The sequence below is a fragment of the Streptomyces sp. x-19 genome, from assembly GCF_046549115.1.
GTDB lineage: Bacteria > Actinomycetota > Actinomycetes > Streptomycetales > Streptomycetaceae > Streptomyces > Streptomyces albulus_C.
On the sequence record NZ_JAJPWK010000032.1, the window covers coordinates 1 to 57,671 of the forward strand.

At 71.0% G+C, this 57,671-nt stretch carries 48 protein-coding genes, 1 pseudogene and 1 riboswitch (1 of these 50 running past the window's edge); of the genes and pseudogenes, 37 read left to right on the top strand and 12 right to left on the bottom strand.

The window, feature by feature from the left end:
• Positions 1-230 precede the first annotated feature (230 nt).
• Entirely contained in the window at positions 231-620 is a 390-nt protein-coding gene (locus ACLJT4_RS37755) for a transposase (protein ID WP_411129608.1), read from the top strand.
• On the opposite strand, the pseudogene ACLJT4_RS37760 reads toward ACLJT4_RS37755, so the two are convergent.
• Positions 529-921, bottom strand: a pseudogene (locus tag ACLJT4_RS37760) (DEAD/DEAH box helicase); the annotation flags it as partial. The gene ACLJT4_RS37755 and the pseudogene ACLJT4_RS37760 overlap by 92 nt on opposite strands.
• A 125-nt stretch (positions 922-1,046) precedes the next feature.
• Between ACLJT4_RS37760 and ACLJT4_RS37765 the strand changes: the two are divergent.
• The 6 genes from ACLJT4_RS37765 to ACLJT4_RS37790 all read left to right on the top strand — a co-directional run bounded on the left by ACLJT4_RS37765 (position 1,047) and on the right by ACLJT4_RS37790 (position 10,296).
• Positions 1,047-2,678 (top strand): DUF4192 family protein, encoded by a 1,632-nt coding sequence (locus ACLJT4_RS37765; RefSeq protein ID WP_411129542.1) that lies wholly within the window; start codon positions 1,047-1,049, stop codon positions 2,676-2,678.
• A gap of 214 nt (positions 2,679-2,892) precedes the next feature.
• Positions 2,893-4,878 carry a glycogen debranching N-terminal domain-containing protein gene (locus tag ACLJT4_RS37770; RefSeq protein ID WP_411129610.1) on the top strand — a complete coding sequence of 662 codons (1,986 nt, stop codon included), beginning with the start codon at positions 2,893-2,895 and terminating at the stop codon, positions 4,876-4,878.
• Between the two features lie 47 nt (positions 4,879-4,925).
• Positions 4,926-5,696 (top strand): NUDIX hydrolase, encoded by a 771-nt coding sequence (locus ACLJT4_RS37775; RefSeq protein WP_411129543.1) that lies wholly within the window; start codon positions 4,926-4,928, stop codon positions 5,694-5,696.
• 717 nt (positions 5,697-6,413) lie between these two features.
• Entirely contained in the window at positions 6,414-7,406 is a 993-nt protein-coding gene (locus ACLJT4_RS37780; protein WP_411129544.1) for a FadR/GntR family transcriptional regulator, read from the top strand.
• 395 nt (positions 7,407-7,801) lie between these two features.
• Positions 7,802-9,352 (top strand): RNA polymerase sigma factor, encoded by a 1,551-nt coding sequence (locus tag ACLJT4_RS37785; protein WP_411129546.1) that lies wholly within the window; start codon positions 7,802-7,804, stop codon positions 9,350-9,352.
• A 134-nt stretch (positions 9,353-9,486) separates the two neighbouring features.
• Positions 9,487-10,296 carry a S1 family serine peptidase gene (locus tag ACLJT4_RS37790; protein ID WP_411129548.1) on the top strand — a complete coding sequence of 270 codons (810 nt, stop codon included), beginning with the start codon at positions 9,487-9,489 and terminating at the stop codon, positions 10,294-10,296.
• 124 nt (positions 10,297-10,420) lie between these two features.
• Here ACLJT4_RS37790 and ACLJT4_RS37795 read toward each other — a convergent pair whose 3' ends face one another.
• Positions 10,421-10,651, bottom strand: coding sequence for a hypothetical protein (locus ACLJT4_RS37795; protein WP_016572951.1), 231 nt, complete (start codon positions 10,649-10,651; stop codon positions 10,421-10,423).
• Positions 10,652-11,096: 445 nt separating this feature from the next.
• Between ACLJT4_RS37795 and ACLJT4_RS37800 the strand changes: the two genes are divergently transcribed.
• The 4 genes from ACLJT4_RS37800 (at position 11,097) to ACLJT4_RS37815 (ending at position 15,745) form a co-directional block, all read left to right on the top strand.
• Complete coding sequence (locus tag ACLJT4_RS37800; RefSeq protein ID WP_016572950.1) at positions 11,097-13,217, top strand: type IIA DNA topoisomerase subunit B; 2,121 nt, start codon at positions 11,097-11,099, stop codon at positions 13,215-13,217.
• 158 nt (positions 13,218-13,375) lie between these two features.
• On the top strand, positions 13,376-13,864 hold the full coding sequence (locus ACLJT4_RS37805; protein ID WP_411129550.1) for a DUF1453 domain-containing protein: 489 nt from the start codon (positions 13,376-13,378) through the stop codon (positions 13,862-13,864).
• 31 nt (positions 13,865-13,895) lie between these two features.
• Positions 13,896-15,062, top strand: coding sequence for a sensor histidine kinase (locus tag ACLJT4_RS37810; protein ID WP_411129552.1), 1,167 nt, complete (start codon positions 13,896-13,898; stop codon positions 15,060-15,062).
• A complete protein-coding gene (locus tag ACLJT4_RS37815) occupies positions 15,059-15,745 on the top strand; it encodes a response regulator transcription factor (protein WP_411129554.1) in 687 nt (228 codons plus the stop codon). Before ACLJT4_RS37810 ends, ACLJT4_RS37815 begins: the two co-directional genes overlap by 4 nt.
• A 598-nt stretch (positions 15,746-16,343) precedes the next feature.
• Here the strand turns inward: ACLJT4_RS37815 and ACLJT4_RS37820 are convergent.
• The gene (locus ACLJT4_RS37820; RefSeq protein WP_411129556.1) at positions 16,344-17,354 is read right to left on the bottom strand and encodes a sucrase ferredoxin; all 1,011 of its coding nucleotides are present in this window, start codon (positions 17,352-17,354) and stop codon (positions 16,344-16,346) included.
• Between the two features lie 470 nt (positions 17,355-17,824).
• Between ACLJT4_RS37820 and ACLJT4_RS37825 the strand changes: the two genes are divergently transcribed.
• On the top strand, positions 17,825-18,943 hold the full coding sequence (locus tag ACLJT4_RS37825; RefSeq protein WP_411129558.1) for a CobW family GTP-binding protein: 1,119 nt from the start codon (positions 17,825-17,827) through the stop codon (positions 18,941-18,943).
• 198 nt (positions 18,944-19,141) lie between these two features.
• Here the strand turns inward: ACLJT4_RS37825 and ACLJT4_RS37830 are convergent, their stop codons facing one another.
• Positions 19,142-21,586 carry a DNA topoisomerase (ATP-hydrolyzing) subunit A gene (locus tag ACLJT4_RS37830; RefSeq protein ID WP_411129560.1) on the bottom strand — a complete coding sequence of 815 codons (2,445 nt, stop codon included), beginning with the start codon at positions 21,584-21,586 and terminating at the stop codon, positions 19,142-19,144.
• A 326-nt stretch (positions 21,587-21,912) separates the two neighbouring features.
• On the opposite strand from ACLJT4_RS37830, the gene ACLJT4_RS37835 reads away from it, so the two are divergent.
• The 4 genes from ACLJT4_RS37835 (at position 21,913) to ACLJT4_RS37850 (ending at position 26,900) form a co-directional block, all read left to right on the top strand.
• On the top strand, positions 21,913-23,253 hold the full coding sequence (locus ACLJT4_RS37835) for a M16 family metallopeptidase (RefSeq protein WP_016572943.1): 1,341 nt from the start codon (positions 21,913-21,915) through the stop codon (positions 23,251-23,253).
• Positions 23,254-23,279: 26 nt separating this feature from the next.
• Positions 23,280-24,662 carry a M16 family metallopeptidase gene (locus tag ACLJT4_RS37840; protein WP_411129612.1) on the top strand — a complete coding sequence of 461 codons (1,383 nt, stop codon included), beginning with the start codon at positions 23,280-23,282 and terminating at the stop codon, positions 24,660-24,662.
• Between the two features lie 297 nt (positions 24,663-24,959).
• Positions 24,960-25,116, top strand: a riboswitch (cyclic di-AMP (ydaO/yuaA leader).
• A gap of 12 nt (positions 25,117-25,128) precedes the next feature.
• Positions 25,129-25,929, top strand: coding sequence for a M23 family metallopeptidase (locus ACLJT4_RS37845; RefSeq protein ID WP_411129562.1), 801 nt, complete (start codon positions 25,129-25,131; stop codon positions 25,927-25,929).
• Positions 25,930-26,213: 284 nt separating this feature from the next.
• Positions 26,214-26,900: a GntR family transcriptional regulator gene (locus ACLJT4_RS37850; RefSeq protein WP_411129564.1), complete on the top strand. Its 687-nt coding sequence runs from the start codon at positions 26,214-26,216 to the stop codon at positions 26,898-26,900.
• A 377-nt stretch (positions 26,901-27,277) separates the two neighbouring features.
• Here the strand turns inward: ACLJT4_RS37850 and ACLJT4_RS37855 are convergent, their stop codons facing one another.
• Positions 27,278-27,559, bottom strand: a complete 282-nt coding sequence (locus tag ACLJT4_RS37855; RefSeq protein WP_016578898.1) for an HPr family phosphocarrier protein — start codon at positions 27,557-27,559, stop codon at positions 27,278-27,280.
• Between the two features lie 197 nt (positions 27,560-27,756).
• Here ACLJT4_RS37855 and ACLJT4_RS37860 point away from each other — a divergent pair, with 197 nt between their 5' ends.
• From ACLJT4_RS37860 to ACLJT4_RS37875, 4 genes are all read left to right on the top strand, one after another.
• A complete protein-coding gene (locus tag ACLJT4_RS37860; RefSeq protein WP_411129567.1) occupies positions 27,757-30,642 on the top strand; it encodes a GNAT family N-acetyltransferase in 2,886 nt (961 codons plus the stop codon).
• A 38-nt stretch (positions 30,643-30,680) separates the two neighbouring features.
• Positions 30,681-31,274 (top strand): DUF5998 family protein, encoded by a 594-nt coding sequence (locus ACLJT4_RS37865; RefSeq protein ID WP_016571516.1) that lies wholly within the window; start codon positions 30,681-30,683, stop codon positions 31,272-31,274.
• On the top strand, positions 31,274-32,464 hold the full coding sequence (locus ACLJT4_RS37870; RefSeq protein WP_411129569.1) for an alkaline phosphatase family protein: 1,191 nt from the start codon (positions 31,274-31,276) through the stop codon (positions 32,462-32,464). The genes ACLJT4_RS37865 and ACLJT4_RS37870 overlap by 1 nt, the downstream gene beginning before the upstream one ends.
• Positions 32,465-32,550: 86 nt before the next feature.
• Positions 32,551-33,222 (top strand): thymidine kinase, encoded by a 672-nt coding sequence (locus ACLJT4_RS37875; protein WP_411129572.1) that lies wholly within the window; start codon positions 32,551-32,553, stop codon positions 33,220-33,222.
• A 61-nt stretch (positions 33,223-33,283) separates the two neighbouring features.
• Here ACLJT4_RS37875 and ACLJT4_RS37880 read toward each other — a convergent pair whose 3' ends face one another.
• Positions 33,284-34,057: a VOC family protein gene (locus ACLJT4_RS37880; RefSeq protein ID WP_044379893.1), complete on the bottom strand. Its 774-nt coding sequence runs from the start codon at positions 34,055-34,057 to the stop codon at positions 33,284-33,286.
• A 250-nt stretch (positions 34,058-34,307) separates the two neighbouring features.
• On the opposite strand from ACLJT4_RS37880, the gene ACLJT4_RS37885 reads away from it, so the two are divergent.
• Positions 34,308-35,147: a sulfurtransferase gene (locus ACLJT4_RS37885; protein ID WP_411129574.1), complete on the top strand. Its 840-nt coding sequence runs from the start codon at positions 34,308-34,310 to the stop codon at positions 35,145-35,147.
• A gap of 110 nt (positions 35,148-35,257) precedes the next feature.
• Here the strand turns inward: ACLJT4_RS37885 and sepH are convergent, their stop codons facing one another.
• Positions 35,258-36,310, bottom strand: a complete 1,053-nt coding sequence (gene sepH / locus ACLJT4_RS37890; protein ID WP_411129576.1) for a septation protein SepH — start codon at positions 36,308-36,310, stop codon at positions 35,258-35,260.
• Between the two features lie 496 nt (positions 36,311-36,806).
• On the opposite strand from sepH, the gene ACLJT4_RS37895 reads away from it, so the two are divergent.
• Positions 36,807-37,943, top strand: coding sequence for a hypothetical protein (locus ACLJT4_RS37895; protein WP_411129578.1), 1,137 nt, complete (start codon positions 36,807-36,809; stop codon positions 37,941-37,943).
• A gap of 121 nt (positions 37,944-38,064) precedes the next feature.
• Here ACLJT4_RS37895 and ACLJT4_RS37900 read toward each other — a convergent pair whose 3' ends face one another.
• The gene (locus tag ACLJT4_RS37900) at positions 38,065-39,405 is read right to left on the bottom strand and encodes a D-arabinono-1,4-lactone oxidase (protein ID WP_411129580.1); all 1,341 of its coding nucleotides are present in this window, start codon (positions 39,403-39,405) and stop codon (positions 38,065-38,067) included.
• A gap of 489 nt (positions 39,406-39,894) precedes the next feature.
• On the bottom strand, positions 39,895-41,178 hold the full coding sequence (locus tag ACLJT4_RS37905; protein WP_411129582.1) for an MFS transporter: 1,284 nt from the start codon (positions 41,176-41,178) through the stop codon (positions 39,895-39,897).
• Between the two features lie 163 nt (positions 41,179-41,341).
• Between ACLJT4_RS37905 and ACLJT4_RS37910 the strand changes: the two genes are divergently transcribed.
• Both ACLJT4_RS37910 and ACLJT4_RS37915 read left to right on the top strand, forming a co-directional pair.
• Complete coding sequence (locus tag ACLJT4_RS37910; protein ID WP_411129584.1) at positions 41,342-42,496, top strand: ferrochelatase; 1,155 nt, start codon at positions 41,342-41,344, stop codon at positions 42,494-42,496.
• Positions 42,497-42,531: 35 nt separating this feature from the next.
• Positions 42,532-43,347 (top strand): inositol monophosphatase family protein, encoded by an 816-nt coding sequence (locus ACLJT4_RS37915; protein ID WP_411129586.1) that lies wholly within the window; start codon positions 42,532-42,534, stop codon positions 43,345-43,347.
• Between the two features lie 85 nt (positions 43,348-43,432).
• Here the strand turns inward: ACLJT4_RS37915 and ACLJT4_RS37920 are convergent, their stop codons facing one another.
• Entirely contained in the window at positions 43,433-43,603 is a 171-nt protein-coding gene (locus ACLJT4_RS37920) for a hypothetical protein (protein ID WP_016576170.1), read from the bottom strand.
• 311 nt (positions 43,604-43,914) lie between these two features.
• Here ACLJT4_RS37920 and ACLJT4_RS37925 point away from each other — a divergent pair, with 311 nt between their 5' ends.
• From ACLJT4_RS37925 to ACLJT4_RS37940, 4 genes are all read left to right on the top strand, one after another.
• The gene (locus tag ACLJT4_RS37925) at positions 43,915-44,568 is read left to right on the top strand and encodes a response regulator transcription factor (RefSeq protein ID WP_016576171.1); all 654 of its coding nucleotides are present in this window, start codon (positions 43,915-43,917) and stop codon (positions 44,566-44,568) included.
• Between the two features lie 6 nt (positions 44,569-44,574).
• Positions 44,575-45,840, top strand: a complete 1,266-nt coding sequence (locus tag ACLJT4_RS37930) for a sensor histidine kinase (protein WP_411129589.1) — start codon at positions 44,575-44,577, stop codon at positions 45,838-45,840.
• A gap of 545 nt (positions 45,841-46,385) precedes the next feature.
• On the top strand, positions 46,386-46,688 hold the full coding sequence (locus tag ACLJT4_RS37935) for a DUF4193 domain-containing protein (protein WP_016575747.1): 303 nt from the start codon (positions 46,386-46,388) through the stop codon (positions 46,686-46,688).
• 11 nt (positions 46,689-46,699) lie between these two features.
• Complete coding sequence (locus ACLJT4_RS37940) at positions 46,700-47,596, top strand: hypothetical protein (protein WP_411129592.1); 897 nt, start codon at positions 46,700-46,702, stop codon at positions 47,594-47,596.
• Here the strand turns inward: ACLJT4_RS37940 and ACLJT4_RS37945 are convergent.
• The gene (locus tag ACLJT4_RS37945) at positions 47,509-47,979 is read right to left on the bottom strand and encodes a DUF3093 domain-containing protein (protein ID WP_411129594.1); all 471 of its coding nucleotides are present in this window, start codon (positions 47,977-47,979) and stop codon (positions 47,509-47,511) included. The two genes, ACLJT4_RS37940 and ACLJT4_RS37945, sit on opposite strands and share 88 nt — an antisense overlap.
• Positions 47,980-48,037: 58 nt before the next feature.
• Between ACLJT4_RS37945 and ACLJT4_RS37950 the strand changes: the two genes are divergently transcribed.
• From ACLJT4_RS37950 to ACLJT4_RS37985, 8 genes are all read left to right on the top strand, one after another.
• A complete protein-coding gene (locus tag ACLJT4_RS37950) occupies positions 48,038-48,631 on the top strand; it encodes a PaaI family thioesterase (protein WP_411129596.1) in 594 nt (197 codons plus the stop codon).
• 5 nt (positions 48,632-48,636) lie between these two features.
• Positions 48,637-49,149: a dUTP diphosphatase gene (gene dut / locus ACLJT4_RS37955; protein ID WP_174505053.1), complete on the top strand. Its 513-nt coding sequence runs from the start codon at positions 48,637-48,639 to the stop codon at positions 49,147-49,149.
• A 1-nt stretch (position 49,150) separates the two neighbouring features.
• The gene (locus ACLJT4_RS37960) at positions 49,151-49,909 is read left to right on the top strand and encodes a DUF3710 domain-containing protein (RefSeq protein WP_016575742.1); all 759 of its coding nucleotides are present in this window, start codon (positions 49,151-49,153) and stop codon (positions 49,907-49,909) included.
• Positions 49,910-50,236: 327 nt separating this feature from the next.
• On the top strand, positions 50,237-50,326 hold the full coding sequence (gene kdpF / locus ACLJT4_RS37965) for a K(+)-transporting ATPase subunit F (RefSeq protein ID WP_016575741.1): 90 nt from the start codon (positions 50,237-50,239) through the stop codon (positions 50,324-50,326).
• Between the two features lie 31 nt (positions 50,327-50,357).
• The gene (gene kdpA / locus ACLJT4_RS37970; protein WP_016575740.1) at positions 50,358-52,034 is read left to right on the top strand and encodes a potassium-transporting ATPase subunit KdpA; all 1,677 of its coding nucleotides are present in this window, start codon (positions 50,358-50,360) and stop codon (positions 52,032-52,034) included.
• Positions 52,035-52,066: 32 nt separating this feature from the next.
• Positions 52,067-54,172 (top strand): potassium-transporting ATPase subunit KdpB, encoded by a 2,106-nt coding sequence (gene kdpB / locus ACLJT4_RS37975; RefSeq protein WP_016575739.1) that lies wholly within the window; start codon positions 52,067-52,069, stop codon positions 54,170-54,172.
• A 5-nt stretch (positions 54,173-54,177) separates the two neighbouring features.
• Positions 54,178-54,840, top strand: coding sequence for a potassium-transporting ATPase subunit KdpC (kdpC, locus tag ACLJT4_RS37980; RefSeq protein ID WP_411129599.1), 663 nt, complete (start codon positions 54,178-54,180; stop codon positions 54,838-54,840).
• A 383-nt stretch (positions 54,841-55,223) separates the two neighbouring features.
• The gene (locus tag ACLJT4_RS37985; protein WP_411129615.1) at positions 55,224-55,913 is read left to right on the top strand and encodes an ABC transporter ATP-binding protein; all 690 of its coding nucleotides are present in this window, start codon (positions 55,224-55,226) and stop codon (positions 55,911-55,913) included.
• 110 nt (positions 55,914-56,023) lie between these two features.
• Here ACLJT4_RS37985 and ACLJT4_RS37990 read toward each other — a convergent pair whose 3' ends face one another.
• Positions 56,024-56,599, bottom strand: a complete 576-nt coding sequence (locus ACLJT4_RS37990) for a GNAT family N-acetyltransferase (protein WP_411129601.1) — start codon at positions 56,597-56,599, stop codon at positions 56,024-56,026.
• A 369-nt stretch (positions 56,600-56,968) separates the two neighbouring features.
• Between ACLJT4_RS37990 and ACLJT4_RS37995 the strand changes: the two genes are divergently transcribed.
• Positions 56,969-57,671, top strand: partial view of a sensor histidine kinase gene (locus ACLJT4_RS37995; RefSeq protein ID WP_016570935.1) — the start only. The gene runs 1,853 nt beyond the window's last position; the window shows 703 of its 2,556 coding nt (coding positions 1-703); the start codon lies at positions 56,969-56,971; its stop codon lies beyond the right edge, outside the window.

Consider the following 57,671-nt stretch of genomic DNA (forward strand, 5'->3'; position numbering starts at 1 on the left):
GGCGCAAACACCTCCCCGGCAAACTCCTCCAACCGGCCCCGACACACAGCAAGTTCCCCAGCCCTCATACAACCAGCGAACTACCACACACCCACCGTGACAAGACCACGTAACAAAGCACTACTAGGCGGCGGCGCAATGGGCAGCCCTGCGCGGTAGCAGCGTGGTTCACCGAGAGGCAACTACCAGTCCCGCTGCTAACCGACGAAGGGTGGATGAAGATCGCGCCAATGACCACCCACAAGCCCCGAGGGATCAGCCCTCGACTGGTGATGACCGGAATCCTCTACAAGGTCCGCACGGGTGTCTCTTGGAGCGATTTCCCCGCGCTGTTCGGCCAAGCTGCAACCCTCCAGACCTATTCGGGCCGCTGGCGCGCGTCCGAATTCTGGGAGGCCGCAATGCAGGCTTTGGCAACTGCCAAGAGCACGCGGCTCCCGACGCCGTATCAGCTGAAAACACGCGCCGAGTGCTCCATCGGGCCCGAGAACCTGCTGAACAGTAGCTGGAGTTCAAAGTGTGGAAAACTAGAGCGTCGGGGCTCACCAGCAGGACGTCCACCTCACCGGCCGCCACCTCGGCCTGCACGGTGTCCCACTCCTCGGTGTTGGCGGAGTTGATGGTGCGCGCCCGGATACCGGCGCGGGCCGCCGCGTCGACCTGGTTGCGCATCAGCGCGAGCAGCGGCGAGACGATCACCGTCGGCCCGCTGCCGCGCGCCCGCAGCAGCGCCGTCGCGACGAAGTAGACCGCGGACTTGCCCCAGCCGGTGCGCTGCACGACCAGGGCACGGCGGTGGTCGGCCACCAGCGCCTCGATCGCCCGCCACTGGTCCTCGCGCAGCCGGGCCGTCCCGCCGGGATCCCCGACGAGTCGACTGAGGACGGCATCGGCCGCGGCACGCAGGTCTTCGTTGCTCATGCCCCCATGCAACCCGATGTCACTGACAACGCGCGAACCCCCACCTCGAACTGTGGAAAACCGCGCCGGTCGAGAGTTATCCACAGGGGTCGCGGAACCCCGCACGACCGCGGGATCTTCGAGCCATGAATCCGCACAGCGAACCGCACGAGCCGCACTCCGACGACCCCCGCGCCCACGGCGCCCCCTCGCCCGACGACAACGGCGCCCCCGACCGCGGGGGCCGAGTGCCCGGCCCCCGCGGTCGGGGCAGCACCCGGCCCGGCACCGGAGGCGATCCCGCACCGCCGACCACCACGCCCGGCCCGGACCCGTCCCGCCCGCCGACCCCCGACCGCACCCCCGGCACCCCCTACGACCCGCCGACCCCCACCCTCTCCTGCAGCGCCTACGGACCGCCCACCACCGACCCCGCCGCCCCCCACACTCCGGCCGGCCCCACCGACGGATCCGGATCCCCCGACGCGGCCGCGAGCCCGCCCACCGCACCACAGGTCGTCCTGCGCGGCCCCGCCGAGCTCGCCGACGCACTGCCGTACCTGCTCGGCTTCCATCCGGACGACAGCATCGTGATGGTCGCCCTGCACGGCGAGCGCACCCGCTTCGGCGGCCGGCTGCGCCTCGGCATCCCCACCGACCCGTCCCACTGGCCCGACGTCAGCGACCAACTCGCCGACTCCCTGATCTCCGGCGCCCGCAAGCGCACCGACCGCCTCGTCGGCATTCTCGTCTTCCTCTGCAGGGAACCGGCGCCGGGCGAGAGCGGCCGGGACGTCAAGGAGCGCCTCCGCCCCCTGGCCCAGCGACTGCGCACCGCCTGCGGCGCCCTGGACGTGCCCGTCCTGGAAGCCCTGTGCCTCTCCAACGGCCGCTACTGGTCCTACTGTTGCCCCGACTACCGCTGCTGCCCCGCCGACGGCACCGCCCTGTGCCTGCCCGGTACGTCCGTGATGGCCGCGGCCGCCGCCTACGCCGGCATGCAGGTGCGCGGCTCGCTCAAGGAGATGGAGTCCCGGCTCGCGCCCCGCACCGGCCGGCGCGGCACCGACCAGGAGGAGGCGCTCGACACCGCCGCCTCCGAACTCCTGCCGCAGATGCTCCGACCGGACGGCGCCACCACCGTCCACCACGCCACCCTCCAACTGGCCACCGCCATGATCCACCGGTTCCGCCAGGACACCCCCGCCGGCAGCAACCGCGCCCGCGACGCCTGCGACGACGCACTGATCACCGACGCCGAGGCCGCCACCCTCATCCTCGGCCTCCAGGACCGCGCCACCCGCGACCGGGCCGCGGAATGGATGGACGGCCCCGACGCCGCCGCGGCGCTCCGGCTGTGGCGCGCCCTCGCCCGCCGCTGCACCGGCGGCTACGTCGAACACGCGGCGGCGCCCCTGACCCTCGCCGGCTGGGTGTGCTGGTCCACGGCGGACGGCCCCTCCGCCCGCGTCGCGCTCAGCCGAGCCCTGGCCGCCGACCCCGACTGCCTCTTCGCCCAACTGCTGCACCGCGCCATCAACGAGGGCCTGGACCCCGAGCCGCTCCGCCGCTGCCTGCGCCAACAGCGCGACGAGACCGAGGCCGCCGCGGGCGGCGGCACCGCCACGCCGGGCCGACGACGATCCACCAAGCGGCCGGCACCCTCGCGCCCGGCGAACACCACCCGCTCCCGCGGGCCACGCGGCGGCACCGGCCCCCGTCCCCGCACGACCGACACCCGCCGGACGGGAAAGGACGGTGACCGAAGCCGACAGTGACCGCACCGGGCCGGGCACGGCCGGCGTGACCTGGGCGCCGGCCGCACCGTTCACCTGAGTGGCGTAGGCCGTATTGGAGCCCCGACCTCACCAGGGAGCGCAGAGCGTGCCAGGGATCGTCCCCCTCACCCAGGCCCACCGAACCACCACGGAACGGCACACCCCACCGACCCGACCGCCCCAACCCCAAGCGGTCCATGCGGTGCTCGTCTGCATGGCCCTGCCGTCGCTCGCCGTGTCGTCCCCCACGGGCCAGCTGACCGGCCAGGGACTGGACGGCTGCTACCGCGACGGCCGGCGGATCCTCGCCCGCTGCGAAGTACGCGTCGCGGGCGAGGAACCCCTCGTCGTCCAGGGGCGGTTGGTCGGCGCGGACCGTGCCCACTTCACCGGCGTGATCCGCAGATCGGGCGAGCGCGGGCCGGACCCGGAGATCCGCATGGAGCGCCTGCGGTCCGCCGACGGCACCGAGCGGATCACCTTCCACAGCAGCGCCACCCGCCCCGTCCGGCTGCCCGTCGAAATCCACCTGGGCACCGACCTGGCCGACCTCGGAGCGGCGGCCGTCGGCCTCCCGGGCGCGGAACTCCGCGCCGCCGTCCACGGATCCGGCCTCCGCTGGTCCGGACGCGGCGCCCACGCCGTGGTGACCGCGACCCCCACGCCCCAGGACGTCCTCGCCGCTGCGGGCCTACTCCGCTGGGAACTTGACCTGCCGCCCGGCGGCCGACGCGCCATCGAACTCCACCCCCGCCTGGAGAGCGGCCCGCCCAGCCAGGTCAGACGGAACGGCGGCACCCTGGTCCCCGGCCCCCGCACCGGCCACACCGGCCCCCGCATCCGACACGATCGGCCCCCGCGGTCCTGGTCCGCAGGCCGCCTCGAATGCGACGACCCCCGGGCCGACGCCCTCATGGCGGGCAGCCTCGACGACCTGCACGGGCTGCTCATGCGCGACCCGGCTCTACCCACCGACGTCTTCGTCGCCGGCGGCTTCCCCTGGCGCTGCGGCCTCGCACCCGCCGAGGCCCTCTGGACCGCCCGGATGCTTCTCCCACTCGGCACGCGGCTCGTCGCCAGCACCCTGCGCACCCTCGCCCGCACCCAACAGGCCACCCCAGGAGCGGATTTCGGCCGAATTCCCGGCCCGCTCCGGGACGCCGGACCACACGCACCGGCCGGGTGCACCGGCATCGAGGCCACGCTCCTCTTCCCGGCCGTCCTGGCGGAGGCCCGCCGCTGGGGCCTGCCCGACGAGGAGACCGAGCGACTGCTACCCGCCGCCGCACGCTGCCTCCAATGGCTGCGCACCGCCACCGACCCACGCGGCGCGGACCGCGGCGGCTACCTCCCCGACCCCGCACCCGACGGCCCCTACCGCTGCGAAACCCAGGCCCACGCCCACCGTGCCGCCGTCCTCGGCGCCGACCTCCTGGACGCCTGCGGATCCCCCGGCGCCCCCGAGCTCCGCGACTGGGCGGCGGAACTGCGCGCCCGCTTCCGCACCGACTTCTGGGTGGACGACCGCGGAGGCGGCCACCCCGCCGCCCTGCTCACCGGCGACGGCCGCCCCGTCCCGCACCTCGGGGCCACAGCGGCCCACCTCCTCGACACCGGCCTGTTGGGCGGCGGCGCCTTCGCCCCCGGCCTGCTGGACGCACCCCAGACCGATCAACTGTCCCGACTGCTCCGCGGCCCCGCCCTGGACTCCGGCTGGGGCCTGCGCGGACTCGGCGCGAAGGAGAAGGGCTACAACCCCTTCGGCCACCGCAGCGGAGCGGTCCGTGTCCACGAAACCGCCGTCGCCGCCATCGGCCTGGCCGCCGCCGGCCACGAAGCCGCCGCCGGAGCCCTGGCCAAGGGACTCCTCGACGCCGCCGAGCACTTCGGCTACCGCCTGCCGGAGATGTTCGCGGGGGAGCAGCGCACGGCCGGCAGCGTCCCCGTGCCGCACCCGGCGGCCTGCCGCCCCGCAGCCCTCGCGGCGGCCGGCGCGGTGCAGATACTCATCGCCCTCGCCGGACTGCGCCCCGACGTGCCGGCCGGCACGGTCGCGGTCCGCCCGCTCGGCAACGCCCCGCTCGGGGCGGTGCAACTGACCGGACTGACCATCGCCGAGTACCCCTTCGCCGTGCGGATCAGCCGCCTCGGGATGGGCATGGTCGAGGAAGCCGCGGACGGTCTACAACTGAGGGCCTGACGCCCGCATGACCTGTTTATCGTCAGGCGGACGACTATGATCACGACATGCCTCCCTACGACCCGTCGGCCTTCCCGCCCTTCGCTGTCACCGTCGACCTGGTCGTGCTCACCGTGCGCCGCCACGCCCTGTGCGCGCTGGCGGTACGCCGCGGTGAGCCGCCGTTCCAGGGTCGCTGGGCCCTGCCCGGCGGGTTCGTCCGGGCCGACGAGGACCTGGCGGAGGCGGCCGCGCGGGAGCTCGTCGAGGAGACCGGCCTGCACGCCTACCCGCCCGAGGGCAGCCCGCCGCCCGTGTACGGGGCGCACCTCGAACAGCTCGCCACCTACGGCGATCCGAAGCGCGACCCCCGCATGCGCGTGGTCAGCGTCGCGCACCTGGTCCTCGCCCCCGACCTGCCCGCACCCCGGGCCGGCGGGGACGCCCACAGCGCCCGCTGGGCCCCCGTCGAAACGCTCCTGGACCAGGAGAACAACGCCCACGCCCGCGAAGGCGACCTGGCCGCCCCGCTCGCCTTCGACCACGCCCGCATCCTCACCGACGGGGTGGAACGCGCTCGATCGAAGATCGAATACTCCTCGCTCGCGACGGCCTTCTGCCCGCAGGAGTTCACCGTCGGCGAGCTGCGCCGCGTCTACGAAGCGGTCTGGGGCGTCGCCCTCGACCCGCGCAACTTCCACCGCAAGGTGACCGGCACCCCCGGCTTCCTGGTCCCCACCGGCGGCACCACCACCCGCCAGGGCGGCCGCCCGGCCCAGCTCTTCCGCGCCGGCGGCGCAACCCTGCTCAACCCACCGATGCTGCGCCCGGAGGTCTGACCCACCCCGCGCCCCGCACGGACCGGTGCCGCTTCACGGCAGCCGAGCCCTCCCGCCACCACCGGACCGCGTTGCTGGCTTGCGCCCTCGGACGGCGGCCCGCCACCAACCTCCGCTGCGCGCCACCTGCCGGTTCCCGGGCTCCGATGCTCCCCACCGTCAACGAGCCGCCACCGAACCCACCGTCCTCGGTGACCTCGGCACCCCAGCGGCACGGCGGCCACCACAAGCCCACCCCCACCGTGATGCCGGAACCCGGCGACCCCGCGACGGTGAATCCCCAGGCGACTTCACCGACACCGCCACATTTCCGCCCCACGGTCATCACCCGGCCCGCCAGGCAGCACTCGGCAACTCCCCGTCCACCCGTCCCAACTGACCGCCGGACACGACGGCGCACCACGACAACGACGGCTCGCGCCACGGCGCCCTTCCCACGTCCGCCCGCTGCGCACCACCTGACGTCCGGAAGTGATCGACGCACGCCGTTCGCGCCGTCATCCGAAGCCCCAACCAGCCCCGGCCATAAGGCGGTTGCTGCCCTGGCTCTGGTCTGCGCTTATGTGTTCACCGTGCTAACGGGATGGCGGCCCTGCGTGACCAAAACGCCCGCTTTCGGGCCCCGTTGTTGCGCCCGCTGCCCACAACTCGCCCCCGAAAGCGCATTTCTTTCCGATAAAGCGTCAATTGCGAGATAACGGGCGATCACCCTTTCGTGTGCTTTTCACCAAAGACCTCAAGGCCGTTCAGCGTGCCGCCGACAAAAGATGCGTGAGTACCCTTGCGCACACCATGATGACCGCGGCTCGCCCTGGCGACACCGGCCTCGCAGGCCCCGGCGAGCTTGACCGCTATCCCTACGCCAACGCTGCCAACGCCGCGAACGCGACCGGCCAGGAGCGCTCGGAGCGCGTCTCCCCGGTCTGGGACGGCCACGAGACAGACATCGGCCGGGTCGGCCGACGCGCGGCGGGCAGTCGCGGTCGCGGCCTGCACGGCCAACTCGTCCAGCAGCTCGGCCAGATGATCGTCTCCGGTGATCTCGGCGCCGACCGTCCGCTCGTCCCCGAGGAGATCGGCCAGCGCTTCGAGGTCTCCCGCACCGTCGTCCGCGAATCACTGCGCGTCCTCGAGGCCAAGGGCCTGGTGAGCGCACGCCCGAACGTCGGCACCCGCGTGCGTCCGGTCAGCGACTGGAACCTCCTCGACCCCGACATCATCGAGTGGCGCGCCTACGGGCCGCAGCGCGACGACCAGCGTCGCGAGCTGTGCGAGCTGCGCTGGACGATCGAACCGCTCGCCGCCCGCCTCGCCGCCGGTCACGCCCGGGAGGACATCCAGCAGCGGCTCGCCGACATGGTCGAGATCATGGGCCACTCCGCGGCCCAGGGGGACACCATGACGTTCGCCCGCGCGGACGCCGAGTTCCACACCCTGCTCCTCCAGCTCGCCGGCAACCGCATGCTCGAGCATCTCGCGGGCATCGTCACCTCCGCCCTGCACGTCTCCGGCGGAGCCAGCGGTGGCTGCGAGCGGCCGGTCGAGACGTCCGTGGGTCAGCACATGCGGGTCGTCGACGCCATCGGTTCCGGCGACGCCACCGCCGCCGAGTCCGCGATGCGCCAGCTCCTCGCCTCCCACGGGGAGAACGGCGGCCAGGGTGCCGGCACCCCCGCGGACCACGTCGTCCCCGCCCCGCGCGAGCACTGAAGGCGCGTACCCGACCACGTGCGGACCGTAAGCACCGCGCGCGCTCGTGCTCCGTATGCCGCTGTCGAGGGCGCGCCGTACGTACCGAAGGAGCGCAAGATCGCCGGATCCGGGACCTCTACCGGATCCGGCGGAAGGATTTGAGAGGATTGCATGGCATATGGCGGGGAAGGGGTCGTTATGGGGTGTGACTCGGGCCACGCAGATTGGGCGTAACGCTCTCGGGGGGAGCGCGATGACGTAAGAGGTGATAGCCGAGGAGGGAATACGAGCGGCGTTCGTGACGCTGTTCAACTCCCCGGTTGCCCCTGCGCCGTCGGTCCATCCCCACCGGCGGTCGTCGGCTCCGATCCACAGTGGACGGGGTCGGAAGCCGTTTCCATCGTTCCGAGAGGTTGTTCGTGTCGGCCAGCACATCCCGTACGCTCCCGCCGGAGATCGCCGAGTCCGAGTCTGTGATGGCGCTCATCGAGCGGGGAAAGGCAGATGGGCAGATCGCCGGCGATGACGTGCGTCGGGCCTTCGAGGCTGACCAGATTCCGCCAACCCAGTGGAAGAACGTTCTGCGCAGCCTCAACCAAATCCTCGACGAGGAGGGTGTGACGCTGATGGTCAGTGCCGCAGAGGCGCCCAAGCGCACCCGCAAGAGCGTCGCAGCGAAGAGTCCGGCGAAGCGCACCGCCACCAAGACCGTCGCGGCCAAGACCGCCACGGTGAAGAAGACCACCACCGCCGCGACCGCCGCCCCCATGGCGGACCCGGCCGCCGGTGAGTCCGAGCCCGCCAAGAAGGCCGCGGCGAAGAAGACGACTGCCAAGAAGGCGGTCGCGAAGAAGACCACGGCCAAGAAGGCTACGGCCAAGAAGACGTCGTCCAAGAAGGACGTCGACGACCTGCTCGAGGACGAGCTCACCGAGGAGACCCCGGCTCCCGGCAAGGGCGAGCCCGCCGAGGCCGAGACCGCCGAGAACGCCGGCTTCGTGCTGTCGGACGAGGACGAGGACGACGCCCCCGCCCAGCAGGTCGCCGCGGCCGGCGCCACCGCCGACCCGGTCAAGGACTACCTGAAGCAGATCGGCAAGGTCCCGCTCCTTAATGCCGAGCAGGAGGTCGAGCTCGCCAAGCGCATCGAGGCCGGCCTGTTCGCCGAGGACAAGCTCGCCAACAGCGACAAGCTCGCGCCGAAGCTCAAGCGCGAACTGGAGATCATCGCCGAGGACGGCCGCCGGGCGAAGAACCACCTGCTGGAGGCCAACCTCCGTCTGGTCGTCTCCCTGGCCAAGCGGTACACCGGTCGCGGCATGCTGTTCCTGGACCTGATCCAGGAGGGCAACCTCGGTCTCATCCGTGCGGTCGAGAAGTTCGACTACACCAAGGGCTACAAGTTCTCGACCTACGCGACGTGGTGGATCCGCCAGGCCATCACCCGCGCCATGGCCGACCAGGCCCGGACCATCCGCATCCCGGTCCACATGGTCGAGGTCATCAACAAGCTGGCCCGTGTCCAGCGCCAGATGCTCCAGGACCTGGGCCGCGAGCCCACCCCGGAGGAGCTGGCCAAGGAACTCGACATGACCCCCGAGAAGGTCATCGAGGTCCAGAAGTACGGCCGCGAGCCGATCTCCCTGCACACCCCGCTGGGCGAGGACGGCGACAGCGAGTTCGGTGACCTCATCGAGGACTCCGAGGCCGTCGTCCCGGCCGACGCGGTCAGCTTCACGCTCCTGCAGGAGCAGCTGCACTCGGTGCTGGACACCCTCTCCGAGCGCGAGGCCGGCGTGGTGTCCATGCGCTTCGGCCTCACGGACGGCCAGCCGAAGACGCTCGACGAGATCGGCAAGGTCTACGGCGTCACCCGTGAGCGGATCCGCCAGATCGAGTCCAAGACCATGTCGAAGCTGCGCCACCCGTCGCGCTCCCAGGTGCTGCGGGACTACCTCGACTAGCCGTAACGGCCCACCGCGCTGCGAGCCCGGCCCTCCACTCTGTGGGAGGCCGGGCTCGCGGCCGTCCGGGTGCGGGGCGCGCCCGTTTGGGTCACTCTGGGTGGGTGACCGCTGTCCCAGAGTCAGGAGTCCGTATGCGCCCGACCATACGCGCCGCCCTCGGGGCCCTTGCGCTGATCCTCGCTGTGCCGGCCTCGGCGGCCGCGGACGAGTCGGTGGTCGGGGGGAAGCCCGTTCGCCCCTCGCAGAGCCCTTGGGCGGTCGCCCTGGCTTCCCACCAGCGGTTCGGAGAGCAGCGCTCCGGTCAGTTCTGCGGCGGTGTCCTGGTCGGGCACGCCACGGTGGTCACGGCCGCGCACTGCCTGGGGCGGGAAGTACTGGGACTGCCGTGGCAAGAGGTAAAGGACCTGCGCGTCGTCGTCGGGCGCAACAACCTCACCGCCAAGGAGGGGCAGGAGGTCAAGGTCGCCAAGGTGTGGATCCATCCGCACTACAACACCTGGACCAACGAGGACGACATGGCGGTCATAACCCTCCAGGAGCGCGTCCCGAATCAGCCGATCCGGATAGCCCCCCCGAACGACGGCGTCTACGAGGCGGGCAACACCGCCACCGTCTACGGGTGGGGCGACATGACAGGGGACGGCAGCTACGCGTCCCGGCTGCGGTCGGCGAGGGTGAACGTCCTGCGTGACACGGTGTGTGCGCGGGCTTACCCGGGCAGTGCGGACGGGACGTACAACGCGGCCTCCATGCTCTGCGCGGGAGAGCCGAAGGGCGGGCGGGACGCCTGCCAGGGGGACAGCGGGGGCCCGCTGGTGGTGCGGGGGCAATTGGTGGGGCTGGTGTCGTGGGGGACCGGCTGCGGGCGTGTGGGCAGCCCGGGGGTGTACACGCGGGCTTCCGCGCTCCTCCCGGCGGTTTTGACGCACGGCGCTGGCTGAACGGCTCACGGAAGCCGTAGGCGCTGCAAAAGGGCACGAGTACGGGCGGCCTCCCCGGTGGTGCCGGAAAGACCGCCCGCCGCACGGCACTGGGCCGCTACTCGCTCGTCGTGGATGCGAAGTGTCAGCGTTCCTCTTCGGAAGCAGACTGCGGAGTGGTGGTGAGCCGCTCCGTCTCGTCCTGTATTTCCGCGGCGATCTTCTTGAGTTCTGGCTCGAACTTGCGGCCGTGGTGGGCGCAGAAGAGCAGTTCTCCGCCGGACATCAGGACGACGCGCAGGTATGCCTGGGCGCCGCAGCGGTCGCATCGGTCAGCGGCCGTCAGCGGGCTCGCGGGTGTCAGAACAGTAGTCACGTCGCCTCTTCTCTAGCTCGACGAGCTGTCGTACCAGGGTCAACATCCAACCAGGCCGAAAACGTTCCCGCTCGTGCCTTTTCCCCGAAAAATTTCTTTCGAGGGAGCCGGGTGCTGCCGGGTGGCGGCGAATGAGCCGTATTGCGTGGTGGTCTGATTCACGTTGGTTGCTGAAGTCTGTCCCCCCGGCTGGCTTGCCGGTTGTTGATGAGGACGTGCCCGGAGCCTAAATGGTTCATGCCTCGAAGGGAACGTGATGTGCACGTCACTCGGACGTCACCCCATCGAGCGATCGAACGTACGAGCGAAATTCTACTACCATGGTCACGCTCACGGGTGGCGTCACATCGGCTCTACTAGGCCTCGGTACCCTCTCACCGGCGACACCGCCACAACCGAGTCCGCGGAATGCGGACTGCCAGAAATTCAGCGAGGAGCGAACCGCGTGACCGCCGAGATGTCCGTGCCGTCCACCGCAGTGCTGACCGGGGCAGACCGGGACGGTTCCAACTACACCGCGCGGCACCTGCTCGTCCTTGAGGGTCTGGAAGCCGTCCGGAAGCGTCCCGGCATGTACATCGGCTCGACGGACAGTCGCGGACTGATGCACTGCCTGTGGGAGATCATCGACAATTCCGTCGACGAGGCGCTCGGCGGCTACTGCGACCACATCGAGGTGATCCTCCACGGCGACGGGTCCGTGGAGGTCCAGGACAACGGCCGCGGCATCCCCGTCGACGTCGAACCCAAGACCGGGCTCAGCGGCGTCGAGGTCGTGATGACCAAACTGCACGCCGGCGGAAAGTTCGGTGGTGGCTCGTACGCCGCCTCCGGCGGTCTGCACGGCGTCGGTGCCTCCGTCGTCAACGCGCTCTCCGCGCGGCTGGACGTCGAGGTCGACCGCAACAGCAAGACGCACTCGATCAGCTTCCGCCGCGGCGTCCCCGGCGCCTTCGCCAAGGCCGGCCCGGACGCCCCCTTCGAGCCGGCAAACGGGCTCCACAAGGGCAAGCGCATCACCAAGACGAAGACCGGCACCCGCGTCCGCTACTGGGCGGACCGGCAGATCTTCCTCAAGGACGCCAAGCTCTCCCTGGAGACGCTGCACGCCCGCGCCCGCCAAACCGCATTCCTGGTGCCGGGCCTGACCCTCGTGGTCCGGGACGAGCGCGGCATCGACGGCGCGGGGAAGACGGAAGAGACGTTCCGCTACGACGGCGGCATCAGCGAGTTCTGCGAGTACCTCGCGCAGGACAAGGCCGTCTGCGACGTCCTTCGGCTCACCGGTCAGGGCACCTTCAAGGAGACCGTGCCGGTCCTGGACGAGCGCGGCCACATGACGCCCACCGAAGTCACTCGGGAACTGGGCGTCGACATCGCCCTCCGTTGGGGCACCGGTTACGACTCGACGCTCAAGTCGTTCGTCAACATCATCGCCACCCCCAAGGGCGGCACCCACGTCGCCGGCTTCGAGCGGTCCGTGACCAAGACGGTCAACGAGGTGCTGCGATCCAGCAAGCTGCTGCGCGTGGCCGAGGACGACGTCGTCAAGGACGACGCCATGGAGGGCCTCACCGCCGTCGTGACGGTGCGGCTCGCTGAGCCCCAGTTCGAGGGCCAGACCAAGGAGGTGCTGGGCACTTCCGCCGCGTCCCGGATCGTCGCCCAGGTGGTCGGCAAGGAACTCAAGGCGTTCCTGACCTCCACCAAGCGGGACGCCAAGCAGCAGGCGCGTTCCGTCCTGGACAAGGTCGTCGCCGCGGCCCGTACGCGCATCGCCGCACGCCAGCACAAGGAGGCCCAGCGTCGGAAGACGGCGCTGGAGTCCTCGTCGCTGCCGGCCAAGCTGGCCGACTGCCGCAGTGACGACGTCGACCGCAGCGAACTGTTCATCGTCGAGGGGGACTCGGCACTCGGCACCGCCAAGCTGGCCCGGAATTCTGAGTTCCAGGCGCTGCTGCCGATCCGCGGCAAGATCCTCAACGTCCAGAAGTCGTCGGTTTCGGACATGCTGAAGAACGCCGAATGCGGCGCCATCATTCAGGTCATAGGGGCTGGATCCGGCCGTACCTTCGACATCGACGCCGCCCGCTACGGGAAGGTCATCTTCCTCGCCGACGCCGACGTCGACGGCGCCCACATCCGCTGTCTGCTGCTGACGCTGTTCCAGCGCTACATGCGGCCGATGGTCGAGCAGGGCCGGGTCTTCTCCGCCGTCCCGCCGCTGCACCGAGTCGAGTTGATCAACCCCAAAAAGGGCCAGGAGAAGTACATCTACACGTACTCGGACAACGAGCTGCGACAGACCATCCTGGAGCTCCAGCGCAAGAACGTCCGCTACAAGGACAGCGTGCAGCGCTACAAGGGTCTCGGTGAGATGGACGCCGACCAGCTCGCCGAAACGACCATGGATCCGCGCCACCGCACGCTGCGTCGCATCAACATCAGCGATCTCGAAGCCGCGGAGAAGGCGTTCGACCTCCTGATGGGCAACGAAGTCGCCCCGCGCAAGGAGTTCATCACCAACTCCGCCGCGACTCTGGACCTTTCGCGCATCGACACCTGAGCCGGCACCCGCGCGGCACGGGCGTCTCTCCACCCGCGGGTGGAGAGACGCCCGTCGGCATTTCCACCCCCGCCCCACCCTGGCGCCGATCCAGGAGGCCGGGGCCTCTCCGTAGCGTCGGGAACGTCGAAAATTCCCGTTCCACGGAGGCTCAGGCCATGAGCGGCTTGCTCAACATCGCTGTGCTCATCGCAGTTGTCGCGATCGTCTTCGCCCGGCAGTTCACGGCGCAGCGCATCACGTCCGAAGGCCGGAAATGGTGGCTCATGCCGGTCATTCTGATCTTCATGGCACTGCGGCAGCCCGGTCTCGTGGACCCGTCGCACCGCGCCACCTCCGTGGTGCTGCTGATCGTGACCCTCCTGATCGGCCTGGCCAGTGGTGCGGCATGGGCGTGGACGACGCGCATCTGGACGGACGAGAACGGTGCGGTCTGGACCAAGGGAACCTGGGCGGCGGCAGGAGTGTGGCTGAGCGGCATGGCCCTGCGCCTGGGGCTCATGGGCATAGCGGCTGCCTTCGGCGTTCACCAGAGCAGCCAGACGACGCTGCTGTCCGTAGCTGCGATGCTGCTCACCCGTGCCGGCGTGACTGCGTGGCGGGCCCAGGGAGCGCAGCAGACGTACCGTGTCCCTGTTGCGGGCTGAGCCCCTGCGCCCCGCACTGAAAGGACCCGACGTGCCGCCGAACGCCTGGACGAGATGGCCGCTGCGGGAGTCACTCACCCATGAGGGCCTGAGTGAGACTCGTCTGTGGATCGGCCGCGGCATCCGCGTCCTGGCGATCGCCGGCATGCTTTGGGCCACCTTCGGGAGGGGCACCTTCGACGGCTGGGGGCTGGCTGCGGCAGGAGCCGCATTGGGCATCGCCGTGGTGGCGTTCCGGGGCTTCTTCCGCATGACGTTGCAGCGGCGGCTCTGGCCCTCCATCGGATTGTTCGTCGTTCTGGAGGCCGCGGCTTTCGGCTTCTTCCTGGTCGGCGCCCGTCTGCCGGCGATCGTGCTGTGGTGCGCCTGCGCCCTGACGGCGATGGAACGACTGCCCCTCAGGGCCGCGGTGCTGTGCTCTGCCGTCGCACTCGGTGCGTTCGCCGCGGTGAACAACGACAACTGGCTGACCACTACGGCGACTGCCGTGGGCCTAGCCCTGGCCGGCTATGTCGTCCGCCTCGATGCCGAGGCGCGGGGGAACGCTCAGAGGCTGTTGACTCAGGAGCGTGCGGCCCGTAAAGCCGAGGCCGAATCGGCAGCGCTCGCCGAACGGGGCCGGATCGCACGCGAGATCCACGACATCCTCGCGCACAGCCTCAGCGCCCAGTTGGTGCACCTGGAGGCGGCCCGGCAGTTGATCCAGCGCAGCGCCGACCTGGAGGTAGACCGTGATCAGCTCCTGGAGCGGGTGGTGGCCTGCCGTGGAATGGCGCGAGAAGGGCTTGACGGCACGCGTGAGGCCCTTTCTGCACTGCGTGGAGAGATGTCCCCGGTCGAGGACTTCCTGCGCCGTCTGGCGGCCGCTGAAGGCGCGCAGCTGGACGTCGTCGGCGAGCAGCGCGCACTGACCGCGGAGGCGGGGCTCACGGTGCGACGGGTCGCGCAGGAGGCGCTGACGAACGTGCGCAAGCACGCACCGGGTGCCCAGGTCCGGGTGCGGTTGGAGTACGCCGACGACAACGTGGGACTGGTGGTGCGTGACTGGGGCGGTCGAGGCAAACCGGGGGAGCTCGGGCAGAGCGGTTCCGGGTACGGTCTCCGCGGGATGCGGGAGCGGGCCGAACTCCTCGGCGGAACTCTGGAGTCCGGCCCTGATGAGGAGGGTTTTGTGGTGCGGTTGTGGGTGCCGGCATGACGGCACGTACTACGGCGCGCGTGGTCGTGGCCGATGACCAGACGGTGGTCCGCGAAGGCATCGTGATGCTGCTGGGACTGCTGCCGGGCATTGAGGTTGTCGGTTCGGCCGCCGATGGTGACGAGGCCGTCCGCATGGTCGCTGAACTTGGCCCCGATGTTGTCCTCATGGACTTGCGGATGCCGCGCTGTGACGGTGTTGAAGCCACCCGCCGCATCCGCACGGATCACCCGGGAACCCAGGTCGTCGTGCTCACCACGTATGCCGACGACGACTCGCTCTTCCCTGCCTTGCAGGCCGGCGCTCGCGGATACCTCACCAAGGACGCGGACGGGGACGAGATCGTCCGCGCCATCGACGACGTGCTCTCGGGCGAGGCCGGGTTGTCCCCGAAGATCCAGCGCCGCCTGCTGGAACGCATCGCCGAACCTGCCCCGAGCCGCCCCTCACCACCCGACGAGCCCCCGGACGGGCTCACGGCTAGGGAGGTCGACGTCCTACGTCTCGTTGCGGGAGGGCAGACCAATCCCGAAATCGCCCGGACGTTGCATGTCTCCACAGCGACCGTGAAGACCCACATCAACAACCTCTTCGCCAAGGCCGGACTGCGCGATCGGGCGCAGGCGATTCACTATGCCTATCGGCACGGCCTTGCCGATCCTCCAGGTACGTCCGCGCCGTGACCGGTTGGGGTGACTCCTCTTCGCTGCAGGACGAGCCGGCGCGGTTGGTGGCGGCGGTTCGGCGGTTCTGATCTGAGTTTTACGCCGGAGGCAGTCTGCAGAGACGGACGCAGGGCGGCGTCCACTTCGTCGGGCCTCGGCCAGGGCTCTTCGAAGCATGGTCAAGCCGGTGCCAGGAGCGGAGTTGGGGTTATCCACAGCCTCTGCGGTGGCGAGTTGGGTGTGCGTAATCTCGCGAGGTCATGTGCGAGAGCCAGTGGGTGTCTCGTGCCCGTTCGTCACGCCGCGGATCACCGTGCGTGGACGCGTGACGGAACCAGCTGAGTGCGCGCGATGGCCGCGTACGGAGGGGAGCGCAGGCATGTGTGCTGTGGTGGGTCGTGCAGGGGCGGCCGGAACGGTGGTGCGAGGCACCGGGTATCGGGCCATCGGCTTGCGCGCCGCAGGGCTGGTGTTGGGGCTCGGATGTGGCGCTGCGCTGGGACTGGCCCTGGGGGTCGTGTTGGCTCGTGCCGTTGGGGCACATGGGGGGCCAGCCGGCGAAACGCGGCAATCGAAGCGGAGTGGGGAGGCGGCCGGGCCAGAACCGCCCCAAACGTCAGCGCGGCGGCCGAGCGGGTACGAGAGGCATCCCGGCGGCAGCGCTGCCCGCAAGAGCAGTGATGGACGCGACCGCCATACGCGTCGGTGGACCGAGCGGCGCACCACAGCTGGCGGGCGCCGGAGCACCATCGGTCCGCTGGTCGATTACCACGCGCCAGGCGCGGCTGTCGGTGTGCGCGACAGTAATCGCCCAACTGCGAACGGAGCCCGCAGCCGCCCCGGCAACGGGAGGCTCGCCGTCGGCATCCCCCGGTTCGGGCCGCACCGAGTCGGTCCCTACGACGTCGAGTGCGTCCGCGCGGCATTCCCGAAGCAGTTCGCGGACCGCGAGGTCAGCGGCCTGGGCCGGTCGGTCCCACGTCGAGCGGCCGCGGCACTGATCGAGGGCGACGAGGCCACCACGCGCCGCTTCCACGACATTCTCGACGAGCTCAGCCGAGACGCGACCGTAGGCGTAGCCGTAGGGGAGGACGAAAAGGGTGGGGGAGAAACGGTGGCCACCGATGTGCGTCACCTCCCAGGTCACGCAGCCCTCGGCGGCCAGGCGGGCGGCCAGCGGGCGGCCGAAAAGAGCGCAACAGCGATCCCGTTTGCCGTTGGTGCACACCAAGACCACAGGTTCGCCGGTGTAGGGCTCCCAAAGGCCACGATGGTCTCCGGCTCCCGCGGCGCTGAAATCCAGGCCGAGCGCAGCCCGCACATCGGTGACGGTGGTGGTGCGGATCCAGGAGTGGCCCGGCGCGGTGTGCGCGAGAAAGAGCCGGCGTCGGGGAGCGCCGTGAAGGTCGGCGTGGCGTCCGGGACGGCGGATGAGAGCAACACGTACGCCAGTGCCGTCTGCCGCGGCTTCCAGGGCCCGGCCGAGGTCCGGGTCGAAGTGGCTGTCCGTCAGCGCTTTGGCACCCCACGGCCCGGTTTGTTCGATCAGAAGCCAGGTCCGGGCGGTGGCTGCCGTTCCGGCGAGGGGTTCGGCGGCGTCGAGGGAAGCGCTGGTGCATGTGCTCACGAAGGTGAGCCTAACCCGGAGCTCCATGTCCGGAATGCCGGAAGAGTGGCGAGGCAAGCTACGACCAGTGGCGGTGGCGTGTGCGGCTTCCGGTACAGCGGAGTCGGGCACGGAGGCCGACGGCTGCGGCGCCGACCGGTGAGCGCGAGGCGCCGGCGGCCAGCGTCAGCCAAACCCCCTGTGGAACAGCGGAAGCCCTGAGCACGGGGTGAGCGGCCTGCTTCATATGGTCGGCGCGGTAGCCCTTCCAAGTCGGCAGGGTTCGAAGGTGTGAGTGCGCCTTACGAGGTGGTCGGGGGCGGCCGGGTGCCCGCTGCGTCATGGCGGGTGGTCGCGATCGTGGCCCGTTTGGCCCGGGTGGATCGAATGGGGTGAAGCAGGTCGGACCGCGACGTAGGTGGTCCGTTACGATCGACAGCCGTCCGCCACCGGGCCGTGCGGCCCGCCGCCCGCTCCATGGAGGCGCTCCCTTGGCCACGCAACAGATCCCGGTCGTCGTCCTCGCGGGCTTCCTGGGGTCAGGCAAGACCACCCTCCTCAACCATCTGCTGCGTGCTGGCGACGGCACCCGGATCGGCGCGATCGTCAATGATTTCGGCAGCATCGAGATCGATGCCATGACGGTCGCCGGGCAGGTGGACTCGATGGTCTCGCTCGGCAACGGGTGCCTGTGTTGTGCGGTCGACACCAGCGAGTTGGACGACTATCTGGAGCGGTTGGCTCGCCCTGCCGCGCGTATCGACGTGATCGTCATCGAAGCCAGCGGGTTGGCCGAGCCGCAGGAGCTCATCCGGATGATCCTTGCGAGTGACAACGACCGCATCGTCTACGGAGGGCTGATCGAGGTCGTCGATGCCGCGGAATTCGACGACACCCGTGCGCGGCACCCCGAACTCGACCGGCACGTGGCGATCGCCGATCTCGTGGTACTCAACAAGGCCGACCGGATCGAGGACGAGGCGCGTCACGAGCTCATCGGCAGGCTCGCAGATCTTGCTCCTGGCCGGCCGGTGCTCTGTACGGCCTTCGGGCGGATCGATCCGGAGATGTTCTTCGACCGCGGGCCTGGGGAGGACCGCGATGCCACCGTACGCCAGCTGTCTTTCGAAGATCTGCTGCGTGAGGCTTCTGCCGACAGGGTTCCGGGGCGGAGTGAGGAAGCAGGTGATGAGCGTGATCACTTGGGCTGTTACGCATGCGACCACGACCACGACCAAGCCGGGCATCTCCACGCCGCTTACGAAAGCGTGGAGTTCGTGTCCAGCGAGCCGATGCATCCGCGTCGGCTGATGGAGTTCCTCGACAGCCGTCCGGGTGGCCTCTACCGCATCAAGGGGTTCGTCCACTTCGACGTCCCGGAGAACCGCCAGAAGTTCGTGCTGCACGCGGTCGGCAACTTCCTGCGCTTCTATCCCGAGCCCTGGGCGAAGAGGGAGGAGCGGACCACCCAACTGGTGATGATCGGCAGCGGGATCGACGCCCCGGCGTTGCGCAAGGAGTTGGAGAACTGCCGCCAGCTGGTCCCTGAGGAGGCTGACGAGAACAGCATGTGGGGCGTGCTGAGGTACGTGCCTTCACGGGAGGAATGAGGAGGGGGCGGGGGCGGATGTGACTGCCTACTCCGTCCGCTCACCCACGTCGGCCCCTGCCGGCTGGGGCTCGGGGGAAAAACAGACGGTGCCATGCCCCCGGCACCCTCCCCGTCGAGGTGATCGCCCGCCTACGAATGACGCCGCCGAGGTGGCTCTTCACCACCCCGGCGGCGTCGCGTACCCGGTTCGTCGTGGTTACACGGGACCGGCCATTGCTGCCACCTTCGTGGTCAGTGGCATGCCGGAGCCGTCCCGGCGCGGATCCGGTTCCGGCAGTTCCACAGCCGCGCCCTTGGCGTCGGCGGCGCGCACCGGTGCCGAGCCGGCCCAGGCCATCGTCAGGCAGTCCTCGCCCTTGAGGAACCGCTGGCAGCGCACGCCACCGGTAGCTCTGCCCTTGCGCGGGTACTGGTCGAACGGCGTGAGCTTGGCCGTGGCCACCGAATCGTCCAGCGTGCCGTGCGACCCGGCGACCGTGAACACCACGCCGTCCACGGCCGGATCGACCGCCGCGAAGGCGATCACCTTCGCGCCCTGGCCCAGCTTGATGCCCGCCATACCACCCGCCGGCCGGCCTTGTGGCCGGACCTGCGACGCCGGGTAGCGCAGCAACTGCGCCTCGTCGGTGATGAAGACCAGGTCTTCCTCCCCGGTGCGCAGCTCCGCCGCGCCCACGATGCGGTCGCCGTCCTTGAGGGTGATGACCTCCAACTCGTCTTTGTTGGACGGATAATCGGGCACCACCCGCTTCACGACGCCCTGTTCCGTACCGAGGGCCAGACCCGGTGAGGACTCGTCCAGGGTCGTCAGGCACACCAGCTGTTCGCCGTCCTGGAGGCTCAGGAACTCCGAGATCGGGGCGCCACCGGAGAGGCTGGGCGTCGTGGTGTCCGGAAGCTGTGGCAGGTCGATCACCGGCAGCCGCAGCAGCCGCCCGTCGGACGTCACCGCGCCGACCTCACCGCGTGCGGTCGCCGACACCGCCGAGACGATCACGTCGTGCCTGGCGCGCCTGGCGTCGGGATCGAACGCCGTTTCCGCCGTGGTGGTGCGCGCCAGCAACCCCGTGGAGGACAGCAGCACTCGACACGGGTCGTCGGAGACCTCCAGCGGTACGGCGGCGACCGGGGCCCCCGCCGACTCCAGCAGGACCGTCCGGCGCGGCGTGCCGTACTTCTTGGCGACCGCTGCCAGCTCGCCGGAGACCAGCTTGCGCAGTTCGGCGTCCGACTCCAGGATCCGGGTCAGTTCCGCGATCTCGGACTCCAGCCGGTCGCGCTCGGCCTCCAACTCGATCCGGTCGAACTTAGTCAACCGGCGCAGCGGGGTGTCGAGGATGTACTGGGTCTGCACCTCGCTCAGCGCGAAGCGGTCGATCAGGCGCTCCTTGGCCTGGGCGCTGTTCTCGCTGGAGCGGATCAGACGGATGACCTCGTCGATGTCCACCAGGGCGGTCAGCAGGCCCTCGACCAGGTGGAGCCGGTCGCGCCGCTTGGTGCGGCGGAACTCGCTGCGTCGGCGCACCACGTTGAAGCGGTGGTCGACGTAGACCTCCAGCAGTTCCTTGAGGCCCAGCGTCAGTGGCTGGCCGTCCACCAGGGCGACGTTGTTGATGCCGAAGGACTCTTCCATCGGCGTGAGCTTGTAGAGCTGCTCCAGCACGGCCTCGGGGTGGAAGCCGTTCTTGACCTCGATCACCAGCCGCAGGCCGTGCTCGCGGTCGGTGAGGTCCTTCACGTCCGCGATGCCCTGGAGCTTCTTGGTCCCCACCAGATCCTTGATCTTGGAGATGACCTTCTCCGGGCCGACCGCGAAGGGGAGTTCGGTGACGACCAGGCCCTTGCGGCGGGCGCTGACGTTCTCCACCGCGACCGTCGCACGGATCTTGAACGTGCCGCGGCCCTTCTCGTACGCGTCCCGCACCCCGCCCAGGCCCACGATCCGGCCGCCCGTCGGCAGGTCCGGACCGGGCACGAAGCGCATCAGGGCTTCGAGATCGGCGTTCGGGTGCTTGATCAGGTGGCGGGCTGCGGCGATCACCTCGCCGAGGTTGTGCGGCGGCATGTTCGTGGCCATGCCGACGGCGATGCCGGACGTCCCGTTGACGAGGAGGTTCGGGTAGGCGGCGGGGAGGGCGACCGGCTCCTGCTCCTGGCCGTCGTAGTTGGGCGTGAAGTCGACGGTGTCCTCTTCGATGGACTCCGTCATCAGGGACGTCGCCGACGCCATCCGGCACTCGGTGTACCGCATCGCGGCGGGCGGGTCGTCGTTGCCCAGGGAACCGAAGTTGCCGTGCCCGTCCACCAGGGGCAGCCGCATCGAGAACGGCTGCGCCATGCGGACCAGGGCGTCGTAGATCGACGCGTCACCGTGCGGGTGGAGCTTGCCCATCACCTCACCGACGACCCGGGCGCACTTCACGTACCCGCGCTCGGGCCGCAGGCCCATCTCGTTCATCTGGTAGAGGATGCGGCGGTGTACGGGCTTGAGACCGTCGCGGGCGTCCGGCAGGGCGCGCGAGTAGATGACCGAGTACGCGTACTCGAGGAAGGATCCCTGCATCTCGTCGACGACGTCGATGTCGAGGATCCTCTCCTCGAAGTCGTCCGGCGGCGGGGTCTTCGTGCTGCGGCGGGCCATCGCGGCTGCGGCTCCTTCTGCTGCGTCTACTGCCGATGTGTGATCAACGCTGTGGGATCAACGCTATTGGGTCAACGCTTCGGACCAACGCTGGGATCCACGTTGACCGGCCGGCCGGTGGACCGACCGGCGAGTCTGATGAGTCTGACGCGGACCATTGTGGACCGCCCCACTGACAACGCTCACCACGACTCCCCCCTTCCCGCCCCGCCGTGGAGCGCGGCGCACGTTCGGGGCCTTCCTCACGGGAACTTCGCCAGATGCCGGCGCGGTTGCATACAGTGACAGAACTTCCTCGCAAGCGGATCGAAGGGACGTACATGCCCATGGGTCACACGGCCACTGAAGAAGCCGGCTCCGGCGGCCTGACAGCAACCGAGCACCGGCTGGCCAACGGCCTGCGCGTGGTGCTCTCCGAAGACCACCTGACGCCGGTGGCGGCCGTCTGCCTGTGGTACGACGTCGGCTCGCGCCACGAGGTCAAGGGCCGCACCGGCCTGGCTCACCTCTTCGAGCACCTGATGTTCCAGGGGTCCGCGCAGGTGAAGGGCAACGGCCACTTCGAGCTCGTCCAGGGCGCCGGCGGTTCGCTCAACGGCACCACGAGCTTCGAGCGCACCAACTACTTCGAGACCATGCCCGCCCACGAGCTGGAGCTCGCGCTCTGGCTGGAGGCGGACCGGATGGGCTCGCTGTTGGCCGCGCTCGACGAAGAGTCCCTGGAGAACCAGCGCGACGTCGTCAAGAACGAGCGCCGCCAGCGCTACGACAACGTCCCCTACGGCACGGCGTTCGAGAAGCTGACGGCGATGGCCTACCCGGACGGCCACCCGTACCACCACACCCCCATCGGGTCGATGGCCGACCTCGACGCCGCCTCCCTGGAGGACGCGCGGTCCTTCTTCCGTACCTACTACGCGCCCAACAACGCGGTCCTGTCCATCGTGGGCGACATCGACCCCGAGCAGACGCTGGCCTGGGTGGAGAAGTACTTCGGCTCGATCCCCTCGCACGACGGCAAGCAGCCGCCGCGCGACGGCAGCCTGCCCGAGACCATCGGCGAGCAGCTTCGCACCGTGGTGGCGGAGGAGGTCCCCTCCCGCGCCCTGATGGCCGCGTACCGTCTCCCGCATGACGGCACCCGTGAGGCCGACGCCGCCGACCTCGCCCTCACCATCCTGGGCGGCGGCGAGTCCTCCCGGCTCTACAACCGCCTGGTGCGGCGCGACCGCAGCGCCGTCGCCGCTGGCTTCGGCCTGCTCCGGCTGGCCGGCGCGCCCTCGCTCGGGTGGCTGGACGTCAAGGCGTCCGGTGGCGTGGAGGTGCCCGCCATCGAGGCGGCCGTCGACGAGGAGCTGGCCCGCTTCGCCGAAGAGGGGCCCACCCCGGAGGAGATGGAGCGCGCCCAGGCCCAGCTGGAGCGCGAGTGGTTGGACCGGCTCGCCACGGTCAGCGGCCGCGCCGACGAACTGTGCCGCTTCGCCGTCCTGTTCGGCGACCCGCAGCTCGCGCTGACCGCCGTCCAGCGCGTCCTGGAGATCTCCCCGCTGGAGGTGCAGGCGGTCGCCAAGGCCCGGCTGCGCCCCGACAACCGCGCCGCGCTCGTCTACGAGCCCACCGCGCAGACCGACGCCGCCGGCACCGAGGAAGAGGAGGCGGCCAAGTGACCGACGCCACCACCCCCGTGAGCACCATGGAGTTCCACCCGCAGCCGCGCAGTGGTGCCGCCAAGCCGTGGGCCTTCCCGGCTCCCGAGCGCAGCCAGCTGCCCAACGGGCTGACCCTCCTGACGAGCCACCGCCCCGGCCAGCAGGTCGTCGCCGTGGAGATCAACCTCGTCGCCCCGCTGGAGGCCGAGCCCGAGGGCCTCGACGGCGTCGCCACGATCATGTCCCGGGCCCTGTCCGAGGGCACCGACAAGCACACCGCCGAGGAGTTCGCCGCCGAGCTGGAGCGTTGCGGCGCCACCCTGGACGCGCACGCCGACCACCCCGGCGTACGGGTCTCCCTGGAGGTCCCGGCGTCCCGGTTGCCGCGCGCGCTGGGCCTGCTCGCCGACGCGCTGCGTGCCCCCGCCTTCCCGGACGGGGAGGTCGAGCGGCTGGTCGGCAACCGCCTCGACGAGATCCCGCACGAGCTCGCCAACCCCGCCCGGCGGGCCGCGATGGCGCTGTCCAAGGAGCTCTTCCCGGCCACCTCCCGGATGTCCCGGCCCCGTCAGGGCACCGAGGAGACCGTCGCCCGGATCGACGCGGCCGCCGTCCGCGCCTTCTACGACGCGCACATCCGCCCCGCCACCGGCACCGCCGTCATCGTCGGTGACTTCACCGGCGTCGACCTGGACGCCGCGCTGGCCGACACCCTGGGCGCTTGGACGGGTTCCACCGCCGAGCCGCAGAAGCCGTCCCCGGTCGTCGCGGACGACACCGGCCGCGTCGTGATCGTCGACCGCCCCGGTGCCGTCCAGACCCAACTGCTCATCGGCCGGATCGGCGCGGACCGGCACGACCGGGTGTGGCCCGCCCAGGTGCTCGGCACGTACTGCCTCGGCGGCACCCTCACCTCCCGTCTGGACCGGGTGCTGCGCGAGGAGAAGGGCTACACCTACGGCGTGCGCGCCTTCGGGCAGGTCCTGCGCTCCTCGGCGCCGTCCTCCCCGGAGGGCGCGTCCGGCGCCGCCATGCTCGCCATTAGCGGGTCGGTGGACACCGCCTCCACCGGGCCGGCGCTCCAGGATCTGTGGACGGTGCTGCGCACTCTCGCCGCCGAGGGGTTGACGGACGCCGAGCGCGACGTCGCCGTGCAGAACCTCGTCGGCGTCGCGCCGCTGAAGTACGAGACCTCTGCCGCCGTCGCCGGCACGCTGGCCGACCAGGTGGAGCAGCAGCTCCCCGACGACTACCAGGCGCAGCTGTACGTCCGGCTCGCGGAGACCGGCACGGTCGAGGCGACCGCCGCGGTCGTCAACGCCTTCCCGGTGGACCGGTTGGTGACGGTCCTGGTCGGTGACGCAGCGCAGATCGTCGAGCCGGTCAAGGCGCTGGGCATCGGAGAGGTGACGGTCGTCAGCGGCTGACCCCTCCTGTGACGGGGCGTCATCCAACGCCTCGTCAGTCCTCGACAAAGCGGCTCCCGTGGCGGTCACTTGCCACGGGGGCCGCTTCGTTCGTGCGCCCGTGGGACCACCGGTCCGGAACCTGCGGCTCCGGTCAGCCGCCGACGTGATGGGGCGATGGCGGCCGGTCGGTTGCGTCGGTTGCCCGATTCGCGTGTGGCGTGGCGCACAAAAATCCGGTTCTGTTTGCCGATTGAAAGTTGTCCCGATTAGCGTCGGTCCGGCTGTTCGTCACAAGTCCGCCACGACAGTGGCACCGGACAGCCATCGCCGAGTCCCCGTACGGCGCGAGCCAGGGGAGCCGGGGACCCAACCGTCCCTTGGGGTGAATCGGACCCCTCTCCGGAGGAGCCCGTAGGAGACCTTCCTGCTCCGAACCCGTCAGCTAACCCGGTAGGCGAGAGGGAAGGAAAGGACCAGCCAGTACATGGCGTTCACCCGTGCCACCGGGAAGCACCGCCGTGCGAGCCGCACCGCTCGCACCACCCGCAACCTCGCCGGCATAGCCACCCTCGCGGCCTCCGGTGTCGTCGCCTCCGTCGCGTCGCCCGCCCTGGCCGCGACGGACGAGTCGGCCCCGCATGACACCGGCCTCCAGCAGGCGGTCGTGATGGGCGATGAACTCGCCGGCCGGATCGAGGCGCAGGCCGACGCGCAGCAGGCGGCCGCCGAAGCCTCCGCGGCCCGCGCGAAGGCCGAGGCCGAGGCCGTCCGGCTGGCCGACGCGGCGAAGAAGAAGGCCGACGAGGCGAAGAAGAAGGCGGACGAGGAGCGCGCGGCCAAGGTGCGCGCCGCTCGCGAGGCCGAGCGCAAGCTCCTCAACACCTTCGTCGCCCCCGTCACCGGCTCCTACGTCTCCACCGGGTACAAGGCGTCCAGCGGACTGTGGTCCTCCGGTAGCCACACCGGCATCGACTTCCACGCCGCCTCTGGCACGTCGGTCCACGCCGTGGGCGCCGGCACCGTCGTCGAAGCCGGCTGGGGCGGCGCGTACGGCAACAACATCGTGATCCGGATGAACGACGGCACGTACACCCAATACGGTCACCTTTCGTCGATCGGGGTGACGGTCGGCCAGTCCGTCACCCGGGGCGAGCAGATCGCCCTCTCCGGCAACACCGGCAACACCACCGGCCCGCACCTCCACTTCGAGGCCCGGACCGGCCCCGACTACGGCTCGGACATCGACCCGATCGCCTACCTCCGCGCGCACGGCGTCAGCGTCTGATCCGACCGCGAACCTCTCCGCCGCAGTACCGTCCCCCGGAGCCCCGGCCCACCACCTGGTGAGCCGGGGCTCTGCTGTTGCCCCAGGGCGGGTGGCCCTCCCCCTGGCCGCGCGGGCGCTTCCACATAGCCATCGACCCGCCGCCCGAATGGCGTCCCGTCCGCCGTCCGAAAAGCGCCCATGAATTCTCGACCTCGCGAGAGGAAAAGCGCGCCGGTCGAATACAGTCGGGGAAAGCCGTCGAACGGCGGCGGTTTCCGGCGATTACGGTGGAGGCGCAGACGATGCGAGGTCACATTTCCGCGCATGCGGTGTGCACGGCAATCCGCGACGACATCGTCTCGGGAGCGCTCGTGCCGGGAAGCCGGCTGATCGAGGACGTTCTCGCCACGCGGTACGGCGTTTCCCGGGTCCCGGTGCGGGAAGCGCTGCGCACCCTCCAGTCCGAAGGATTCGTCACCACGCGCCTGCACGCGGGTGCCTGCGTCGCCGAACTCACCGAACGGGAGGCCGTCGACCTCCTCGACATCCGGGCCGCCCTGGAGCCGCTGGGCGCCGCCCGCGCGGCCGCCCGCCGCAGCGCCGCCCACCTCAAGGTGTTGCGCGGCCTGGTGCGACTCGGTCGTGAGCGGGTCCGGTACGGCCACCCCGCGGACCTGCACCAACTGGACGCCTGGTTCCACGAAACGCTCGCCCAGGCCGCCGGCAGCCCCAGCCTCGGCGCCCTGCTCATGCAGCTGCGGCGCAAGATCGACTGGATGTACGTCGTGGAGCCGCCCGCCCGCCCCTCCGCCTCCTGGGACGAGCACGGCGCCGTGCTGGACGCCGTGGTCCGTGGTGACGCGGAGCGGGCGCGCGCCCTTATGGCGGCGCACATCGAGCGGTCCCGGCCCGTGTACCGGCTGCGGCGCGCCGCTCCCGCTGTGAGCGAGGCGAAACGGCCCGTCAACACGGCACGCGCCCGCGCTTAACAATCACCCCGTATATAAAAGGGGAGTGGCAGGAATGTGCCGATGTCCTCGGGAATGGCCGGTGCGCGAGAGCGGGAAGTTCGGGAATGGAGAGGCGGCGCGAAAGGGGACGGACAAGTTCGAGCGCGGCCGCGCTGATTTCCGAATCTCGGTATCGGGAACGTGCCGGGCACTGTTCGCGGGCCGGTGAGTCATTTCCGTGCGCGAGGAGATGGCTCGCCCGGCCGGTTGATTCTTTACGCGGGGAATCGAACGAGGGTCGGGCCTCCGCCGCCGTGCAACAGAAAACGACCCCGCCGCAGCAGCCGGACGTCCCGGTTGCCGCGGTGGGGCCGCATCAGGAGAAGGGAAGGAGGGGCGGGTGGCCCCGGTGCTCCTCAGACGGTCTCGGGGAGCTCCTCGAGACCCTCCGCGACCAGCTTCGCCAGGCGGTCGAGCGCGGCCTCGGCGCCGTCCGCGTCGGAAGCCAGCACGATCTCCTCGCCGCCCTGGGCGCCCAGGCCCAGGACCGCGAGCATGGAGGCGGCGTTGACGGGGTTGCCGCCGGCCTTGGAGATCGTCATCGGGACGCCGGAGGCGGTGGCCGCTCGGACGAAGATCGACGCGGGGCGGGCGTGCAGGCCCTCGGCCCAACCGACATTGACGCGGCGCTCAGCCATGGTGTTGCCCTTCAAAGTCGTGACTGTTGTCTAGACCATTCTCGCACGCTGCCAGGAGTGGTCCCGCAGCCCTTCGTCCCGGTTCCCGACCGCCTTGCGGCCCTCTTTCCAGGCCCTCGGACCCGCTGCGGTGGGCCCGGGAAATCGAGCGTACGCACGTCGAGCCGGTTGTCGGTGCCCCGCCGTACGCTGTCCGCATGCAGACGCCGCCGGATCACGCGTACCCGTCCCACTGGGAAGCCGACGTGGTGCTGCGCGACGGCGGGACGGCGCGCATCCGGCCCATCACGCCGGCCGACGCCGAGCGGTTGGTCTCCTTCTACGAGCAGGTCTCGGACGAATCGAAGTACTACCGCTTCTTCGCGCCGTATCCGCGGCTGTCGGACCGGGACGTCCACCGGTTCACCCACCACGACTACGTCGACCGGGTCGGCCTGGCCGCCACCGTGGGCGGCGAGTTCATCGCCACCGTCCGCTACGACCGGATCGACGCCCGCGGGCTGCCCGCCAAGAGCCCGGAGGACGACCAGGCCGAGGTCGCCTTCCTGGTCCAGGACGCCCACCAGGGCCGCGGCGTCGCCTCCGCCCTCCTGGAACACATCGCCGCCGTCGCCCGGGAACGCGGCATCCGTAGGTTCGCCGCCGAGGTGCTGCCCGCCAACACCAAAATGATCAAGGTGTTCACGGACGCGGGCTACACCCAGAAGCGCACCTTCGAGGACGGCGTCGTCCGCCTCGAATTCGACCTCGAACCGACCGAGCAGTCCTTGGCCGTGATGCGCGGCCGCGAGCAGCGCGCCGAGGCACGCTCCGTCCAGCGGCTGCTCGCACCCGGCTCGATCGCCGTCGTCGGCACCGGACGCGCCCCCGGCGGCGTCGGCCGCACCGCCCTGCGCAACATCCTCGACGCCGGTTTCACCGGCCGGGTGCACGCCGTCAACCACGCCTTCCCCGAGGACCTGCGCCGTCTGGAGCCCGAGGGCGTCCCCGCCGCCCGCACGCTGCGCGACATCCGCGAGCCGGTCGACCTGGCGGTGATCGCCGTCCCCGCGGACGCCGTCCCCGACGTCGTCCGCGACTGCGGCGAACACGGCGTCCAAGGAGTACTGGTCCTCTCCTCCGGCTACGCCGAGGCCGGTACCGACGGCCGCGAGCGGCAGCGCGCGCTGCTCCAGCAGGCCCGCTCCTACGGCATGCGCCTCATCGGCCCCAACGCCTTCGGTCTGATCAACACCGCCCCCGACGTCCGGCTGAACGCCTCGTTCGCCCCCCAGATGCCCGGCTCCGGCCGGATCGGCCTGTTCACCCAGTCCGGCGCGATCGGCATCGCGCTGCTCAGCGGTCTCCACGAGCGCGGCCCCGGCGACGGCGGCATCGCCGGCATCTCCACCTTCGTCTCGACCGGCAACCGCGCCGACGTCTCCGGCAACGACCTCCTCCAGTTCTGGTACGACGACCCGCACACCGACGTCGCGATCCTCTACCTGGAGTCCATCGGCAACCCCCGGAAGTTCGCCCGGCTGGCCCGCCGCACCGCCGCCGTGAAACCCGTGGTGGTCGCCAAGGGGGCCCGACACCACGGCACCGCCCCCCTGGGCCACGCCGTCCCCACCGTCCGCGTCCCGGACAGCACCGTCGCCGCCCTGATGCGCCAGGCCGGCGTGATCCGCGTCGACACCGTCACCGAACTCATCGACGCCGGCCTGGTGCTGGCCGCCCAGCCACTGCCGGCCGGCCCGCGCATCGCCATCCTGGGCAACTCCGAATCGCTGGCCCTCCTGGCCTACGACGCCTGCCTCACCGAAGGACTGCGCCCCCAACGCCCCCGGGTGCTGCCGTCCGCCGCGACCCCCGAGGACTTCCGCGCCGCCCTGGCCGAAACGCTCGCCGGGGACACCTGCGACGCCGTCGTCGTCACCGCCATCCCCTGGATGGGGGAGGAGGGCACCACCGCCCACGGGGAGAGCGAGGGCACCGCACTCGCCGCCGCCCTGCGCGCCGCGGCCGCCACCAACGCGGGCAAGCCGGTCACCGTCGTCCACCTCGCGATGGACGACCTGGCCGCGACACTCGCCGCCCCACCCGCCCCACCCGCCCCCCACGACCCGCACGCGCCGGAGCCGACCGCCCTACCCCGGAGCGTCACCCCGGGGACCCCGGACCGGGCGCCGGCCCCCGAGGTCCCGGCCGACCCCCGCCCCGTCCGGATCCCCGCCTATCCCGCCGCCGAGCGCGCCGTCCGCGCCCTCGCCGAGGCCGTCCGGTACGCCGCGTGGCGCCGCGCCGCCGCCGAACCAGGCCGGGTGCCCGAGTACGACGACATCCAGGAGGCGGCGGCCGGCGCCGACATCGAGCGGCTGCTCGACCGCCTCACCACCGACATCGCCCCCGGCCGCTCCGTCGCCCTGCCGCCCGCCGACGCCGACGCCCTGCTGGCCCGCTACGGCATCCACCCCCGCCCCACCCTCCCCGCCCCCGACCCGGACGCCGCCGTCCAGGCCGCAGCCCGCCTGGGCTACCCCGTCGCCCTCAAGACCACCGCCCCCCACCTGCGGCACCGTGCCGACCTCGGCGGCGTCCGCCTCGACATCGCCGGCGAGGCGGAACTCCGCCGCACCTACGCCGAATTGACCGACTTCCTGGGTTCCCCCGAAGAGCTGCGACCGGTCGTCCAGGCGATGGTGCCGCGCGGGGTCGACACCGTCGTCCGCGCCGCCATCGACCCCGCTGCCGGCGCGGTCCTCTCCTTCGGACTGGCCGGCGCGCCCTCGCAGCTTCTCGGCGACATAGCTCACCGGCTCATTCCGGCCACCGACCGCGAGGTCAACGAGCAGATCAGGTCGATCCGCAGCGCCCCGCTGCTGTTCGGCTGGCGCGGCTCCCAGCCGGTGGACACCGCCGCCCTGGAGGACCTGCTGCTGCGGGTCTCCCGGCTCGTCGACGACCATCCGGAGGTGGTCGCCGTCGACCTCGAACCGGTCGTCGTCGCCCCGCACGGCCTGGCCGTCCTGGGCGCCTCGGTCCGGCTCGCCCGACCGCCCGCCACCACTGACCTCGGGCCCCGTCGGCTGCCCGTCTACTGAGGGTCTCGCGACCCGTTGGGCCCCGTAAGATGGACCCCATGGCTAAGACCGGTACGACGACCCAGGGGCTGCGCGCGGCGATCGAGCGCAGTGGCTATTACCCGACGCTCGTGGCCGAGGCGGTGCAGGCCGCGGTCGGCGGCGAGCCGGTGGTGTCGTACCTCGTCCACCAGGAGACGACCTTCGACGCCAACGAGGTCCGCCGGCACGTCACGGTCCTGGTCCTGACCGGCACCCGCTTCATCGTCAGCCACACCGACGAGCAGGCCGCCGACGCCACCTCGCCGTCCCCTTACGCCACCACCTCCACGGAGTCCGTCAAGCTCGGCCGGATCTCGTCCGTGGTGCTCAGCCGCGTCGTCGCCAACCCCGAGTCCTACACCCCCGGCCAGCTGCCCCGTGAGGTCGTGCTGACCATCGGCTGGGGCGCCGTCGCCCGCCTCGACCTGGAGCCGGCCAGCTGCGGCGACCCCAACTGCGACGCGGACCACGGCTATACCGGTTCGTCCACCGCCGACGACCTCTCCCTCCGGGTCAGCGAGGCCGGCGACGGCCCGGACTCGGTGCGCGAGACGCTCGCGTTCGCCCAGGCGCTCTCCGAGGCCACCGCGGCCACCACCAGCACCCGCTGATGGTCCACGCCGCCCCCATCTGGCCGGAACCGGAACCGCTCGACCCGCTGACCGCCCCGGTGCCCCGCTACGGCACCGGCTCGCTCGCCGACCTCCTGCCCGCCATCACCGCGGGCCAGGGCCTGCCCGGCGTCGCCACCGACATGGCGCTGGCCCCCGCCGACCGCGCCTGCGTCTTCCTGATCGACGGCCTCGGCTGGGAACTGCTGCGCGCCCACCCGGAGGAGGCGCTGTTCCTCACCTCCCTCCTGGACACGTCGTCCAACGGCACCGGTCAGCCGCTCACCGCCGGCTTCCCGGCCACCACCGCCACCTCCCTCGCCTCGGTCGGCACCGGCCTGCCACCGGGCGCCCACGGCCTGCCCGGCTACACCTGCGAGGACCCGGCGACCGGTGCGCTGATGAACCAGCTGCGCTGGCGCCCGTGGACCGACCCGCACGCCTGGCAGCCGTACCCCACCGTCTTCCAGCTCGCCGACGCCGCCGGCATCCACACCTGCCAGGTCTCCGCACCGGACTTCGCGCAGACCCCGCTCACCCGGATCGCGCTCAGCGGCGGCACCTTCCACGGCCGTCTCTCCGGCGAGGAACGCATGGACCTCGCCGCCGAGCAACTCGCCGCCGCTGACCGCTCGCTGGTCTACACGTACTACTCCGAGGTCGACGGCAAGGGCCACCGCTACGGCGTCGACTCCGACGCCTGGCGCGGCCAACTCCTCTACGTGGACCGGCTGGCGCAGCGCCTGGCCGAACAACTCCCGCCGCGCAGCGCCCTGTACGTCACCGCCGACCACGGCATGATCGACATCCCCTTCGACCCGGAGTCCCGGATCGACTTCGACGAGGACTGGGAACTCCGCGCCGGCGTCCGCCTGTTGGGCGGCGAGGGGCGGGCCCGCCACGTGTACGCCCACCCGGGCGCGGCGGCCGACGTGCTTGCCGTCTGGCGGGAGGTGGTCGGTGACCAGATGTGGGTCGCCAGCCGCGAGGAGGCGATCGCCGCGGGCTGGTTCGGACCGCACGTCGACGACCGGGTCCGCGCCCGGATCGGCGACGTGGTCGCCGCCGCCCACGCCGACATGGCGATCATCGCCAGCGAACGGGAACCGGGGGAGTCGCAGATGGTCGGCCTGCACGGCTCGATGACTCCGGTGGAGCAGTTGGTTCCGCTCCTCGAGGTCCGTACCTGACCCGCGGCCGCACCCGACTGCGCGCCTCCGCATCGTCCGCCCCGCACCGTCCCTTCCGTACGAGCCCGAAAGGCCCGCAAACCCCCATGCCCGAGCTGGTGTTCTTCTCCGGAACGATGGACTGCGGAAAGTCGACACTGGCGCTGCAGATCGAGCACAACCGCTCGACCCGCGGCCTGCAGGGCATGATCTTCAGTCGCGACGACCGGGCCGGCCACGGCAAGCTCTCCTCCCGTCTGGGCCTGGTCACGGAGGCCGTCGAGGTGGTGGACGACCTGGACCTCTACGTCCACGTCGTCGATTCCCTCAGCTCCGGCGGCCGGGTCGACTACGTCATCATCGACGAGGCACAGTTCCTCGCCCCCGGCCAGGTCGACCAACTCGCCCGGGTCGTCGACGACCTCGAACTCGACGTCTTCGCCTTCGGCATCACCACCGACTTCCGCAGCAAGCTCTTCCCCGGCTCCCAGCGGCTGGTCGAACTCGCCGACCGGATAGAGGTGCTGAAGGTGGAGGCCCTGTGCTGGTGCGGCGCCCGGGCCACGCACAACGCCCGCACGGTCGACGGGCGGATGGTCGTCGAGGGCGCGCAGGTCGTCGTCGGTGACGTGCGCAGCGACGGTGCCAGTGTGGAGCGGCCGGCCGAGGTCGGCTACGAGGTCCTGTGTCGGCGCCACCACCGCCGCCGACAGACCGCGGCGACCGCCCGCGCGGCCGCCCTGTCGCCCGACGTCCTGCCGGTCGACGCCCAGCGCTAGCCGCCGGCCCCGAGCCCGGTCCGCCGGACGCTCCTTGGGGCCCGGGCTGCCGCAAGGCCGCTCAGCGCCGTTGGATGATGGCGAAGACCGCGCCCTCGGTGTCGGCGACGGTCGCCACCCGGCCGTGCGCCGAGTCCCGTGCCGACCGCAGCACGTGCCCGCCCAGCTCGACGACCCGGCGCGCGGCGGCGTCGGTGTCCGGCACGGCGAAGTACGTCATCCAGTGCGGACCCCGGTCGCGCGGCAGTGCGTTGCCGACGCCGTGGATGCCGGCGACCGGCTTTCCCTTGATGTGCAGCGTCAGGTAGTCGAAGTCGGCCGACACCACGGCCTCCGACTCGAAGCCGAAGACGTGCTCGTAGAACGGTGCGACGGAGTTCGTCTCCTGGGTGACGAGTTCGTTCCAGACCGGGGTGCCCGGCTCGCCGCTGACCGCGGTGCCCAGCATCGTCCGCCCCTGCCAGACGCCGAAGATCGCGCCCTGGGGGTCGGAGGCGATCGCCATCCGGCCGGCGTCGTCGGCGTCGAGCGGGCCGACGCCCACCGTGCCGCCGCAGGAGCGGATCTGCTCGGCGGTCACGTCCGCGTCGTCGCTGGCCAGGTAGGTGGTCCAGGCGACCGGCAGATGCCGGTCGGCCGCTAGCTCACCGACCCCGGCCACTTCTAGGCCGTCGAGGAAGGCGCGCGCGTACGGGCCGAAGTGTTGCGGTCCCGGACGGAACTCCCAGCCGAAGAGCGCGCCGTAGAACTCCTGCGTCGCGGGCAGGCTGTGCGCCAGGAGGCTCACCCAGCAGGGCGCACCGGGCATCCGCCGGGCTGCTGCCTCGGTCGTCATCGTCACTCTCTCCTCGGAGCATCGGGGTGCTGGCCATGTGCGGTACGGGCGCGGGTCCCGAGCAGATGCTCGCACCCTGTCACTGGGTGTGCGCCCCGGCCGCGCCGTTCACGACGCGTCCACGAGGGAGAATGCCCGTTTTAACGTTGATCTTCCGTTCCGGCGGCATGGCGACGCCCCGTAACTCCGTCATACGGAGGGTGGGCACCCGCCTTCTGTACGTAGTCACCGCTACGCAAGGATGTGTCCCATGAATGCCATCATCACCGCTACCGAACTCGCGAGCGAGTTGGCCGGCCCCGACGCTCCGCTCCTCCTGGACGTGCGTTACCAGTTGGGCGGCCCGCCCGGTCGCCCCGAGTACGAGGCCGGTCATCTGCCCGGCGCGGTCTACGTGGACCTCGACGGCGAACTCGCCGGGACGCCCGGCGCGACGGGCCGGCACCCGCTCCCCGACCTCGCCGCCTTCACCGCCGCGATGCGGGCCGCCGGTGTCGACGCCGACCGTCCGGTGGTCACCTATGACGGCGGTCAGGGCTGGGCCGCCGCCCGCGCGTGGTGGCTGCTGCGCTGGACGGGTCACCCGGACGTGCGGGTCCTCGATGGCGGCCTCGCCGCCTGGCAGGCATCCGGTGGCACCATGAGTGTCGACAAAGTGACTCCGGAGGCGGGTGACTTCACCCCGGCTCCCGGAGCGGTACCGCTGCTCACCGCCGACGACGCGGCCGCACTCGCCCGCCGCGGCGTCCTCCTGGACGCGCGGGCGGGGGAGCGCTACCGGGGCGAGACCGAACCCATCGACCCGGTGGCCGGCCACATCCCCGGCGCGGTGTCCGCCCCCACGACCGAGAACGTCGCCGACGGCACGACGGCCTTCCGGCCCGCCGCCGAGCTCGCCGAGCGGTTCGCGGCGCTGGGTGCCACGCCCGACGCCGAGGTCGGCGTCTACTGCGGCTCCGGCGTCTCCGCCGCCCACCAGGTCCTCGCCCTCGCCGTCGCCGGCATCCCCGCGGCCCTGTACGTCGGCTCCTGGAGCGAATGGTGCGCCGACCCCTCCCGTCCCATCGCCACCGGCCCGCAGCCCGGCTGAGCGGCCGCTGGGGCCCGCCACGGCCCCGCGCAACGACGTCCGCCCGCCCCCGACGTACGGGAGCGGGCGGAACGCCCTGCATGAACAGGGCCGGACGGTGTCGTTCCGGGTTACTCCGGCTTCTTCCTCCGGGTGCCGAAGACGATCTCGTCCCAGCTGGGCACGGCGGCCCGGCGCCCGGGACGCACGCCGTCCGCTTCGGCCTGCCGGTCCGTCGTCCCGGTGAGTCGATCGCGGTGGCCGGCGACGGCCCGCGGCATGAGCACGTCGGCGTACGCGGAACCCGCACCCGCCCCCGCGCTCGCTGCCGGAGCCGGCGGCTCCTCGACCGCGGCCTCCTCGGCCTCGTCCGGCTGTGCCGTCTTGGCGCTCTCCGGGACGACCATGTCACCCCGGAAGCTCGGTACCGCCTCCAGCAGGCTGGTCAGCGAATCCCGCTCCCGCTCGCCGGTGGCCTCCTCGGTCCGGACCTCGCGCTCGCGGTCCTCGCCGGACCGCTCGGGCATCTGCCGGTCCAGTGCACGGTCCAACGGCCGGTCGCGCGGCAACCGGGCGATGCGGGGCACGAACGGGAAGCTCGGCTCGGGGGTGTCGTCGCTCTCGCCGATCAGCGCGCGCGCCTCGTCGTCCACGGCCTGCACCAGGCGGCGCGGCGGGTCGTACGTCCAGGTCGCCGACCGCGGTTCCCCTGCGACCCGGTAGACGAGCAGCACCTCCCAGGTGCCGTCGTCCCGGCGCCAGGAGTCCCACTGCGCGCTGTCCTTGTCGGCGCCGCGCAGCAGCAGTCGCTCCGCGACGGCCTCGCCCAACTGCGGGCCGGTGTTCTCGCCGGGGCGACGGACGGGGGTCTTGCGGGCCCGCTCGGCCATGAATGCCCGCTCGGCCAGTACCGGCCCCTCGAAGCGGCGCACCCGGTCGACGGGGATGCCGGCGAGCTGTGCGACCTCCTCAGCGGAGGCACCGGCTCGTATCCGCGCCTGGATGTCCCGGGGGCGCAGGTGGCTCTCGACCTCGATCTCGATCTGGCCGAGCCGCGCTCTGTCGTTGCGGACGGCGGCGCGCAGCCGCTCGTCGATCGGAAGCGTGTACTCGGTGCTGTCCGCAGCCTTGAGCACCAGCCGTGTGCCGTCGTTGGAGACGGCCACGACACGCAGTTCGGGCATGGGGACCTCCCGGGTGGTGCCTGCCGACGTCACGTGCGTCGCTGCTTCCGCTAGTCGAGTGTGGCCTGCCCGGGTGCAGCCTGCCACAACATTGCCGAGTTGCCCGGCGTGTCGGGGCTTGGCCCAGAAACGCCGTTATGACACGGTTACCAGTTTGCAACGCTCGGTGACCATGCCGCTTCCCCTGTCACCGACGACCCGTGCCGAGCGACGGTAGCCCAGGGAGGGTGTCGCCTTCGGTGCCCCTCCCGCGGGTCCGGGCAGCCGGACGGGAACCGGGGCCAGGGCTCGCCACAGTACTCCATTCGGGCCACCGAAGTGGACCGCCGCGCCGCGGAAGTTCTGGGCGTCCCATGGGGGCAAGTCGCCTTGTCGACCTCTCTACCTGCGGCGAAGGTGGCGTGCTTCACAGATTCCACAGATTCGGAACTAATAGCTCCGCCATTTGGTCACTTCTCCATGCAAGATGGATCGAAGGGGCGATCAAAGGTAGGAGATGGACGAAAAAACCCAAGCCGACACGAAGCAGAAGGAGAAGCGGATCGACCTGAGCCTCGCCCAGGTCTCCGGCAGCGCGCTCGCCGCGGCCGCCGCCGCGTTCCTCGCGGGTCAGCTCGGTGTGTACGGAACCATCATCGGCGCAGGCGTCGTCAGCATCGTCGCCACGACCGGCGGCACGATATTCCAGCACCTGTTCCGGCGCACCGGTGAGCAGATCAAGGAAGCGGCGGTCACCACCAGGCCCAAGCCGCGCCGCGACTCCACCACCCGATCCCAGCCGACCACCAACCCCACGGGGCCCGCCGGTCCCACGATGGTGTTGCCCACCTTCGACAAACACGGCACGGAGGACCCGGTCACCTCCGTCCGGGCCCGAGATCCTGGGCCCGTCACCGCCCGCACCCAGCTGATCCCGCGGGCCCAGCAGCCACCCGGCCCGGATGCGGAAGCGACCCGGCTGATGGCGCGGCCGGCCGAGCAGACCATGGCGCTGGGCCGGGCGGCCCAGCGGGACACGGCGCCGGACGCGACCGCCGTACTGCCCGAGGTCGGTGTGCCCGGCGCCCCGGTGCCCGGCGGCATGCCGCCCGGTACCGAGGAGGCCACTGCCACCTACGGCACCCGGCTGCGCGGCTGGAAGCGGCCGGCACTGGGGGCGCTCGCCGTCTTCGTGCTCGCCATGGGGGCGGTCACCGCCACCGAGTTGCTCGTCGGCGAGTCGGCCAGCGGCAACGGCGGTACCACCATCAGCAATCTCACCACCGGCAACGTCGCCCCGCACCGGCCCAGTACGCCGCAGACCCCGGACCCGGGCCGCTCGACCGGCAACGGCACCGGCCACGACGGCGGCACTCCGTCGCCCGACCCCAGCCGTTCCAGTGGCACCGGCGGCACCGACAGCGGCACCGGCCACCAGGGCGAGAACCCGACGCCGACCCCGAGCGACGGTGCCACCGGCTCCCCCAGCCCCGGCACCTCCTCGTCCCCCGACGCGTCGCCGAGCCCGTCCACCGGGACCGACGGCGGCAAGGGCGACGGCTCCGGTTCGACCGGTGGCGGGGCCACTCCCGGGCACCAGCAGAGCGAGCAGAACCCCGGCGGCCGGCAGTCGCCCGATCCCAACGCACCCTGAACCCCCTGACGAAGGATCGCCCCCGGGCGGCCCGCCCGTCCGGCGGACCACCCACGACCGCGGCCCGGTGCCCCCTCGGGGACACCGGGCCGCGGCGCGTCAGTGACCGGCCGGTCGTCGCTCAGTCCCCCAGTACCTGTCGCAGGTAGCCGTTGGCGAACCGGCGCTCCGGGTCCAGCCGGTCGCGCAGCGCCGTGAACTCGCCGAACCGCGGATAGACCCCGGCGAGGTACGCCGCGTCGCGGGTGTGCAGCTTCCCCCAGTGCGGCCGGCCCCCGTGGGCCGTCATGATCCGCTCGGCGGCCCCGAAGTACGCCTGGTGGGGCGTCCCGCGGTACATGTGCACCGCGACGTACACGGTGTCCCGGCCGGAGGCCGTGGACAGTGCGATGTCGTCGGCGGGTGCCGTCCGCACCTCCACCGGGAAACTGATCTTGAAGTCCGAGCGCTCGACCGTCGCCTTCAGCTCGGTCAGTGCCTCGATCGCCGCCGCCCGGGGGAGTGCGTACTCCATCTCCACGAACCGCACCCGGCGCGGCGAGGTGAACACCTTGTAAGGGATGTCGGTGTACGTACGGGCCGACAGCGCGCGGCTGGAGACCTTCGCGATGCCCGGTATCGCGGCCGGCGCCGCTCGTCCGACCGTGCACGCCACCTGGAAGACGCCGTTGGACAGCAGCTCGTCCTCGATCCAGCCGCTCAGCCGGCCGGGAGGCGCGGCCGGCCCCTGGCTGCGGTTGTTGCGTTTGGTGTTGCAGTTGCCCGTGTGCGGGAACCAGTAGAACTCGAAGTGCTCGTTCTCGGCGACCAGTTCGTCGAAGCGTCCGCTCACCTCGTCGAACGCCATCGGCTCCTCGCGCGCGGTCAGCAGGAACTCCGGCTCCACCGCGAACGTCAACTCGCTGACCACGCCCAGTGCGCCCAGACCCAGCCGCGCCCCGGCGAACACGTCGGGGTTCTCCTCGGCGGAGCAGCGCAGCACCGAGCCGTCGGCGGTGACCAGTTCCAGGGCGGTGATCTGCGCGGCGAGCGATGCGGAGTCCCGGCCGGTGCCGTGGGTGCCGGTGCTGGTGGCGCCCGACACGGTCTGCTCCATGATGTCGCCCATGTTCGTCAGCGACAGGCCGTGCGCGGACAGCGTCTGGTTGAGGTGCTTGAGGGGGGTGCCGGCGGCCACGGTGACGGTGCCTGCCGCACGGTCGATCCGGCGGATCCCGGTCAGCCGCTCGGGACGGATCAGCAGCCCGTCGGTGGCCGCGGCCGCGGTGAACGAGTGCCCGGTGCCGGCTGCTTTGACGGTCAGGCCGTCCGTCGCGGCGGACCGGACGGCGGCCGCCAGTTCCTCGGTGCTCGACGGTGCCACGCTCCGGGCGGGGCGGGCGGTCACGTTGCCCGCCCAGTTGCGCCAGGGCCCTCCCGAACCGCGCCCTCCCGAGCCGCCGATGACGTCGGTGACTGCCATGGTGACGATGCCTCCCCTCCGCGCGGGCCGGCCGTGTTCGGCCGCCGTTGGTCAGCGCATGATGCCAGCCGCCGACGGCGCTTCCAGGAGGGGTGAGCGGAATCACACCACCGGGAAAACGGGCGTAATCGCAAGGCTCCCGGACATCTCGTACCGGCGGTAACAGGGAATTTCCGCGGAGCCGTCGCGAGGGGGCGTCCGCCGGGCGCGAGCGCGGGGAGGCCGGCCGTGCGCGACCGCGCACGAAGTCAACGGCACGCCTGTGAAGTCACCCGCGGTGGTGGGGTGGTGGGGCGCCACGCGTGGTGGCGCGGAAAAGGAGCGACGACGGTCGTGCCGGCGCGGTGGACGGGAAGGCGGCCAGGGCGCGGGGACGGAACGGAGGGAAGAAAGGCGCGCTCCCGTAGGACGAGGAGCGTCAGTACGGCAACGGCGCGGACCACGTGCCCGCGGGACACCGGTACGCGCCGTTGCCCCAGGAGGCGGGGTTCAGCCCGCCCGTGTCTCGTCGTGGTGATCAGCGGCGGACTGCGTCGGGGCCGGAACGCTGCCGGCCGCGGGGGAGGCGGGGGCCAGCACGCCCCGGGGACGGAGCCAGCGGTAGCCGGCCAGCGCCACCAGCGCGGCCAGGACGCCCGCGGTGAGCGGCACCAGGTAGCCGCGCGCGGCACCGGCCGCGTCCACCACCCAGCCGGCCGCCGACGAGCCGAGCGCCACCCCCACCGCGAGTCCGGTGCTCGTCCACGTCATGCCCTCGGTCAACTTCGTCCGCGGCACGTGCTCCTCGACCAACGCCATGGTCGTCACCATCGTCGGCGCGATCGACAACCCGGCGAGGAACAGCGTGGCGGCCAGCAGCACCAGCGAAGCGCTCAGCGACGCCGCCAACTGGAGCGGCACCATGCTCACCGCCATCGCGACCATCCCCACCAGCCACCGCCGCGACGGCGGCCCCGCCAGGTGCAGCAGCCCGAACACCGCGCCGGCCACGCACGACCCCAACGCGTACACCGCCAGCACCAGGCTCGCCGCCGCCTTGTGCCCGGTCTCCTGCGCGAACGCCACGGTCACCACGTCGATCGCCCCGAAGATCGCGCCGGTCGCCACGAACGTCGCCACCAACACCCGCAGTCCCGGCGACCGCAGCGCGGATCCTCCGGTGTGCTGCTCGCGCGGATGCGGCACCGGCTCCGTCGCGCGCTGCGCGGTCAGCCAGACCACCCCGACCGTCAGGAACACCCCGGCCAACAGCGGCCCGGCCTCCGGGAACCACGCCGTCGACAGCCCGATCGACAGGATCGGGCCGACGATGAAGCACATCTCGTCGACGATCGACTCCCACGAGTACGCGGTGTGCAGCTCCCGCGGCGAGCCCCGGTACAGCTCCGCCCAGCGCGCCCGCACCATGGAGCCCACGCTCGGCACGCAGCCCGCACAGGCCGCGAAGGCGAACAGCGTCCAGTCCGCCCACCGCTGCTGGGCGCTCAGCAGCAGCCCGGCGACCGCCGCCAGCGACACCAGCGTCGCCGGACGCAGCACGCGGCGCTGCCCGTGCCGGTCCACGAGGCGGGAGATCTGCGGCCCCAGGACCGCCGCCGAGAGCGCGAGCGTCGCGGACAGCGCCCCCGCCAGCCCGTACCGGCCGGTCAGCTGGGACACCATCGTGACGATGCCGATGCCCATCATCGACAGCGGCATCCGCCCCAGCAGTCCTGCGGCGGAGAACGACTTGGTGCCGGGGCGCCCGAAGATGGCGCGGTAGGGACTGGGCAACGGGGTGCTCCGCCGGGTGAGGAAGTCGGTAAGGAATGTCTGTGGCCGATACAGCTTACGGGTGGCGGGGCGTCCGGCGCCTCCCGGTTTCCGCCCCGGTTCCGGCCCGCCCAACCGGGGCCTGACCCCTCGCGACCGCCCGGGGGGTGGGAGGATCGGAGGCATGCCAGAACAGTGCGACCCCCGCCCCTATGACGCCCTGCTGCTGCTGTCCTTCGGAGGCCCCGAAGGCCCCGACGACGTCGTGCCGTTCCTGGAGAACGTCACCCGCGGCCGCGGCATCCCCCGCGAGCGCCTCAAGGAGGTGGGCCAGCACTACTTCCTGTTCGGCGGCGTCAGCCCGATCAACGCCCAGAACCGCGAGCTCCTCGACGCACTCCGCAAGGACTTCGCCGACCACGGCCTCGACCTGCCGGTCTACTGGGGCAACCGCAACTGGGCGCCCTACCTGACCGACACCCTGCGCACCATGGTCACCGACGGCCACCGCCGCATCGCCGTCCTCGCCACCAGCGCCTACGCCTCGTACTCCGGCTGCCGCCAGTACCGCGAGAACCTCGCCGACGCGCTCGCCACCCTCCAGGCCGAGGGCCTGGACGTCCCGCAGGTCGACAAGGTGCGCCACTACTTCAACCACCCCGGCTTCATCCGGCCCATGGTCGACGGCGTCCTCGCCTCCCTCGCCGGACTCCCCGAGGAGGCCCGCGCCGGCGCCCACATCGCCTTCACCACGCACTCCATCCCGACCGCGGCCGCCGACACCTCCGGCACCCCCGAGGACCACACCGACGACGGCACCGGCGGCGCCTACGTCGCCCAGCACCTGGACGTCGCCCGGGTCATCGCCGACGCCGTACGGGACGAGACCGGCATCGACCACCCCTGGCAGCTCGTCTACCAGTCCCGCAGCGGCGCGCCGCACATCCCCTGGCTGGAACCCGACATCTGCGACCACCTGGAGGAACTGCACGGCGCCGGCGTCCCGGCCGTCGTCATGGCCCCCATCGGCTTCGTCTCGGACCACATGGAGGTCAAGTACGACCTCGACACCGAGGCCACCGCCAAGGCCGCCGAACTGGGACTGCCGGTCGCCCGCTCCGCCACCGTCGGCGCCGACCCCCGGTTCGCAGCCGCCGTCCGCGACCTCCTCCTGGAGCGCGCTGCCGCCGAACGGGGCACCACCCCCGAACGGTGTGCCCTGGGCGCCCTCGGCGCCTCGCACGACCTGTGCCCCCTCGGCTGCTGCCCGGCCCGCGCCGCCCGTCCGGCCGCCGCCGGCGCGGACTGGACCGGCCCCACGGTCCAGACCCCCGCCTGAGCCCCCGACCACCGCTCGTCCGAGCAAGGAGCACCGTGCCCGACCCGCAGCACCCCGACCCCCTCCACGACGAACTCCTCGAACTGGCCCTGGAGGCCGCGCACCGCGCCGCGACCCTGCTGCGCGACGGCCGCCCCGCCGACCTGGGGGTGGCCGCCACCAAGAGCAGCCCCATCGACGTCGTCACCGAGATGGACCTCGCCTCCGAGAAGCTGATCACCGACTTCATCGGGGAGCACCGTCCCGCCGACGGCTTCCTGGGGGAGGAGGGCGCCGGCAGCCCCGGCACCAGTGGCGTGCGCTGGGTCATCGACCCCGTGGACGGCACCGTCAACTACCTCTACGGGTTGCCCTCCTGGGCGGTGTCCATCGCCGCGGAGCAGGACGGCGAGACGGTCGTCGGCGTCGTCGCCGTCCCGATGCGGGGCGAGACCTTCCAGGCCGTCCGCGGCCGCGGCGCCCACCTCAACGGCGAGCCGATCCGCCACCGGCCCGCCCCGCCGCTCCCGCAGGCCCTGATCGCCACCGGCTTCGGCTACCTCACCGAGCGGCGCGCCGCCCAGGCCGAGGTCGTCCGCGCCCTGCTGCCGCAGGTCCGCGACATCCGCCGCGGCGGCTCGGCCGCCATCGACCTGTGCGACGTGGCCTGCGGCCGCCTCGACGGCTACTACGAGCGCGGCCTGAACCCCTGGGACCACGCGGCCGGCGTCCTCATCGCCGACGAGGCCGGCGCGCTCACCGGTGGCCGCCCCGGCCTCCCCGCCGCCCATGAACTGACCGTCGCCGCCTCCCCGGGCGTCTTCGGCGCACTCCAGCCGTTGCTGGACGACCTCGGCGCCTGGCACGACTGACCGGCCCGCACCGGGTGCGGACATGGCTGCGCCCCGGCACCTTCCCCTGGTGCCGGGGCGCAGCCGCCGTCCTCGGCGGGCCGGATCAGGCGCTGACGGTGTACCGCACGCCGTGCTCGGTCGCCAGGCGCTGCAAGTCCTCAAGCTCTGCCAGCTCAACCTCGGCAAGGAGCTCGTCACCCGACTCGCGGGCCCGGACCAGATCGGCTTCGGTGTTCCGTATGCGCTGCAAAATACCTGCGGTGAACGCGTCCATGGTGCGCCCCCTCGTCGTGGGTCGGTGGGCACGGGGGTGTGCCGACGGGTGGGTCGATCACGGCGTGGTCCCTGCGAGGGAAACGGAGCGTGGCAAGACGCCGATACAGGGCGTGATCGCGGGTGTGCAGTCGTCCTCCCCACGCGCACGCTCAGGGAAACCTCAACCGGTCCGGGAATCCGGGCCGCAGCCGCCCCTGACCCCTTCCTCCACCCCTCTTACCGCCGGTTTATGACTCTTCGGGGCAGGATGGAAGGGCTCTGAACGTTGTTGTGCCCTGCTCATCGCGGGCCGTAAGGAAGGACTGCGACGTGCGTGTTCTCGTCGTCGAGGACGAGCAGCTGCTCGCCGATGCTGTGGCCACCGGACTGCGCCGGGAGGCCATGGCCGTCGACGTGGTCTACGACGGCGCCGCCGCGCTGGAACGGATCGCGGTCAACGACTACGACGTGGTGGTCCTCGACCGCGACCTGCCGCTGGTCCACGGCGACGACGTCTGCCGCAAACTCGTGGAGCTGGGCATGCCCACCCGCGTCCTGATGCTCACCGCCTCCGGTGACGTCAGCGACCGCGTCGAGGGCCTGGAGATCGGCGCGGACGACTACCTGCCCAAGCCGTTCGCGTTCACCGAGCTGACCGCCCGGGTCCGCGCCCTGGGCCGCCGGACCACGGTGGCCCTGCCGCCCGTCCTGGAGCGCGCCGGGATCAAGCTCGACCCCAACCGCCGCGAGGTCTTCCGCGACGGCCGGGAGGTCCAGCTCGCCCCCAAGGAGTTCGCGGTCCTGGAGGTCCTCATGCGCAGTGAGGGCACCGTCGTCTCGGCCGAGCAGCTCCTGGAGAAGGCCTGGGACGAGAACACCGACCCGTTCACCAACGTCGTCCGGGTCACGGTCATGACGCTGCGCCGCAAGCTCGGCGAGCCCGCGGTGATCGTCACCGTGCCCGGCTCGGGATACCGGATCTGACCGCCGATGCCCTCCCTGCCCTCCTTCTCCAGTTCCAAGGCCGCACCGCCGCCTCCGGTCCCGCCCAAGCCCGCCTGGGACCCGAAACCGGTCAACGTGCGGCCCTTCCCCTGGCTGCGCCCCACGATCCGGATACGGCTCACGCTGCTCTACGGCGGCATGTTCCTGATGGCCGGCATCGTGCTGCTCACGATCATCTACATGCTCGCCGCGGCCGCCCTGCACGACGGCAGCGCCCTGCCGTTGAAGATCCTCGGCGGGAAGTTCCAGTCCACCAGCGACATCTGCGACCTGCCCACCGAGACCTCCGGGGCGCTGCTCCAGGAGGCGGTCAACAACTGCCTGATGCATCAGCGGGCGGTGGCCCTCAACAACCTCCTCAACCGGTCGCTGCTGGCGTTGTTGGGTTTGACGATCGTGGCGTTCGCGTTCGGTTATGCGATGGCGGGGCGGGTGTTGTCGCCGTTGGGGCGGATCACGCGGACCGCGCAGCGGGTGGCGGGGTCGGATCTGCACCGGCGGATCGAATTGGGGGGTCCGGATGACGAGTTGAAGGAGTTGGCGGACACCTTCGACGAGATGTTGGACCGGTTGGACCGGGCGTTTGAGTCGCAGCGGCGGTTCGTGTCGAACGCGTCGCATGAGTTGCGGACGCCGTTGGCGATCAATCGGACGTTGTTGGAGGTGCAGCTGGCCGATCCGGCGGCGTCGGCGGAGGTGCAGCAGCTGGGGAAGACGTTGTTGGCGACCAATGAGCGCAGTGAGCAGTTGGTGGAGGGGTTGCTGCTGCTGGCGCGCAGTGAGAACAAGATCGTGGACAAGCGTCCGGTGGATCTGTCGGAGGTGGCGTCGCAGGCGGTGGATCAGACGCGGGAGGAGGCGCAGGCCAAGGGGGTGGAGCTGCGTGGGGTGCGTCAGCAGGTGTTCGTGCAGGGCAACGGGGTGTTGTTGGAGCGGATCGCGTTGAATCTGGTGCAGAACGCGGTGCGGTACAACGTGCCGGAGGGGGGCTGGGTGGAGGTGACCACCGAGCCGCACCCGGGGTGCGCGGTGCTGGTGGTGTCCAATACGGGTCCGGTGGTGCCGGCGTATGAGGTGGAGAACCTCTTCGAGCCGTTCCGGCGGCTGCGCACCGAGCGGACCGGCAGCGACAAGGGCGTCGGCCTGGGCCTGTCCATCGTCCGCTCCGTGGCCCGCGCCCACGACGGCACCATCACCGCCCAACCCCGCGAGGGCGGCGGCCTGGACATGCGCGTGGTGCTCCCCCTCTGACACCCCCGTCGCGGCCCCTGTGCGGCTGCTGGAGACGTCGCAGGGGTGGCCGGAGGGTTCCGGGCTACCGACGCGTACGGTCGCCCGCACGTCGGCCGTACACCTCGATCCCGTCCGTTCCCGTCCGGCCTTTCGGTTTGACGGGACGGGGGGTCTCCGGGGATCCTTCGCCGAGTTCGCTTTGCGCTGAATTCGGCGGGTCCGCCCGCCGCCTTGATCGTGTGTGATCCCTCACAGGGGCCCCTTTCCGGCCATCTACCCTCCGTGATCGAAATGCCTGGTGGAAAGCCGGGAAAATCCGGGTTTCCCAAGGCCCTGATCACGGGAAGTACACGTGATGGGCTGCGCGAGGTGCGACATTCGGACCGTGTACGGTCCTGATCGCCATCCAAACCGATCACCTCTTCAGGGGTGCGGTTGGGTGTCGATTGAGTAACAGACCTTGATGTGAGGCAAAATCTCCGCCTCAGGTCGGGCACAAGTCCGGCCTCTCACGCGTTACGAGCGCTGAGACACCGCAGACACCCAGAGGGGGAGAGCGACAAATGGCTACGGATTACGACACTCCACGCAAGACCGATGACGACCTCAACGAGGACAGCATCGAAGAACTGAAGTCGCGGCGGAACGACAAGTCCGCCTCGGCCGTCGACGTCGACGAGTTCGAGCAGGCCGAGGGCCTGGAACTCCCCGGCGCCGACCTGTCCAACGAGGAACTCGCGGTCCGCGTCCTGCCCAAGCAGCAGGACGAGTTCACCTGCATGAGTTGCTTCCTGGTCCACCACCGCAGCCAGCTGGCTGCCGAGGACAAGAACGGCAACCCGATCTGCCGCGACTGCGCGGCCTGACCGGTTACGCCGTGCCAGGCGTGAACCCGTTCCGTAAGGGCCGCAAGGGCGGCTACGGTCCGGCGGCAGGCGCACGATCACGCGAAGAAACCGCGCCCGTGCCCGCCGACCCGAACGCCCTCCCCGAGGAACGGCCGGCCGGTGCACCCCAGCGGCGTGGCCGCCCGGCCGCGCTCGCGGACGCGGCCGTCCGCGGCGCCAGGAAGGGCCGCGACGGCGTACGGTCCGCGCTCGGCGCGATCGCCGACCGGATCATCGCCACCGCCCCCAGGATCCCGGTGCGCGACCTCGCCACCCTGCGTGCGCACTTCCCCGGACTGACCGCCGAGGAGCTCGCCGACAAGCTGGTGGCGGGTGCCTGCACGGGGACCGCCACGGTGGGCGCCGGCGTCGGGGCGGCCGCCATGCTGCCCGCCCCGCCGGCCATGCCCGCCGAACTCGCGGCCGAGGTGGCGGGCGTCGCCTCGGTGGAGATCAAACTGATCGCCGAACTTCACGAGGTCTACGGCCTGCGGCCCCCTGGGAACCGCACCCAGCGCGCCACCGCCTACCTGACGTCCTGGACCCAGGAACGCGGCATCGACATCGCCAAACCCGCCTCGCTGAACGTCGCGCTCGGCGGTCCGATGAGGCGCGAACTACGCCAGCAGATCATGAAGCGCACGCTGCGCAACCTGCCCAACCTCACGCCGTTCCTGGTCGGCGCCGTGGTCGGTGCGTTCCTCAACCGCCGCGACACCAGGAAACTCGCCGACAAGATCCGCGTGGACCTCCGGCGCCGCCAGATCTCCTGGGACACCCTTCCCGGCGCCTTGAGCGGTCAGCCGCGCGCCGATGGCGCCGACGACGCCGACGACGCCGACGACAAGGCCGCCACCAGCCGCTCCGGCTCGCGCGTCGACAAGTAGGCGTACGGCGTCGGGTCCTCGGGATCGCTGATCTCCACCCGCACCGCCGTCGGCACGTAGCTCCGCAGCAGCATGAACGCGCGCGCATCGGCCTTGTGCGTCCGCCAGGCCATGGCCTCCGCCGCGTCCAGTGCCTGCGCCTCACCCAGCGCCGACACCGGGATCTTCGCCTCCCCCGCGATCAGCGCACCGCCCACCACCCGGATCCGCACCGAGCCGTACGAGCTCACCGCCACCGCGGACAGCGCCGCGCCGCCGATCAGCCCGCCGAGCATCGGGAGCGTCCCCAGGGGGAGCAGCATCAGGGCACAGGCGATGCCGATGAGCGCGGCGATCACCCACCAGGAGCGGGGTGCGGTGAGACGTTCTTCGTACGACTGCATGCCCCCAGCTTGGCACGGCGGCACTCGGCCCTTATCCGCGCGGGTAGGGTCTGCACTCGTGAGTGGAACTGACCAACCCAGGACGCGGCTGACGCCACCCGCGGACGCCACGGCCCCGGTCCGGCACCCGGACGCGCCGGCCCCCGGAGAACTGCTCGGCGCGCACTACGAACGGTGCTTCGGCTGCGGCACGGGCCAGCCCCACGGGCTGCACCTGGAAGCCCGGGCCGGCGACGGCGTGAGCGTCACCGCCGAGTTCACCGTCAAGGAGGCCCACCAGGGCGCCCCCGGCCTGGCGCACGGCGGGGTGCTGGCCACCGCGCTCGACGAGACGCTCGGCTCGCTGAACTGGCTGCTGCGGGTGATCGCGGTGACCGGGCGACTGGAGACCGACTTCGTCACGCCGGTGCCGCTGGGCACGGTGCTGCACCTGGAAGCGCAGGTCACCGCCGTGCACGGCCGGAAGATCTACTCGACCGCGATGGGCCGGATAGGCGGGCCCGACGGCCCGGAGGCGGTCCGCGCCCGCGCCGTGTTCATCGAGGTCAAGGTCGACCACTTCATCGACAACGGAAGGACCGCGGAGATCGAGTCGGTGCTGGCCGACCCGGACCAGGTCAAGCGCGTGCGTGCCTTCGAGGTGAACCCGTGAGTCAGCTGCGGAATCCGGTCGACGTGCTGCTGCGCCGGCTCGACCCCGACGTCCCCGTCCCGTCCTACGCGCACCCGGGCGACGCCGGCGTCGACCTGGTGACCACCGAGGCCGCCGAACTGGCACCCGGCGAGCGCACCGTCCTGGCCACGGGAGTGTCGATCGCCCTCCCCGACGGCTACGCGGCGTTCGTGCACCCCCGCTCCGGGCTGGCGGCCCGTTGCGGACTGGCGCTGGTGAATGCCCCCGGGACGGTCGATGCCGGGTACCGTGGAGAGATCAAGGTGATCGTGGTCAATCTGGACCCGCGCGAGAGCGTGCGGTTCGAGAAGTACGACCGGATCGCCCAATTGGTCGTCCAGCAGGTCGAGAAGGTGCGCTTCCACGAGGTGGCGGAACTTCCCGGCTCGGCGCGGGCCGAGGGGGGATTCGGATCCACCGGCGGTCACGCGGCGGTGGACGGCTCCACGGGCGGGAATGAATACGCATCGGTCGGTCGCGACCGGGAAGGACAGTGACGTGTTCGGACGTCGCAAGAAGAACGAGGCTCCTGTAGAGCCGGCCGAGGACGCGGCGCTCGCCGACGAGGCGGAGACCGGCGAGGACGACGCGACGCAGCAGCGGCTCAACCTCCCGCCCGCGCCGCGCCCCGACGGTCCCTGGGACGTGTCGGAGGTCAAGGAGCCCGGCCAGGGCCGGGTCGACCTCGGCGGCCTCTACGTACCCGGTGTCGAGGGCATGGAACTGCGCGTCGAGGTCGCCGGTGACGCGATCGTCGCCGCGACCGTCGTCCTCCAGGACAGCGCCGTGCAGCTCCAGGCGTTCGCCGCCCCCAAGAACGAGGGCATCTGGGGCGAGGTCCGCGAGGAGATCGCCGCGGGCATCACCCAGCAGGGCGGCGTCATCGACGAGGTCGACGGCCCGCTGGGCTGGGAACTGCGCGCCCAGGTCCCCGTGCAGCTCCCGGACGGCGCCAACGGTGTCCAGGTCGTGCGCTTCGTCGGCATCGACGGCCCGCGCTGGTTCCTGCGCGGAGTGATCTCCGGGCAGGGCGCCGTGCAGCCGCAGGCCGCGGGCGTGCTGGAGCACATCTTCCGGGACACCGTCATCGTCCGCGGCGAGGGCCCGATGGCGCCCCGCGACCCGATCGTCCTCAAGCTGCCCGACGACGCCCAGATGGTGCCCGACGGCGTACAGCAGGACCAGGCCGGCGGGTCGCGCTTCGGCGGCGGCGTGGAGCGGCTGGAGCGCGGACCGGAGATCACCGAGATCCGCTGACCCACCGCGCAAGGCCGCACAGTGCAGAAACACCGTTGCGGCGGCTCAAACGTGACGGTCACGAGGGGCCGTACTCCCGGACAGGGGGTACGGCCCCTCGCCGTTTATGCAGGTCAGGTCGGGAAGCGTAAGAAAACCGTCAACGGAACGCTAATGGCCGTAAGGGAGGCGTCAACAGCGTTCAAGCGACGGAAGAACGACGGTTTGCTCTAGGGGTCCCATTCCGTCTGCCCATCTAGGAGCAACGATGGCCGACGTGGCCTTCGTCGTCGTCACCCTCGCGGTCTTCGCCGCGGTGGCTCTCGTCGCCAAGGGGGTGACGAAGCTGTGACCATCGAGAACATCGTCGGCCTCATCGTGGCCGTCGCCCTCCTCGGCTACCTGGTCCTCGCCCTCGTCTTCCCGGAGAGGTTCTGAGGTGTCGACAGCTGCCACCGCAGCGGGCCACATGAGCCCCGCTCTCGCGGGCGTCCTCCAGCTCACAGCGCTCATCGCGGCGCTCGCCCTGGTCTACCGCCCCCTCGGCGACTACATGGCCGCCGTCTACAGCTCCCCGCGCCACCTGCGCGTGGAGAAGGTCATCTACCGCTGCATAGGCGCCAACGCAGACACCCAGATGCGCTGGCCCGCCTACCTCCGCGGCGTCCTGGCCTTCTCCCTCGCCGGGATGCTCTTCCTCTACCTCCTCCAGCGCCTCCAGGGACACCTACCGCTCTCCCTCGGATTCGCCTCCATCAGCCCCGACCAGGCCTTCAACACCGCCGCCTCGTTCGTCGCCAACACCAACTGGCAGTCGTACAGCGGCGAACAGGCCATGGGCCACGTCGTCCAGACCGCCGGCCTCGCGGTACAGAACTTCGTCTCCGCCGCCACCGGCATGGCCGTCGCCGTCGCCCTCGTCCGCGGCTTCGCCCGCTCCCGCACCGGCGAACTCGGCAACTTCTGGGCCGACCTCGTACGCGGCACCATCCGCGTCCTGATCCCCCTCGCCATCGTCGGCGCGCTCATCCTCGTCGCCTGCGGCGCCATCCAGAACTTCGCCGGCATCCACGAAGTCGGCCAGTTCATGGGCGGCGCACAACAGACCAACGGCGGCGCCGTCGCCTCCCAGGAAGTCATCAAGGAACTCGGCACCAACGGCGGCGGCTACTTCAACGCCAACTCCGCCCACCCCTTCGAGAACCCCACCGCCTTCACCAACCTTTTCGAGATCTTCCTGATCCTCGTCATCCCCTTCTCACTCACCCGCACCTTCGGCAAGCTCGTCGGGAACGTGAAGCAGGGCTACGCGATCCTCGCCACCATGGGCATCATCTGGCTCGGCTTCACCGCACTCATGCTGTGGACCGAATTCGCCCACGGCGGCCCCGCGCTCCAAGCCGCCGGCGCCGCCATGGAAGGCAAGGAAGACCGGTTCGGCATCGGCGGATCCGCCATCTTCTCCGTCGCCACCACCCTCACCTCGACCGGAGCCGTGGACTCCTTCCACGCCTCCTACACCGCATTCGGCGGCGGCCTCCAACTCCTCGGCATGATGCTCGGCGAAATCGCCCCCGGCGGCGTCGGATCCGGCCTCTACGGCATGCTCGTCATGGCCGTCATCTCCGTCTTCATCGCCGGTCTCATGGTCGGCCGCACCCCCGAATACCTCGGCAAGAAGATCGGCACCCGCCAGATCAAACTCGCCGCCTGCTACATCCTCATCACGCCCACCCTGGTACTCGGCTTCACCGCCGCCGCCATGGTGCTCCCCGACGCCCTGGGCTCCATGCTCAACACCAAGGCACTCGGCGCCGGACCGCACGGCTTCTCCGAAGTCCTCTACGCCTACACCTCCGGCGCCAACAACAACGGCTCCGCCTTCGCCGGACTCAACGCCAACACCCCCTGGTACAACACCACGATCGGCCTCGCCATGCTGCTCGGCCGCTTCCTCCCCATGGTGTTCGTGCTCGCCCTCGCCGGCTCGCTCGCCGAACAGCAGCCCGTCCCCGAGACCGCGGGCACCCTCCGCACCGAAAAGCCGCTCTTCGCGGGGCTGCTCGTCGGCACCATCCTGATCATCACCGGTCTGACCTACTTCCCGGCGCTCGCCCTCGGGCCGCTGGCGGAGGGCCTGTCATGACCGCCCCCGTGAAACCGGAGGAGCACGGCTCCATGTCCACCGCCACACCGACCCGCGCTCCAGAACAGGACGCCAACGGCGGCCAGCAGCCCGGCGGCGGCCGCGTGGGCGGCGGCCTCTTCGACCCCAAGCAGCTGCTCACGTCGCTGCCCGACGCCCTGCGCAAGCTCGACCCGCGGGTGATGATCAAATCCCCCGTCATGTTCGTCGTCGAGGTCGGCTCCGTCCTCACCACGATATTCGCCTGCGCGGCACCCACCGACTGGTTCGGCTGGGCCATCGCCGTCTGGCTCTGGCTCACCGTCATCTTCGCCAACCTCGCCGAAGCCGTCGCCGAAGGCCGCGGCAAGGCGCAGGCCGACACCCTCCGCAAGGCCAAGACCGACACCGTCGCCCGCCGCCTCAACGGCACCGACGAGGAACAGGTGCCCGGCACCGAACTCCGCGTCGGCGACCTCGTCGTCTGCGAAGCCGGCGACGTCATCCCCGGCGACGGCGACGTCGTCGAAGGCGTCGCCTCGGTCGACGAATCCGCGATCACCGGTGAATCCGCCCCCGTCATCCGGGAATCCGGCGGCGACCGCTGCGCCGTGACGGGTGGCACCAAGGTGCTCTCCGACCGCATCGTCATCAAGGTCACCACGAAGCCCGGCGAGACCTTCATCGACCGGATGATCAACCTCGTCGAAGGCGCCGCCCGCCAGAAGACGCCCAACGAGATCGCGCTGAACATCCTCCTCGCGTCCCTCACCATCGTCTTCCTGCTCGCCGTCGTCACCCTCCAGCCGTTCGCCATCTACGCCGGCGCCGAACAGCCCATGATCGTGCTGCTCGCCCTGCTGGTGTGCCTCATCCCCACCACCATCGGCGCGCTCCTCTCCGCCATCGGCATCGCCGGCATGGACCGCCTCGTCCAACGCAACGTCCTCGCCATGTCCGGACGCGCCGTCGAAGCGGCGGGCGATGTATCGACATTGCTGCTCGACAAGACCGGCACCATCACCTACGGCAACCGCCGCGCAGCCGAGTTCGTGCCCGTCCACGACGCCACCGAAGAGGAACTCGCCGACGCCGCGCAGCTGTCCTCACTCGCCGACGAGACCCCCGAAGGGCGCTCCGTCGTCGAACTCGCCAAGGAGAAGTACGCACTGCGCGAGGGTGAGTTCAGCGCCGACACGTTGACGGGCGCCGAATGGATCCCGTTCACCGCACAGACCCGCATGTCCGGCGTCGACGTCGACGGCCGCAAGATCCGCAAGGGCGCCACCGGATCCGTCCTCGCCTGGGTCCAGGAACGCGGCGGCAACGTCACCGACGACGCCCGGGAACTCGCCGACACCATCTCCCAGGCCGGCGGCACCCCCCTGCTCGTCGCCCTGGAAGACGAGCGCGGCCCCCGCGTCCTCGGCGTCATCCACCTCAAGGACGTCGTCAAGGACGGCATGCGCGAACGCTTCGTCGAGCTCCGCAAGATGGGCATCAAGACGGTCATGATCACGGGAGACAACCCGCTGACCGCCAAGGCCATCGCCGACGAGGCCGGCGTCGACGACTTCCTCGCCGAAGCCACCCCCGAAGACAAGATGGCCCTCATCAAGCGCGAACAGGCCGGCGGCAAACTCGTCGCCATGACCGGCGACGGCACCAACGACGCCCCCGCCCTCGCGCAGGCCGACGTCGGCGTCGCCATGAACACCGGGACCTCGGCCGCCAAGGAGGCCGGGAACATGGTGGACCTGGACTCCAACCCGACGAAGCTCATCGAGATCGTCGAGATCGGCAAGCAACTCCTCATCACCCGAGGCGCCCTGACGACGTTCTCCATCGCCAACGACGTCGCGAAGTACTTCGCGATCATCCCCGCGATGTTCGCCGTGGCCTACCCCGGCCTCGACACCCTCAACATCATGCGGCTGCACAGCTCCCAGACCGCGATCCTCTCCGCGATCATCTTCAACGCGCTGATCATCGTCGCCCTGGTGCCGCTGGCCCTCAAGGGCGTCCAGTACCGGCCCGTCAGCGCCGACAAGATGCTCCGCCGCAACCTCGCCGTCTACGGCCTCGGCGGCCTCATCGCACCCTTCATCGGCATCAAGATCATCGACCTGCTCATCTCCCTCATCCCCGGAATCGGGTGACCGCCATGAACAACTCGGTACGCAACACCGCCCGGTTGCTGACGGCCGGCCTCCGCGCACTGCTCGTCCTGACCGTGGTCTGCGGCGTGATCTACCCCCTGGTGGTCACCGGCGTGGCCCAGGCCGCCTTCCCCGGCAAGGCCAACGGCTCCGAGGTCACCTCCCACGGCAAGGTCGTCGGCTCCTCCCTCATCGGCCAGCGCTACGACAAGGGCACCGACAAGAAGGGCAACCCGATCCCCGACCTCCGCTACTTCCAGCCCCGCCCCTCGGCCGGCCTGGGCAGCAACCGCACCAACGGCGTCAACACCCAGTACGACCTCCAGGTCTCCGGCGCCTCCAACCTGGGAGCCACCAACACCGACCTCGTCAAGGCCGTCGAGGAACGCAAGCAGTGGGTCGCCACCACCTACGGCGTCCCCCAGTCACAGGTACCGGCCGACGCCGTCACCTCCTCCGCCTCCGGCCTCGACCCCGACATCTCACCCGCGTACGCGCTCCTCCAGGTCAACCGCGTCGCCAAGGAGAACCACCTCCCCGCCGACCAGGTCCAGCGACTCGTCGAAGACCGGATCCAGGGACGCCAACTGGGCTTCATGGGAGAGCCCCGGGTGAACGTCCTGGACCTCAACGTCGCGCTCCGGGACCTCGCGCAGGCCCACCGGTGACGGACGACGACTTACCGAGACACCCGAGCGGTGCACCACCGCCACCCACGCCGGCGGCCCCGGGGACAACCCTCCCCGGGGCCGCCCCTTTTGCCTGCACCGCGCACCATCGGCATGCCCGTTCCACGAGTTATCCACAGGCATTGCCGGCCCGAACGCCCGCTCCGCATACTGTTTCGCACCTGACACGCACCACACGCACAACGACCACCGACCGCCCCTCGGGAAAGGACAACCAGAGCTCAAACACAGCAAGTTGACGGGCCGAGCGGCCTCGACGCACGACCACACCGGGGGAACGCACCATGAACGGACAGCGCGAGCCGAACGGCGGAACGACGACCACGGGCACCGCCGTCTCCGACGCCGCATCGACGACGACGATGATCCGCGTCGAAAACCTGCACCGCAGCTACGGCACCGGAGCAGGAGCCGTACACGCCCTGCGCGGGGTCACCTGCAGCGTCCCGCGTGGCGAACTGGTCGCCCTCCGAGGCCGTTCCGGATCCGGCAAGACCACCCTCCTCAACCTCATCGGCGGCCTGGACACCCCCGACTCCGGACGGATCACCGTCGACGGCACGCCCCTCGCAGACCTCACCGAGAACGAACTCCTCGCCACCCGCCGCGACCGCATCGGCTTCGTCTTCCAGTCCTTCGGACTGATACCGATACTCAGCGCCGCCGAGAACGTCGGAGTACCGCTGAGGCTACGGAAGGTCCCACCGCGGGAGCGCGAAGCGCGCGTCGCACTCCTGCTGTCCCTCGTGGGCCTCGCCGACCACGCCGCCCAGCGCCCCGGCGAGCTCTCCGGCGGCCAACAGCAGCGCGTCGCCCTCGCCCGCGCCCTCGCCAACCGCCCCGCCCTGCTCCTCGCCGACGAGCCCACGGGGCAACTGGACGCCGAAACCGGCCTGGAGGTGATGGAACTGCTCCGCGCCGTCGTCCGCAGCGAGGGTGTGACAGCCCTGGTGGCCACGCACGACACCACCCTCCTCACCCTTGCCGACCGGGTCCTGGAACTGGACGACGGGGTGGTCATGGAGGCGGGGGTGGAGCCGGGGGAGGGGTGACGGGAGGGGGGCGGGGGAGGGGGCGGGGGAGCCCCCCAGGAAGCCGGGAGCGACAGCGCCCCACCTCGCCCCCCTCCCCGCTCCCCTCCCTCACCAAGCACCCAGCCCCCTCACCAAGCATCCCCCTCACGCCAGTCGCACGTCAGCTCGCCGCCGAGGTCCAAGGTCGCGGACGTGACCAGTACGTAGAGGGAGCCGTCCTCGTCCGGTGTGCGGTGGATGCCGTGGGGGGTGAGGGCCGAGGAGGGGCCGCGCCAGGGTTGCCAGCCACGGGCGGCGTAGAAGGTGGCGGCGTCGTCGGCGGCGCCGAGTGCGCCGAGGTCGTACGCGTTGTGAATCACTCGTTCCAGGGCATTCATCATGGCCGCGCCGTGGCCGTGTCCGCGGCGGTCCGCGCGGACGCCGACGCCCTCCACATAGCCGCACCGCAGGGCCCGGCCGTTGTGCAGCAGTCGGCGTTGGACGACGGAGGCGTGTCCGATGAGTTCGCCGTCTTCGTGGACGAGGGCGTGCATGCCGCCGAGGGCGTGTTCCCAGTCTTCGGCGGTCATGTCGTCGAAGACGTCGTAGAGCAGGATTCGGGCGGCCGTGAGGGTGGCGGCGTTCAGGTCGGCGGTGTGGGCGAGGCGTACCTCGGCGGTGCCGACGGGGTGTTCGGCAGGGGAGGGGGAGGGGGAGGGGGTCATGCGAGGCATCGTCGCAGGGCCCGTCAGTGGGGAGCGAGGGCTTTGTTTCGGCCAAGCGGAGACCGGGCCGCGGTCAAGGACGGGCCAAGGAGTGGTCGGGCGGGGCGTCGGGCGGCGCGTCGCGCGCCGGTGCGGGCGGGGGCGGTCCTGCGGGGTCCGCGAGGCGTGCCGGCACCCCCGTGGGGTGGCCGTGGCGAGGCGTCGCAGGGTGGTTCGTGACCCCGATCGGCCCCCTGTTGCGGCCTGTATCAGAGTCGCGTCAAGACCGGGCGGAAAGCCGCTACCTGGGCGTTTTTTGAGGTGAACGGTCGGTAGGGTCGCATCAGGTCAAGCCCGGTGGGGGCGACCTTCACGTAAGACAATGGGGCCATGGCACGCGGCAAGCTACGGATATATCTCGGCGCGGCACCGGGCGTCGGCAAGACGTACGCGATGCTGTCCGAGGCACATCGCCGTGTGGAGCGCGGTACGGACGTCGTGGTGGCGTTCGTCGAGCACCACGGCAGGCCCCGTACGGAAGTGATGCTGCACGGGCTGGAGCAGGTGCAGCGGCGGGAGCTGGAGTACCGCGGTTCGACGTTCACCGAGATGGACGTGGACGCGGTGCTGGAGCGCAAGCCGGCGGTGGCGCTGGTCGACGAGCTGGCGCACACCAACGTTCCGGGGTCCCGCAACGGCAAGCGGTGGCAGGACGTCGAAGAGTTGCTGGAAGCCGGGATCACGGTGATCTCGACGGTGAACATCCAGCATCTGGAGTCGCTCGGCGATGTCGTCGAGTCGATAACGGGGGTGCGGCAGCGGGAGACGGTGCCGGACGAGGTCGTGCGGCGGGCCGATCAGATCGAGCTGGTCGACATGTCGCCGCAGGCGATCCGGCGCCGGATGGCGCACGGCAACATCTACCAGTCGGACAAGGTCGATGCGGCGCTGTCGAACTACTTCCGGCCGGGCAACCTCACCGCGCTGCGGGAGCTGGCGCTGCTGTGGGTGGCCGACCGGGTGGACGAGTACCTCCAGGAGTACCGGGCGGAGCATTCGATCCGTTCGACCTGGCAGGCGCGCGAGCGGATCG

What these genes read in the sequence shown, in the direction of transcription:
- ACLJT4_RS37870 (WP_411129569.1), top strand. Translation starts at nt 31,274, where the DNA reads ATGGTCCACGCCGCCCCCATCTGGCCGGAACCGGAACCGCTCGACCCG.
- ACLJT4_RS37895 (WP_411129578.1), top strand. Translation starts at nt 36,807, where the DNA reads ATGGACGAAAAAACCCAAGCCGACACGAAGCAGAAGGAGAAGCGGATC.
- ACLJT4_RS37815 (WP_411129554.1), top strand. Translation starts at nt 15,059, where the DNA reads ATGACGGCACGTACTACGGCGCGCGTGGTCGTGGCCGATGACCAGACG.
- ACLJT4_RS37880 (WP_044379893.1), bottom strand. Translation starts at nt 34,057, where the DNA reads ATGACGACCGAGGCAGCAGCCCGGCGGATGCCCGGTGCGCCCTGCTGG.
- kdpC (WP_411129599.1), top strand. Translation starts at nt 54,178, where the DNA reads ATGAACAACTCGGTACGCAACACCGCCCGGTTGCTGACGGCCGGCCTC.
- ACLJT4_RS37805 (WP_411129550.1), top strand. Translation starts at nt 13,376, where the DNA reads ATGAGCGGCTTGCTCAACATCGCTGTGCTCATCGCAGTTGTCGCGATC.
- ACLJT4_RS37990 (WP_411129601.1), bottom strand. Translation starts at nt 56,599, where the DNA reads ATGACCCCCTCCCCCTCCCCCTCCCCTGCCGAACACCCCGTCGGCACC.
- ACLJT4_RS37935 (WP_016575747.1), top strand. Translation starts at nt 46,386, where the DNA reads ATGGCTACGGATTACGACACTCCACGCAAGACCGATGACGACCTCAAC.
- ACLJT4_RS37860 (WP_411129567.1), top strand. Translation starts at nt 27,757, where the DNA reads ATGCAGACGCCGCCGGATCACGCGTACCCGTCCCACTGGGAAGCCGAC.
- kdpB (WP_016575739.1), top strand. Translation starts at nt 52,067, where the DNA reads ATGTCCACCGCCACACCGACCCGCGCTCCAGAACAGGACGCCAACGGC.
- ACLJT4_RS37790 (WP_411129548.1), top strand. Translation starts at nt 9,487, where the DNA reads ATGCGCCCGACCATACGCGCCGCCCTCGGGGCCCTTGCGCTGATCCTC.
- ACLJT4_RS37910 (WP_411129584.1), top strand. Translation starts at nt 41,342, where the DNA reads ATGCCAGAACAGTGCGACCCCCGCCCCTATGACGCCCTGCTGCTGCTG.
- ACLJT4_RS37765 (WP_411129542.1), top strand. Translation starts at nt 1,047, where the DNA reads ATGAATCCGCACAGCGAACCGCACGAGCCGCACTCCGACGACCCCCGC.
- ACLJT4_RS37885 (WP_411129574.1), top strand. Translation starts at nt 34,308, where the DNA reads ATGAATGCCATCATCACCGCTACCGAACTCGCGAGCGAGTTGGCCGGC.
- ACLJT4_RS37875 (WP_411129572.1), top strand. Translation starts at nt 32,551, where the DNA reads ATGCCCGAGCTGGTGTTCTTCTCCGGAACGATGGACTGCGGAAAGTCG.
- kdpA (WP_016575740.1), top strand. Translation starts at nt 50,358, where the DNA reads ATGAGCCCCGCTCTCGCGGGCGTCCTCCAGCTCACAGCGCTCATCGCG.
- ACLJT4_RS37755 (WP_411129608.1), top strand. Translation starts at nt 231, where the DNA reads ATGACCACCCACAAGCCCCGAGGGATCAGCCCTCGACTGGTGATGACC.
- sepH (WP_411129576.1), bottom strand. Translation starts at nt 36,310, where the DNA reads ATGCCCGAACTGCGTGTCGTGGCCGTCTCCAACGACGGCACACGGCTG.
- ACLJT4_RS37900 (WP_411129580.1), bottom strand. Translation starts at nt 39,405, where the DNA reads ATGGCAGTCACCGACGTCATCGGCGGCTCGGGAGGGCGCGGTTCGGGA.
- ACLJT4_RS37770 (WP_411129610.1), top strand. Translation starts at nt 2,893, where the DNA reads ATGGCCCTGCCGTCGCTCGCCGTGTCGTCCCCCACGGGCCAGCTGACC.
- ACLJT4_RS37830 (WP_411129560.1), bottom strand. Translation starts at nt 21,586, where the DNA reads ATGGCCCGCCGCAGCACGAAGACCCCGCCGCCGGACGACTTCGAGGAG.
- ACLJT4_RS37840 (WP_411129612.1), top strand. Translation starts at nt 23,280, where the DNA reads ATGGAGTTCCACCCGCAGCCGCGCAGTGGTGCCGCCAAGCCGTGGGCC.
- ACLJT4_RS37845 (WP_411129562.1), top strand. Translation starts at nt 25,129, where the DNA reads ATGGCGTTCACCCGTGCCACCGGGAAGCACCGCCGTGCGAGCCGCACC.
- ACLJT4_RS37775 (WP_411129543.1), top strand. Translation starts at nt 4,926, where the DNA reads ATGCCTCCCTACGACCCGTCGGCCTTCCCGCCCTTCGCTGTCACCGTC.
- ACLJT4_RS37920 (WP_016576170.1), bottom strand. Translation starts at nt 43,603, where the DNA reads ATGGACGCGTTCACCGCAGGTATTTTGCAGCGCATACGGAACACCGAA.
- ACLJT4_RS37985 (WP_411129615.1), top strand. Translation starts at nt 55,224, where the DNA reads ATGATCCGCGTCGAAAACCTGCACCGCAGCTACGGCACCGGAGCAGGA.
- ACLJT4_RS37945 (WP_411129594.1), bottom strand. Translation starts at nt 47,979, where the DNA reads ATGCAGTCGTACGAAGAACGTCTCACCGCACCCCGCTCCTGGTGGGTG.
- ACLJT4_RS37855 (WP_016578898.1), bottom strand. Translation starts at nt 27,559, where the DNA reads ATGGCTGAGCGCCGCGTCAATGTCGGTTGGGCCGAGGGCCTGCACGCC.
- ACLJT4_RS37865 (WP_016571516.1), top strand. Translation starts at nt 30,681, where the DNA reads ATGGCTAAGACCGGTACGACGACCCAGGGGCTGCGCGCGGCGATCGAG.
- ACLJT4_RS37850 (WP_411129564.1), top strand. Translation starts at nt 26,214, where the DNA reads ATGCGAGGTCACATTTCCGCGCATGCGGTGTGCACGGCAATCCGCGAC.
- ACLJT4_RS37835 (WP_016572943.1), top strand. Translation starts at nt 21,913, where the DNA reads ATGGGTCACACGGCCACTGAAGAAGCCGGCTCCGGCGGCCTGACAGCA.
- ACLJT4_RS37930 (WP_411129589.1), top strand. Translation starts at nt 44,575, where the DNA reads ATGCCCTCCCTGCCCTCCTTCTCCAGTTCCAAGGCCGCACCGCCGCCT.